This window comes from Psychrobacter sp. LFX-11D (assembly GCF_904846475.1).
GTDB classification, from domain to species: Bacteria; Pseudomonadota; Gammaproteobacteria; order Pseudomonadales; family Moraxellaceae; genus Psychrobacter; species Psychrobacter cryohalolentis.
Genome location: NZ_CAJHAV010000005.1, coordinates 1 through 57,671, shown reverse-complemented (window position 1 = coordinate 57,671; position 57,671 = coordinate 1). Strand labels below are relative to the sequence as shown.

Sequence of the window (57,671 nt, the reverse complement as noted above, 5' to 3'; positions counted from 1 at the left end):
CTCCTGAGCCAACCGTATAGCTGACCGTTACTTTCGGCACTTTGATGGTCTGACCACGTTGTAATTGAGCTTTGGTCGAAATGTCATTGGTAGCAGCTAAGTCTTCAACTGAAACACCGAAGCGGCGTGCTAAAGCAATGAGTCCATCGCCAGACTGAACCTTATAGCTTTCTGTGTTGCCGAGTTTTTTACCACTATTACTGGTAGATGGCGCGCTATCAGCCTTACTGGTCGTCTCTGTGCTCACCGAACTACTGCTCTTGCTACTGGCCGCAGCATTCGCACTAGTACTCACGCTACCTTTAGCAGGAATGGTAATCGTGCGACCTAAGATCAAGTTGGAATTGGTCTTGAGATTGTTAGCTGCTGCCAAATCACCCAAGCCAATATTGTAACGCTGAGCAACACCCGTCAAAGTATCGCCTGATTTTACCTTGTAGCTGACTGCCTCATCATTTAGTTGACGATCAACCAATTCTTTTGATACAGGAACTTTAATCGTTTGTCCACGTTGCAAACGCGCCTTAGCATCAAAGTTACTGTTTACGGCAGCAATATCTTCTGCACTGACCCCAACACTATTAGCAATGCCAATCAAGGTATCCCCTGATTTGACTTTATAATTGCTAGTTGGCACTGAGCTTGAACTGCTGGCTTTGGTTGTGGTGTTATTGCTGTTAGCAGTGCTCTGTGTAGCAGTAGGCGCACTGTTAGAAGTAAAATCTACACTGGCAGGTACTTTTAAGGTCTGACCGACGTATAATGAATCTGTCGTACCAATATCATTAAGACTGGCCAATGTCTCAGTCGTTATATTAAATTGACGTGCAAGTGCAATCAAGCCATCACCCGCTTTTACTTTATAGTTTTTGGTCGCAGTCGATGACTTCTTCGGTTTAGTAGATGGCGCGGCAGGAGTGCTGACTGGCGCTGTTACTTTGCCTGGGATAAGCCATAGTTTCTGACCTCTTAATAAGTCTGCACGGCTGCTCAAATTATTATAACTTGCTAACTGCGTCACTGATAAACCAAAGCGATTGGCAGTACCTATAAGCGTATCGCCCCCTTGTACCACATAACTTTCAGGCTGGCTCGCGACAGTGCTGCTGGTAGTGCTCAATGGCTCGATAGTTTTGGCATTATATAGATATAAAGTACTACCAGAGAGTAGCTTGGCACTGGCATCCATCTGATTCCATTCGGCAATATCGCGCCAGCTCACACCAGAGCGACTGGCAATGTTAGCCAAAGTATCACCGCGTTTGACCGTATAAGTGGTACGTGTGCCTTGTGGTTTTGGCTTACTAACTGAGGTTTTTGGAAAGCTCAGTTTCTTCTCTTGTCCCGTGGCTTCTAAGACGGACTGCTGCGTCTGGACGGCAGATAAATTGATATTACCATCGGCGTTAATGACATTGGTTTCAGGCGTATTAATACGAATTTGATTGGCAATAAAATCACGCTCCGCTTTACTTAGCGGCGGCTCTTGAATGATGGTATTGTTTTGAGTGATTTGCGCTGATGTGGTCGGTAAGCTGTTACTACTTTTCAGCTCAGCATTAATTTTTTTGGTTTCTGCTGAGGTTAAAGGTGGCTCTGTACGCACTGACGCACTGCTGCTATAAACTGAGCTGCTGGTCGTTGATGACGATGGCGGAATATAGCTGGTGGTTTGCTGCGGGACGCTTGCACTGGCAGCATAGTCAGCCAGACCCTTGCCAGTACCCGGTAATGATGAGCTGGTAGTATATGGCTTATTATTATAGCTTGGCGTTGTTGACCCAGAGTAGCTTGGCGTAGTCGTCGTAACAGCATTGCTAGAAGCGAGAATATTACTACTGCCATTACCCCTCAAAGCGCTCAGCTTCACATCAGTGGTCAGACTGACATCATTAGGAATAATAATACGCTGCGGACCTGATGAATCGATACGTGCTGAGGTTAACGCCGTATTTAATCTTTCTAATTCATCGTAGCTAACACCCGTGACTTGCGATACTTCGGCTAAGCTTACGCCATAGTTGACAGGCACACTACGGAAATGCTGACGGTTAGCGATAGCCGGTAAATAGACACCATATTTTTCAGGTTTGGCAACGATTTCGGCAACTGCCAAAAAGCGTGGTACATAGTTCATGGTTTCAGTCGGTAATCTGAGTGACCAATAATCGGTAGGTAAACCTTGAGCTCTATTGGCATCAATGGCTTTTTGCACACGACCAGGACCGGCATTATAAGCGGCTAATGCCAGCTCCCAACTACCAAACTGATTGTGCAATGCCGTCAGAAAATCATAAGCGGCACGTGTTGACTCAATCACATCACGGCGACCATCATATGTACTGCTTTGATTTAGACCATAAATACGTCCCGTACTTGGAATAAACTGCCATAAACCTGCCGCTGCCGCACTACTGGTACCACTTGGATCGTAGGAGCTCTCAATCACAGGTAGCAAAGCCAGCTCGGTTGGGATATTGCGACGCTCTGCCTCTCTTACTGTGTGATAAATATAGCGACTGGCACGCGCTGTTAAACGGTTTAAATAATCCTGTCTACTGGTAAACCAGCCTTTTTGTGCTTCAATACGCTGATTATAAACCGGCTGTCCACCGTTCATCCGATACCCAGCACGCAGGCGATTCCACAAGTCACCATATTGTTGAATAGCAAGTTTGTTGCCCTCAACCATAGTCATGTCGGTGGCTTCCAATAAATCAGCAAGCTCATCTAAGCTTTCAGCATCCAAAAATGCAGTCGAATAATCTGCATTTCCCGTTGGCTGAACTTGCGTGGTAGGACGCTTAACCACAGCTGTGCTGCCAGTCGCCCCCGTCTTTTTCACCGCTGATGTATTACTACACGCACTGATAAGAAGAGTTGACACCGCAAGCGTCAATGGTAAAGCTATAAATGAGCGATAGTTTGATGACACAGTAGACATGATAATGGAAGTTTCCTAACAACGAGAAGTGATGAAATAAAGTTGATCGACAGTATAGTACGCAATATCAAATAAAGACCAGCTCAATATAAAAGATAATGCACAAAAATTAATGTGCCCTATCATTGATGGCTAAAGGTTCTGCTCATTGGCTGACTTTATTATTGAACGAAGACTAATTGATCGTAACTTGGGAGACAGCACGCAAAAGTATGGCGTCACCAGTAGACAAAGCCAGTGTCACTCTTGAAGTAGTAACAAAGGAGACCTTTTGACCATCTTTGACCCAGCTTTCATTGGTCGTTACATTGGCTTTTGCTTGTTCACCTGAAATTACAATGTTATCAACATTGATGTCATAGCGATAGTTTGAGGTATTGCCCCAGCTATTTTGCAGCAGTTTTAAATAAGCCTCTTTATCCAAACTGGTAGACTTGCCTTTTCTTGACAATGAAATCAATGCCTCATCAGAAACTAAACGCGCCACCTGATTAATATCTCGATTATTAGCGGCAGACTTCATAGCAGTCGCGTAGTTTTGTACCAAGGCTTCAGTCATGGTTGCTGCTTGCGCAGTGATAGTTATGGTACTAACAGCAGCAACGATTGCCGCCAAGCTGGCACCTTTTATCAATAGAGCCAATAGCCCTTTTCCCCATAGTTGTTTCATGATATTCCTTAATGGTGGCTTTATAATCATTACTATTGAACGACAATGAAATAGCTACGATTTAATTATAGAGTGCTATTTATATCCAATAAATCTTATACCCTGAACTTTTAACTACTGACGAACTAGTATCTTCAATCGATGTAGTAATTAACGAGTATTTCTATTGATAGGCATTTCTAACAAGTGCTTTTATATTAGATTTCTAGCAGCCTCTTATTAGGATACTTTTAGCCTATCACTTAATTCTCACAGCCATGTGACACCCTGTGTAATTATTGCGACTACTTCAGTAAAGTATGCTTTTTGAATAAATGAGCTATCTTATAAAAAGCATACGATAAATTATCAGTAGTTTACGCAATAAAAACTGATTAAGTTTTTACTGCTTACTGTCAGCTGTATAGTCTTCATAATGCTCATCATCACTCAGCTTCATACCCAAGCGCTCGACACGTCTGTCCATCATTTGCCGTGCCAATGCTTGCATGTCTTCAACGCGATCTATCTCATCGACAATCTCAAGACCTAAGAGAGTTTCGAACACATCTTCTAGAGTAACTAAACCTTTGACTTCCCCGTATTCACCGACCGTAATGGCAATATGGATACGGTTTTTCAGCATCAGCTCAAGCAAATCAAACAATTTCATCTTTGAAAAAACAAAAGTAATGTCACGTTTAAACTGCGTCAGTGGCTTATGTACGGCATGATTCACTTTTGCTAATAGCATGTCTGTTTTTAATACAAAGCCTGTAATATTATCCAAATCACCATCATAAATCGGTAGTCTAGAGAAGGTCAATTTTGGACGATCAACCAGCAACTCTGCTACTGTTTTATTCTCTTCAAAAGCCAGCATCACCGAACGCGGCGTCATAATATCTTCAACCTTAATAGCACCAAATGCCAGTAAGTTTCGGATAATACGCGACTCTAATGGATCGATTTGTCCTGCTTCTTCACCAATACTGGCAAGCGCAGCAAATTCGCGACGGCTAAAGGTTTGTGGCTCTTTACCACGTACCAGCAACTTGGTGAGTTTTTCTGAGATCCAAATTAGTGGATATAGCAGTAGAATAATACCACGTACAAAGTAGGCAACCATGCCACTGAGTTGACGCCAGTACATCGTACCTAAGGTCTTTGGAATAATCTCAGATAAGAATAAAATAGCGAGGGTCATGATGGCAGAAAACAAACCAAACCAAGCACTACCAAATACAATCGTCGCTTGCGCACCTGCGCCTATCGAGCCTAGTGTATGTGCCACTGTATTCAAGGTCAAAATAGCAGCCAAGGACTGATCGATATTATCAATCTTTAAGCGTCTTAACATATGGGCTTTTTTTGGATTGCGCTCTTGAACATCAGCGATATAAGACGGCGTCATCGTCAGGAGTGCTGACTCTGCCAGTGAACAGATAAATGAGATACCAATGGCAACGAGTACATATAGTATGAGCAGCAATATACTGCTTGTACTTGGGTCCGCTACTCCTTCAGCTGCCCAGACCGTTTGCGGTAGCAGCAGCGTTATCCAGACAGATAACGCCAACAATGATTTGATACTCAAGCGAGTATCGCCAAGCATCGTCGGGGGAGGTTTGGCAGAGGCGTCTTTACGACAAGCACGCGAACGATGTAAACGAGGTACAGACATAAAAGAGGTGAACAAGTTAGGTAACCTAAACAAAGAAGTAAAAGGAAGTCACAATATATCATGAGCAGAGGCAAGCAGATAGAAAATATTATCTGATATGGTCTGGATCTTTGATATATAAATGAGCACATATCGCTCAGCACAATGGCTTAAATCTTACTTTAAAAACTGGCGACTATTTGCTTTCGATAGTAGCATTGATGCGCTTATTTCACAATAAATCGCTATATATTTCAATAATCACGACACATTTGCGAATGAGAGAAATACGGGTTTCGCTTGATGGCATGTTAACTATTTACTATTGGGCTTGTTTTATAAGTCAATGGTTTCTATATAATGTAGACAGCTTAAAAAGTCAGATAGGCAAAATAATGCGCTATCAACATGCCTTTAGCTTAAGAAAAACATAACCAGCTTATGATTAACAGTTACCAAGTCTGGTATTTTTTGCTACTATGCGTCTAAATTAATTGTTATCTATAACTTGTCGAGAGAAACTATGTTGTTATTTATCCAAGCCGCTCATGCTGCTGAAACTGCCGGTGCGGCATCACTGTTCGGTCAAATCTTATTACCAGTTGCTTTTTTTGCTATTTTTTACTTTTTGGTGATTCGTCCACAATCAAAACGTACTAAAGAACATCGCGCTATGGTAAGTGCTTTGACAGTCGGCAGCGAAATCATATTTGCTGGTGGTTTGATGGGTCGTATCAAACATTTGGAAGGCGATTATGCAGTGGTAAGCTTAAATAATAATACAGATATCAAGGTACAACGTGCTTCTGTTATTTCAGTATTGCCAGCTGGTACTATCGAAAGCGTTTAAACGTCATTGACATCTTTGATAATTGATATATGTGATCGTTAAAATTAGTCAGCAGGATAATGACTGGCTATTATTGTATCAGTATCAATTAACAGTTGTAATGATTATAAAATGACCGTACATTATTTACGGTCATTTTTGGCTTTACCGTTTTATGCTTTATTATCATCGCGGATGATCACAGTGGTGCACTATCATGGCTTCTATGGCAGCTAAATAAGCACCTCACCATTGTTATCGCTAACTTCCCATCTGCTAACTTGTGGCCTGCGTCGCCAGTAGTTTATCAACCTAAAGAAGTGATTATGCAATATCCCGCTTGGAAATACCTACTCATCACCGTCGTACTTATCATTGCCGGTCTATACGCTGCTCCTAACTTATATCCTGACGAACCTGCCGTACAGATTACCAGTGCTGCAGCAGGCACACAGTTGTCTGATGGCATTTTAACGCAGTCACAAGACCTGTTAAAAGAAGCTGGCTTGAACTACCATGATGGTACGTTTAAAGGTAACAGCGCATTGGTACGTCTTGACAATCCAGTCGATCAGCTCAAAGCTCAGGAAGTATTGAGAAAAAACTTGGGTGAGAACTATGTAGTCGCACTGAACTTAGCGCAGACAACGCCGCAGTGGTTGCGTGATATCGGCGCCAAGCCCATGAAACTTGGTCTTGATTTGCGTGGCGGCGTTCGTTTCGTCTTAGAAGTTGATATGGACAAGGCGCTCGAACAACGTCTGACCAGTGCCAGTCGCGATATTCGACGAGATCTAAGAGCTGAGCGCATTGCTGTCAAAGGTATCAAAAACGACAAGCGTAGCGTGGTATTGCATTTTTCCGATACAGACACTCGTAACCGTGCCCAAAACGTTTTGCAAAGCTCAATGGGTAACACCTTTGCCCTGCAATCTTCTATTGATGAGCAAGGCCCTGCCCTGATTTTAGCGTATAACGATGCAACGCTTGATGAAATCAACAGCTACGCGGTCAATCAAAACTTGACTACCCTACGCAATCGTATTGCTGAACTTGGGGTAACAGAAGCTTTGGTACAATCACAAGGCGCTAGCCGTATCGTCGTTGAGCTACCAGGTGTGCAAGATACTGCTGAGGCAAAACGCGTCCTTGGTCGTACGGCCAATCTTGAATTCCGTATGGTCGCTGAAGGTGCCGAAAACTATACAGGCGGTATTCCACCTGCCGGTACTGAAGCGTTCCCATTTGAAACCCTTAATGGTCCGCCAGTATTATTGGAGCGCCAAGCGATTGTCACTGGTGATAAAGTTACCAATGCTCAAACCGGTATTGATGAAAGTGGTTCACCTGAGGTTAGTATCACCTTAGACAGTGCTGGTGGTAAGCTGATGCAGAATGCTACCCGTACAGCGGTTGGCAAACAAATGGCAGTATTGTTTATTGAAAATAAACAGCGCATCGCTTATGAAGAAGACCCAGTTACTGGCGAAACGATTGAAGTTCGGACGCCATATGCTGAAACAAAAGTCATTAACCGTGCAAATATCCAAGCAGTACTAGGCTCATCTTTCCGTATTACTGGTCTGGATAGTAGTGCTGAAGCCGCTGAGCTTGCATTGTTACTACGCTCAGGCGCGTTAGCGGCACCGATGTATTTCGTTGAAGAGCGCACCATTGGTCCATCACTGGGTCAGGAAAATATCGATAAAGGCTTATTCTCTACGCAGGTTGGTTATTTATTAGTCTTTGCGTTTATGATTATCTTCTATCGTCTGTTTGGTGTGATTGCCAATATTGCTCTAGCAGTTAACGTTATTATTATTATCTCTATTATGTCCATCTTAGGCTCATCACTGACGTTACCGGGTATCGCTGGTATCGTATTGACCATTGGTATGGCGGTCGATGCTAACGTTCTGATTTTTGAGCGTATTCGCGAGGAGATAGCTAATGGAGTGAGACCGAAATCGGCTATCGTGGCAGGTTTTGATCGCGCCTATAGTAGTATTTTCGATGCCAATATCACAACCTTACTGGTCGCCTTTATCTTATTTGCGATTGGTACAGGTCCGATTAAAGGCTTTGCGATTACTTTAGCCATTGGTATTGTCAGCTCGCTGTTTACGGCTATTTTGGTAACCCGTGCACTGATACAAATTGCTTATGGTAAGCGTAAATCTATCAAACGTCTGAGCATCGGTTAGGAGAAAACTATGGCAATCGATAATAACAATCCTCTAGAAAAACAGAACAATCCTGAACCGAATGGCTCAAATAGTGAAGCAACTACGCGTCGCCGTAAAAAGCCGCGCCGTGATGGCAAAGGCAGCAATACCCAAACCAATAACGCCACTGCTAAAAAATCAGCTAATAAAAATCCGCGGAGTGGCAAAAGCGCTAGTAAAGACAGTCAAGTACTCTCGCCTGCTGCTATCGATCCTAACTTAGCATTGGGTGACGCTGCTGACGATGCAGCTGCCTATGCCGAAGGCGGTATCAAAGCCGTTGGTGATCAGCGTATCATCCCTTTTATGAAGATAGAAAAGCCAATGGGCATTTTATCAATCATTTTGGTGATTGGTAGTATCATTGCAATTGCGGTCAATGGCTTAAACCTTGGTCTTGATTTTACCGGTGGCGTGTCAGCAGATGTACGCTATGAGCAATCTGTCGAGCAAGGTGATGTGGTTACTGCGTTGGCAGATAATGGCTTTGATGATGCAGTCGTGCAGTACCTAGGCACCTCGCAAGAGCTGCTAATACGTTTGCCGCCTCAATCTGATAACATCGATGGTCTTAACACCAGCTTGAGCGAAGCATTAGCGCTACCTAATAACGATGTTGAAATCAGCAACGTGAATATTATCGGTAGTCAAGTGGGTAATGAGGTTTACTTAAGCTCAGTCATGTCAATTGTGCTTGCACTAGCGTGTATGCTGGGATATGTTGCCCTGCGCTTCCAGTTCAAACTGGCACTTGGCGCAGTATTGTCCTTGTTCCATGATGCTATCGTGACCATCGGTGTCTTTGCCTTATTTGGCTTCCCATTCGATTTAACAGTACTAGCAGCCATCTTGGCATTGATTGGTTATTCATTGAACGATACCATCGTTGTCTATGACCGTATCCGTGAAAATTTCCGCCGTGTCCGCGGTATCAGTCCGCGTCAAACGATTGATTTGTCATTAACAGAGACACTACGCCGTACGATTATGACCATTTCAACCGTACTATTAGTGGTATTAGCAATGCTGTTCTTGGGCGGTGATGGCTTATTCTGGTTCTCAGCGGCACTGTTTATTGGTTTACTTGCTGGTACTTACTCCTCTACCTATATTGCAAGCTCGATTCCTCTAGCGATGGGTCTGTCACGTGATGACTTTATCGTCAAAGTAAAACCTGAGTTTGAAGAAGAAATCGTGACTTTCAATGATCCAAAGATGTTTGAACAAGATTGATAATGGTACCCCTGCTCACTTGGTAAATTCTCTATTAAGTGAGTAGATAAGCGTGATCATGAAAAAAGCACCTAGACTCTAGGTGCTTTTGTTTATGTATAATGGTCAAAATCAAATCAATACCTAAAAATTTTAGCGCTGCTATAAGTTATTATCCTTAGCACTACCTATGAGCATTCTTAATCTGCCTATCTAAGCGATTGCCTTATGTCATCTATCCTACCGCCACGTCCTATGCCGCCTATTGATACTCGCTATGCACGTATTATTGCTATTGCATTGCCAGTATTATTGGCAAATCTTGCAATGCCACTCCAAAGCGTCATTGATACGGCGATTATTGGCAATATGAATGATACGGCAAAACTTGCTGGTATCGGACTTGCAGTACAACTGCTATCACTATTGCTCGTCAGTTTTAACTTTTTGCAATATGCGTCATCTGGACTTTCTGCTCAAGCTCTTGGACAATTAGATAATAGAAGCACTGCTCATAACGGCGAGTTAAAAGATAACCGTGGTCAGCAATCACCGCTGTTATCCATCTTGCAACGCGCTTTGGTTTTAGCATTTATGATTGGTGCCGTTTTACTACTGGTAAAACCTTGGCTCATTGATTTTGGTCTACAAGCGCTTGCCGCCAATCCTGATAGCGGCGATGCAGCAAAGACCTATTTAGATGTGCGCTTTTGGGGTGTGATTGCTGAGCTAATGAACTTTGCTTTTATTGGCTGGTTTGCAGGTCAAGGCAAGACCCGTTATATGCTATATCAACAAGGTTTTATCGCTATACTCAATATCATTCTGACACTATTTTTTGTTTTTGCAATGGATATGGGCTTGGTCGGTGTTGCATTGGGTACAGCGATTGCCTTCTGGCTGGGCGTAGTATTGGCATTATGGTTAAGTCGTCTACATTTGAAAATCTCTTGGCAGGCGTTATTTACTGCTGATCCGCAGCATTTTAATAAAGATAAGATGCTTAGGCTATTTTCACTAAATAAAGATATTTTTATTCGTACGCTTATTTTAACGTTAAGCTTTGCTTGGATTACTCGACTCTCTGCTCAAAGCGGCGATGTCATACTTGCTGCCAATGCCATTTTATTACAAGTATTGAGCATCTCAGCCTTTGCCCTTGACGGGGCGGCAGTCTCTGCTGAGACGTTAAGTGGACAAGCAGCAGGTCGACGAGATTGGTCGCGCTTTCGCATTATTGTGAAGCGTACTGGCATCGTGAGCTACGGTCTTGCTATCCTGCTAAGTACGATATGGTGGCTTGCCATGCCCACATATTTACAGTTTATGACCAATATCGAACCGGTCTTTACGCTCGCTTACGACTATCATTTATATGCTGTCCTGTTACCACTTGTCGGGGTTGGGGCTTACTGGTTAGATGGGATATTTTTTGGTTTAACAGCAGGTAGCATTATTCGCAATGCAGCCCTTATATTAGCGGCTATCTTTTTCCCATTGAGTTGGTTGCTTTATCAGCAGTGGGCTATGACGGGCATCTGGCTCAGCGTATGGTGTTTATTGTTGCTAAGAATGCTGATACTTGCTGGATTTTTATACCGTGCTCATCAAACTAGCAGCTATGAAAAACTCCAACTTGACCATTGACCATTGACCATTGACCATTGACCATTGACCATTGACCATTGACCATTGACCATTGACCGATCAGCATTACACTATTAAGCTCCCTTTAAAATTTAATAATAAACAAAAATGGTAAAAACTAGGATGTGACGTGAATACTCAATCAAATGAGATCAATCAAACTCAGGTACAGGGCTATGACTGGGGAGAAGGCTTTAAAAAAAGCTTACCAGTCGCCATGGGTTATTTGCCAGCGGGCATCGCCTTTGGTGTGCTTGCGCAAGTTGCTGGTATACCAGTATGGGCAACGATTATGCTCAGCGTAGTGTTGTATGCGGGTGCCGCTCAATATGCCTGCCTACCAATGTTAAGTGCTGGATTACCGATTGGCAATATCGCAACCAATATTGCTGCTATTAACTTGCGTCATGTTTTTTATGGCATGCCGTTATTACAATATCTGCCAAAGAATAAAATAGCCAAGACCTATTGCTTGTTTGCTCTAACTGACGAAACTTTTTCGGTGATGACCAGTTTGCCGAATGAATCACGACAAGCATTGATAGTGCCCGTAAGCTTATTCAATCAAAGCTGGTGGGTATTAGCAGGTGCGATTGGTGTAATGATTGGTAGCGCTCTCAGTGATTTGGTACCGCATTTGGATTTTGCCTTGGTGTGTCTGTTTGCGATTTTAGCTTATGAGCAATTCCAAAGTATCAAACGCTATTTCCCTATTATTATTGCTGTCATTGCTTTAGTCATCGCCTCTTTTTTTACCAGTAACTGGTTATTATTGGTAGCGATTACGATTTGTATGCTTATGATTTTAGTCCGTGGAGTTTGGGTGCAGCGCAGTGTGCAAGGAGGCAGTAATGAGCAGTAGTTATCTGATTTTTGCAACGTTCGCGATGGCAGCAGTGACTTTTATTACCCGCGCTCTACCCGCTTTAATACCCAAAAAGCTACTGGATACGCCTTGGCTGCATCGATTAAATGAAAGTTTACCGTTATCGGTCATGGTACTGCTTATTTTGACCAGCTTGTCTTATCAAGGTTTGTCACAAAGTACTGGTATCAATAGCGCGGAGATGCATTTACTAATGGCACAAATTGGCGCTTTATTATTGGTATTGTTTGTCTATCATATTAGCCGTCAATTACTAGTCAGCATGGTGGTCGGTATCACTGCGATTAATGGCTTTTTATGGTTGTTTAATGATTTTTTAATCTAAAGAATCACTCTTAAAACTATATATTTCGACAATAAATTTAATAGCAAAAAGGCTGAATTCATTGAGAATCCAGCCTTTTTTTACTTACTTTATTTTAAGATATAAAGAGGCTTAAAGTTCTTCTACACCCATCATATCTACTGGCGTATCAGCGACTATTTGTACCCCTTTTTTACCCTTTTTAGCAGTGTCGTTACGCTGCTCTTGCAGATGCTCAAGATACGCTTCATTGATTTGACCAGTGATGTAGCAGCCATTAAATACGGCACAATCAAAACCTTCAACTTTACTATGCTTAGTATCTTTGACCGCTTCAATCAAATCGTCCAAATCTTGGAAAATTAAGCGGTCAGCACCGATAATCTCGCGTACTTCTTCAACGCTATGTCCTGACGCAATAAGTTCGCTACGCACTGGCATATCAATACCATAGACATTTGGATACTTAACCGGTGGCGCTGCACTGGCAAAGAATACCTTGCGCGCGCCTGCATCGCGTGCCATTTGGATAATCTCATGGCAGGTTGTACCGCGAACAATAGAATCATCAACCAAGAGTACGTTTTTACCTTTAAACTCTAATGGTACCGCACTAAGCTTTTGACGCACTGACTTTTTGCGCTGCTGCTGACCTGGCATGATAAAGGTGCGACCGATATAGCGGTTTTTCATAAACCCTTCACGGTACTTGATATTCATCTTTAGCGCTAGCTCCATCGCTGAGGTACGCGAGGTATCAGGGATAGGAATGACCACATCGATATCGTGATCCTCACCCCATTCAGCAAGGATTTTATCGGCCAGTTTTTCACCCATACGTAGGCGTGATTTATAAACGGAGATATTGTCCATAATAGAATCTGGACGGGCAAAATACACATATTCAAAGATACAAGGTGTATATTCTTTTTGCTCAACGCACTGATGCGTATGCAATTTATGATCCAGATCAATAAATATAGCTTCGCCTGGCTTAACATCACGAACAATACTAAAACCTGAACCGGTCAGAGCAACCGATTCTGATGCCACCATATATTCTGTGCCGCCATTAGCTGCCATGCGCTTACCAAATATAAGCGGACGAATACCGTTTGGATCACGAAATGCTAGCAAACCATGACCAGTAATCAAAGCGACTACGCCATAAGCGCCTTCAACACGGCCATAAACCGCTGTCACTGCTTCAAAGATGTCAGCAGGCGTTGGATGGGTTTTGCCTAGATTTTGCATTTCATGTGCCAGCACATTGAGCAAAACCTCAGAATCTGAGTCGGTATTTAGATGACGACGATCTTCTTGATAAAGCGACTTCGCCAAGCTCTCAGCATTGGTCAAGTTACCATTATGTGCCAGCGTGATACCGTAAGGCGAGTTGACATAAAAAGGCTGCGCTTCAGCACTGCTTGACGTGCCAGCAGTTGGATAACGCACATGACCGATACCAAACTTACCGACCAGCTTTAACATATGGCGATTCATAAAAACGTCACGTACCATGCCGTTTTCTTTGCGTAAATATAAACGTCCATCCTGTAAAGTCACAATACCTGCCGCATCTTGCCCACGGTGCTGCAACATGGTTAAGGCATCATACAAAATTTGGTTGACCGGCTCATGAGCTGCGACCCCAACGACTCCACACATAGTTGTATCCTATTTTGAATTTGAACCACACATTAAAAACACAATAACGGCATTACTACTGATAAAATCGCTTTAGTTTGTGACCTATCATATGCCGCCAAGCTGATGATGTTTGCTAAGATTAAAATCTTTTTAAGAAGAGAGTGATCTATGACACAAACGGTTGTTGATTAAGCTAATAATTAAGCATTGATAATTGATGGATGGTATTTTACGAATATTAGATGCGGTTGAATAGCTTTTTATTCAACCCTTATGATTGATTGACCTGATCCCAAGCCATCCCAAACATATCTGAGACGAGCGCTTTACCAACAGGCGCATAAGGTAATAGCTCAGGTGCCAGTACGGATGTCTGCCACTGCGGCATTTGTACCAATAGTGGCGCACTAATGCTAAGAATCACCAACACCATCAGCACATTTTTAGCAGCACCTAATAGGCCACCTGCCATCTTATCAAGTACACCCAAACGTAAAGTTTTTAAGACACCTGAAAAGACAAAGGCAACCAAGTGCATGATAGCCAATATCGCAATCACTACCAATAAAAAAGCAGCAGCCATCTGTAAGACAGGGTTCTGGATGATACTCGATAACTGCGGTGCTATGGAAGCGGCCAATCGACTTGCTGCAATAAGAGCGATAAACCAACCGACCAAACCAACTGCCGTCTTAATCAGACCCACTTGAAAGCCGCGCCATAAGCCTATTAGCACCACAACAGCAATCACAATGTCTAAACCACTCATGTATACCGCCTCGTTACTTTATATCTTTTGTATCAGGTGTTGAATTAAGTATTAGATAACAAGCCTTCATACTTTTAATGTAACCCATATAGCTTAAATTAATTTTCCATCGCGTCGTAATAACCACCGATAGACTGTATACAAGACTGTACAAGCCCAGGCCCTTTATAAATAAGCCCTGAATAAAGCTGAACCATATCTGCGCCCGCTTCGATTTTCTTGACGGCTTTAGCGCCACTATCGATACCGCCGACCCCAATCAATGCCACTTTACCATCCAGCTGATCAGAGAATTGTTGTAAAATCTGCGTACTAATGTGGCTGACCGGACGACCTGATAAACCGCCTGCTTGATCGCCATCGGGCAAATCTTCAACGCCTACGCGGCTCAACGTGGTATTGGTCGCAATCAAACCATCAATCTCGAAATCCAGCAGTTGCTGAGAGATATAATCTACCTGAATTGGATCTAAATCAGGCGCGACTTTAAGAACCAATGGCACATAAAAACCGTATTCTGTTGCCAATTGACTGTGGCGGTTTTTGATCGCATCTAACAAATGAGTTAATGCTTCTCCGCTTTGCAGGTCACGTAAATTTGCGGTATTTGGCGAAGAGATATTGACAGTGATGTAGGAAGCATGTGGGTAAATACGCTCTAAGCAGTAAACATAGTCATCAGCCGCTTTTTCAACTGGCGTTGCAGCGTTTTTACCGATATTAATGCCGATATTGCCTTTGTATTTACAGCGCTGCACATTTTCAATGAGGTAGTCGACACCTTCATTGTTAAAACCCATACGGTTAATAATGGCGTCTGCTTGTTTGAGTCTAAATAAACGCGGTCTATCATTACCGGCTTGCGGCTTTGGCGTGACTGTACCTACTTCGATAAAGCCAAAACCAAGCTCAGCTAAGGCGTCAATATAATCGCCGTTTTTATCCAGTCCGGCTGCAAGACCAACAGGATTAGAGAACTGCAAGCCCATGCAATCAGTTGGCTGCATAGATTGACCATAAACCAAACCTAAAACACGCGCTTTATGAGCTTTATCCAATAAAGATAAGGTCATTTCATGCGCGTGCTCAGGGTCCATATTAAACAAAAAAGGGCGAAGTAAGGCATAAGACATAGTAACGACAGACCCTGCTTGAAAGTGAAAATGAATAAAGAAAACCAATGTGCTCAAGCGCAGCGATTATATCAGCTTAGTCGAAATAAGACCAAAGTTTCATCAGCCAATTTTACTATAAAGAATATATAGTGAATTCAGTATTAAAACGGTACAGCGGGACTGGAATAAATTTTACGCACCCTCTGTCGGCGTAGGCACAGCACGCCAGAAAAATTTATTCCAGTCCCGCGTTGCAATATAGCGTATCTATTTTATTTGGAATCGACTATAAATAGCTACTCTCTACAATAAGATGTAGCTCAATTATTAAGGGACAGGTCGACCATCCGCTAGAGCAATCCAGCCTCGCACGATACGGTATAAATGCCAAATAAAGGCAACACCCATAATAATAAAACCAATGCTTGCTAGTAATACCGAGCCGACAGCGATATTACCGCTATCCGCCATCATACTAACGCCAAAACTACCAAGAGCAAAAGTAATGATGCCAATGCCAACGATAAACCACACAATACTGTACCAAAATGTTTTAATTTGCCAGTCAAAGTGCGTGGCAAGCCATGTGCCATCAGCATCACGACGTTTGGCATAATTCATAAAGATAGGCACAATCCACAGCAAACCGGCAGTAAAATAACTGAGTACATATAATAAATACGTAATGTGGTTATACGTTACTAAAGAGCGGCTTTGTTTATTGTTCATATTATCACTCATCGGATTATTTATATGATCACCTGTCATGGCATACATAGCATATAGTGCTGATTATAAAACCCTACACATAAATGAGGCATGAATTTTAAAGTGAAACATTTGTTATAGCTATTTTATAGTGTCTAAGAAGTACTTTTTCAATAAGGTCTGCTGTATAAATGGGTTTGTTAGCATAAAAGCTATTGGCTACTTCTGAGTAAACTTTATCCCAATGCTCCTAGCCCCTTACCCCTTGCCCCTTTATAATGAGGTCACGGTAGCCTGAACCTGAATCGCTTTAGTGAGTAAATCTTGCTGCATAGACAACTGAGTGAATTGCCAGCCTTGTTGTTCAAGCTTACCAAGGGCAGCACTCACCACTGCTTGACTCGGATTGTTAAAGCTTAGTTGTACCGTATCACCATTAGCAATCACTTGCGCATCTACAATACCTGAGTTAGTTAGCAGCGCGTTGACACTACTAGCAGCAGGTATCAGCTCTGCACCATCAGCAGTATTGGCAGCCGCTAACGCATTACTATCGATATTACCTGCTTGAGCACGCAACCAAAAATAATCAGCAACCTGCTCTTGGTACTCGCTTTTGCTATGATTGGCTGCCTGATGAATACTATAACCGCCATAACCGCCAATAAACAGTAGTAAAAAAGCAGACAATAATAGCAAAGCCAACTGGTCACGAGAAGACAATGCTTGCCAGCGTACAAATAGCAGGTTTTGATAGCTTGTCATTCGCGCTGATAATGCACTTGTCTGCAGCATCGTTGTGCTACGTTTGGTACGGCGCTGTAGTATTTTCATCATTACCCTTTATTGCCGACACTGCTGTTGTTGTCTACGACATTGACCGTTACTTGACCGCTAAACTGCCCTTGCTCATTGCCATTCACTTGCTCTAGTTTTGCCGTTAGACCTTGCGCGACGAGTGTAGCAGTAAACTGATCAAGACTGCCGCGATCAGGAGCAATCAACGTAAAGCTAAGTGCCGAAGACTGCATAACCAATGCTTGCGCCTTTAATGACGACTGTTTAATCAAAGGGGATATACGCGAAAGCACTGCCATGTGTGACGCTGGTGCTTGGCTATCGCTGCGCAATTTTGGTTGTAGTTGAACTTGTAGTTTGGTACGCGTACTGAGTGGCTCATTTGGAAACCAAGACTGATATTGTGTCGCAATCTCAGTCTTAGTCGCAGTTGTTGCCTCATTATATTGATACCACTGCACCGCATCGGTCGCCATCTGTAATACCAGTGCCGATAACGCCACCATCAGCGCCACACGAAGATAAGGTGACAACTGCGAATCCGTTGACTTAACAAAAAAGTTCAGCGCATGACGCTCTGCGTTATCAAGTGGTTTTGGCGTCGTCACTAGTGTGATTAACAACAGTTGATGCTCAGCTATCATGTCAGCTGTAATCGCGGTAAAGCTGCCTGCTGCTATAGAGTTTTCAATCTCAGTTCGATTAGCAAGCTCATTATCAGTCGTAATGATATCAGTAGCAATAATGTCAGAAACGTAGCCGGTATCGTAAACAGTGTCCTCAATGGCAGGTACTATCAAGACCTCGCTTAAATGCGGAAAACGCTCAAAGATTAGCGGTAAATAGCTGACTGCCATACCTTGATATAAAGATTGGCGAAGCAACACAGTTTCTTTGTCTTGATATAGGGTGATTTGCTGCCCAGCCCCTTCTTCTGGTAGTGGCAATAATAGAAAATCAGGCAATAAAGCAACGATATTCATGCCAGCAAGCTTTGCGCTCTGTTGCCATAATTCGATATCAGTTTGTGCCAGCGCATATAGATGATGGGTGTTATTATGACTCATTTGCCGAATAGCCAATTGCTCAACAGGCGTTAAAGAAGTCTCTTCAAATAAGTACTGCTTGCCACTACTGCCTAACTGCTTAAGCTGAGTGCTGTTTAGCTCCGTATCGACCTGTAACATATGGGTAGATGGAAAATAAAGACAAATGGCTTTTTGGCTATTTGCTTTATAGCGACTATAGATATCCTGTAGCTGCTGCCAACCCTCGACCAACTGCCAGTGTTGATTGTCTTCATGCCAGACCGCTAGTGGACTGTGCTGCGCTCTTAACCAAACATGTAACACCAAATGTGTCCTCAATTATTAAAGCCATAATATATCAAAGCTATCGTTTAGCTAAAATGCAGATGATCTAGGACCATCAACAGCAGCACTATTATTAACCATCAATAATAACTTATATTAATAAGGCTGATCCGGTACAAAGCGGGCAATCTCGCGTGCCATACCTGCCATCACAAAATCCATCTCAAACACACGTGCTTCTGCCAAAGAAAAAGACTCAGGATAGTCATTGGTTAGCAACCCTGCGATATAAGCAACGATAGACATATGACAAACCACCACCAGACACTTAGCTTCAATGTCAGCAATCTCATTCAACGCTTGACGCGCATCGTCAGACGGCGTGAGATTGTCTTGTATGCTCGATGGAACAATAGGCAGTTGTGCCTGGAGTTCTACCAGTGTTTGCTGTGCCCTCGCATAAGGACTGACCAAAAAATAATCGGGATGATAATGCGTAGTGATATATTTTGCGGTCTGCTTTGCTTGCTGCTGACCAAAATCCGTCAGCTGGCGGGCGCTATCGGGACGCGTCTCGTCTTCTGCTTGACCATGGCGCATCAAAATAATTTTCATAAGTTATCAGCCTTTTTTATTGTTGTTATATCGCCAGTGCAAATTATAAGTAACTCTCTTTTAATGACACGCTATTGCTATTGCGCTAACAACTTCTTACTATTTATTACCCTGCTTACTTTTATCCTCTTTTGATTGACTGTTTGCAGTTTGCATTTGCGCGGTCAGCGAAGCATTACTGTGGTCGTGCTCCATGACAAATTCAACATCACTACGAAAGCCTGCTTCCATCAAATGCAGGGCAACACCAAGCGCCGCTTTGTCTTCATAAATGACGGCATATAACGCATGAGTAATAGGCATATAAATGCCTTCTTTAGTGGCTTTTTCATGTACTTGCTGAATGGTATTCACCCCTTCAGCAGTTTGTCCCAATTTTTTGACCGCTGCATCAATCGTCATCCCGCGACCAAGCATATTACCGATACGATAATTACGACTTAACTCCGAGCTACAAGTGGCATACAAATCCCCGACACCTGATAGCCCTAAAAAGGTCAGCGGATTGGCACCGGCATGTACACCAAAGCGACTCATTTCCGCTAAGCCACGGGTCAATATCATGGCTTTGGTATTTTCACCAACCTCGTAAGCAGCTGCCATACCCATAGCAATGGCATAAATATTTTTTAGCGCGCCGCCAAGCTCAACACCGCGGATATCATCACTAGCAAATACTCTAAAGAATGCACTATGTAATGCCGCTTGTACGGCATGACGTAATGGTTCAGATTCACTAGCGATTACCGTAGCAGATGGCATATTTTTCATGATTTCTATAGCAAGATTTGGACCAGACATCACGCCAAAATTTACTTCAGGTAGCTCGTCTTTGATGATGTCACTCATCAGGGAAAAAGTGTCTTTTTCCATCCCTTTGGTCAAAGAAACAATAGACTGCCCACTAATAAAAGGGGCGATACTTTTAAGCGTTTCGCGAAACGCCAATCCCGGTACGGCAATGAAGATAATATCCGTATCTTTGACTGCGGCTTGCAGCTCATGACTGTATTTTAGGCGGTCATCAAGCTTATAGCCTGGCAGGTATTTTTTATTCATTTGCGATTTTGCCATCGCTTTGACCGTACGCTTGTTACGCACCCACAGCGTGGTATCGCAGCCATTGCGTGCCGCTAAGTTTGCCATGGCGGTGCCAAAGCTACCGCCGCCTAATACCACTAAACGCAGCTTGGTCGGATTTTTATGTATCTCTTCCATTTTTTTTGCTACGGCAGATTCTACCACACTTGGATTTAACTTTTTACGTCCAAGACTAGATTTGGTAGCACGCTCAATGATACCAGACAACAATTTATTTTGTTTTTCAGCCATTTTTTGCTCAGCTTGTGTGCTGTCTACGTTGGTATCTGTGCTTTTGTCATTAGCGCTTATCATATGTTTTATCCGAATTGACTGACTTTGTGATAAATTGATTTATGCTGAGTATACAGTGAGCGCAGCAAAATGTATGAACAATTATTTGTACAAATTAACAGTATTTTTTAGGCTACTAGCTCAGCCAAACAGCCATTCTCGTTAAGTCATTACTTAGCTATGCTCTTGGTTGCCCACTATATTATGCAATAAAGACTTTTATTGATCAAAGCGCATCAGTGGTTCAATATCAATCGGCTTACGCGTTGGCATATCACAAGGGCTGCTGCCGGTATAAACAAAAGCCGTGACATAATCATCTGCACTTACATCAAAATATGCTTTAACAGCAGGCTCATTACAGAGTAACCCAGTACGCCACACCGTACTAAAACCTTGTGCCTTTAGCGCTAAGATGAGGTTTTGAACCGCCGCACCCGCACTAAGCATCTGTTCAAAGGGTGGTACTTTTTTATGCGCTTGCATTTGTGTGACGACAGTAATAATAACGGGTGCACGTAATGGCATATTATAAGTTTTTTGCCGATCTTTTTCAGATAGGGTATCGCCTTCTTGTGCTGCTTTGGCTTCAGCTGCCACCAAAAATGCACGACCTAGCTCATGACGAGCATTACCCTGTGTGACGATAAAGCGCCACGGCTGTAGTTTCTTATGATCTGGGGCAGTCACTGCACAATCAATAGCGGCTTTTATCTGGCTCTCTGTCGGTGCAGGGATACTCAGATTACCGATACTGCGCCTCGATTTAATCCAATTGATCAGTTGTTCATCGGTCACTTGTGAGTTGGTTACTATCGGACTTTCGGTATTGTTTGGCTCATCATTATTATGGTTGTGACTCTTTTCAGAGGTACTCATGGTCTATCCTTATTCATTATTATAAGTGTTTAGCGGTTAGGCACATTTGCCCATTATAGGTAATATTATTATAGTTTTATGGGATATAAGTAGAAACAAACCAGCTGCTGCTATATTGTTATAGAGTAGCCAACAGTATTGGACAACAACTGGTTTTTAATATTTAAAGCATTGAATAAAATCTATGCTGCGTCCGAATCTTCAGTACGATGCTCCATTTTCAGATAGTCTTCTGACTGCATCTCAAGCAGGCGCGAACGTGTACGTTCAATCTCGAACGCCAGTTTTTGTCCTTGATATAATTCAAGAATCGGCTGTTGCGCGCGCACCAATAATTTGACACGGCGATCATAAAACTCATCGACTAAATAAATAAAACGTCGTGTGGGATCCCGCAAATCATCATCGAGCGCTGGCACTGCATTGATAAGTACGGTGCTGAACTGCTTAGCGATTTCAATAAAATCAGATGCCGACCGCGGCTCCATGCATAAATGACGGAAGTCGCAGAATAAGATGTCATCGGTACGCGCATTAATCCTGATTTCACGACCATTAACAGTGATAGGCTCATTGCTGAATTTTTGATTGTTAGACAAGCTAGCAAAACGGTTGGCGAGCCAGTGATGATTGGCTTTGGTCATGGGCGACTCGTATAGCTCGGCTTGTTGCAGCACACGCAAGCGATAATCAATACCGGAGTCGATATTCATAACGCTGGTATGCTTCTCAACTTCGGCAATAGCTGGCATAAAGCGATCTCGATGCAAGCCATCTTTATAGAGTCCAGATGGCTCAATATTTGATGTCGCTACCAATGTAATACCGCGATTAAATAGCATGGTGAACAAATCACCCAAAATCATCGCATCAGAGACGTTAGAGACAAAAAACTCATCAAAACAGATAATCACCGCTTCAGCATAGATGATATCAGCGACTTTTTCTAACGGGTCGCTCTCGCCTTGCAGCTTATGTAGCTCTTGATGTACCCGCTGCATAAAATGATGAAAATGTTGACGCATCTTGCGCTCAATGGTCAATGAATCATAAAACATGTCCATCATCCATGTTTTACCACGTCCTACCCCGCCCCACATATACAAACCTTTGGGTGCAACAGGCTTTGCTTTTAAAAAACTAAAAAAGCCTTTTTTCTGTACCGCGTTATCATTGAGCTGATGGTAAAGACCATCCAAGTAACTCATCGCCAAATACTGCTGCTCATCACGAGTAAACTCATCCGTGCTGATGGCTTGCTCATAACGCTGTAAGGGAGATAAACTCATAATACGACTCATCATTAAACAAAATAAATATCAGAATAAAGTATTAATACCGACAATCGCTACTAACTTATGATTTTTACACTGAGATAGTAGCAACTGGTTTATCAGAATGGCTTATCACAACCATTCTTTAGGTTAACACAGCTTAAGGTTGTAAAAATAATCCGTTAACTCTTAACAATACTGATTAGCGCAAAGCTATTTTAGGTAGCTTAAAGAGTATTAAGCGCTCTCTAAATACTATATATCGCCGTTATACGTATGCTGCTCCAAAAGCTTTTTCAGCTCAGACAAACGCCCATGGAAAAAGTGTCCTGCGCCATCAACGATACTGACATCAATCCCCAAGCGCTCAGCAAAATCTTGCATATTGCTTGGGTTGATAACCTCATCCGCATTACCATAAATCTCAAAGGTTTTATCAGCGGGTAAGTCTATATCACTGCTGTCATTTTTTTCGACTGAGGGAGCAATGAGAGCAATCTTAGATATCTCAAAATCACCCAGTCCCCATATGTGCGGCGACACTAGCACTTGCTCAGCCACACGCGCTGTCACATAACCGCCGAATGAAAAACCACCAAGCCATAATTTTCGTGCCGGAGTTTGCTCAGCAATCCATTGTAGCACGGTCATTGCATCAACTACTTCCCCATCAGCATAATCATGCTCACCGGTCGATTGTCCAACACCACGAAAGTTAAAACGTACTACGTGCATACCATTATCACGAGCAAAGCGGTACATGGTCGTCACCACTTTATTATTCATCGTGCCATCGAACAACGGATTGGGATGGCAAAGCAGCGCAACGGTATCCGTATTTGGATCATTAGAATTGTCTTGTTGCCAAAGCGCGTCAACTTCTAACACGCCAGCAGGAGCGGGAATCAATTGCATATAATACTTATTAGTTAAGAATGAATAGCTCAATTATCCTAGATATGGTTTATATTTCAAGTGATTTGCTGTGTATTGCCGCTATCTGTCGAATTTTTACTATTAATCATAGAAAATTGTCAAAAAAATATAGCAGACAGATATTGCTTCAGACAGACATTACTTATGACTTTTGGGCAAACTTAGCGCACCTTTATAGCTGTCTATTTCGGTAGGTAATACAAGCGCAATATCGAACACAATAACCGTCTAGACACTCAATATATCAATAGGGTAAATTCATCGTTTGATAAAAGCTTTAACGTATTTGTGTGTCACTTTTAGGTTCATGCTTTCATTTTTACTTTACCGGAATTAGGAAACCCTTATGAAGACTTTTAATAAAACGGCTACCTTAGCAGCCACCTTAGTCGCTGCCCTCACTTTGAGTGCCTGTCAAACCACGCCTTCATCGCCAGTTATTCAACGTGCCAACTCTATTTATGAAACAACTGGTATTGCCAAGACCAAGATAAAAGCTCAGCAAAACGCACTAGATAGTGCTAAGACTACTTGCCGAGGCAAACAAGTGATTATCGTTGAGGATCAAGTGAAATATAATGGCATCTTAAATGAGAGTACAGGGCGCATGATTGGTCAAGCGAGTGCCGTGCTCGGTACCATCCTTGGCACAGGCTCACCAAATTTATCACGTGATGATGACTATGAGTATATGATCAGTTTCCGCTGTCAGTAAGTCATGTCATAAAGCTGCAGTTATATATGTAGTGTATTAGCGATAACTTAGAGCCAATAAGCTTGCGATAAAGATACAATATCAATCGCTGCTTGTTGGCTTTGCTTTTTGTGTAGAGGCTTTTAGGTTAAACTACCCTATCTTATCTTTTACGTCACCTAACCCGTCTCTAAGCCCTCACTATCTTTGGTCTATTATTATGCGCAAACCCAACCTGTCAAATACCAAGCACACTAAAGTATTAGCGCCTGCCAAAGATTTAGCGACCTTGGAGGCAGAGTTGGCAGAACAAGAAAACAGTGTAGAAAATAACTTAGAAGATACTGTCCTGCGCCTTAGTGATTACTTATCAGCGGTCGATATGGTGATCAAGCAAACTTTTAATCACCGTGTTTGGGTCAAAGCTGAGATACGAAATTTATCTAGCAAAGGTGGGCATTATTATTTTGAATTGGCAGAAAAAGATGACGACGGCAAAGTCATTGCCAGCTGCCGTGGTAACCTTTGGCGCTTTAAAGCGGCGCGGGTTTTAGCCAAGTTTGAGCGCGCAACGGGTATGCCACTGGATCGTGATTTGACGGTTTTATTAAAGGTATCGGCAGGTTTCCATGCGCAATACGGCTTCTCTCTCACCATTGAAGATATTGACCCAAGCTATACGTTAGGCGATTTAGCGCGTCAATATGCTGAGATGGTTGACCGCTTGGCAGGTGAAGGATTATTAAACCTGAATCAGCAGTTGCCAACTCCGTTTGATATCGAGCATGTGTTGGTCATCGCTCCTGAAAAAGCCGCAGGGCTAGGCGATTTTCAAGCGGACGCCAATAGACTCGCTAGTACAGGCGCTTGTCATTTCCATTATCATAACGCCACTTTTCAAGGTAATCATGCCCCAGCGGAGATTCGTCAAGCAATCATCAGTGCTCGGCAGCAATTTGAAAATACTTATCAGCGCCTGCCAGATTTATTAGTAATTATCCGTGGTGGCGGCGCTGTTGGTGATTTGGCTTACCTTAACGATTATGAGCTTGCTGCTTTAGTCGCTGAGCAGCCTGTCCCTGTTTGGGTTGGGATTGGTCATGAGCGTGACAAAGTTATCTTAGATGAAGTGGCTCATACTAGCTTTGATACGCCATCAAAAGTCATTGCGGCTATCATGGCGCATTTAGCACAGCTGGTCACTCAGACACTGCAATATCAAATGCAAATCAAACAAGCAGCGCAGCGTCAATTAAATACAGCTGAACAACAAACTGCGCGCCAATTGAGCCAAATACAATCGCAAACCATTGGTCAATTAACGGCACTACAAAAAGACAGTGTTTATGCGTGGCGTAGTATCCAACAAAGTGCACATCGTCAAGTGAAACAAGCTGCCAGACAAGCAAGCGAGCTGCATATACAGACTCAAGCCTCTGCTTATCAACAACTTTCACTCGCCTCTACTTATAGTAAAAATCATCAGAAAATTATTATGCAAAGTGCTCAGCAGCAGTTAATACAAGCGCAGCGTGATAGCGCACATCTGCGTGATATTGTACTCTTGCATCGACCGTCTCGCGTGCTTAAGCAAGGCTATAGCATGCTGACTGATGAACAGGACCAACGAATACTGACCAGTAGCAACCAACTTTACCCGGAGCAGACCATTCATATCGTCCTAAAAGACGGTAAAGCAAAAGCACAAATCATTGACATTAAAATGGATAAGAAGCCCACAGAATTTACAGAAGCTTCAACTTAACCCCATAATAATATTTCACGATTATTTATTACTTTTACTTTAGATATTAGGAAACCTTATGACTACCCCTACTCGCAAACGCAAAAAAGCCGCCCCAAAAACTTTTAAGGCGGCCTACGATATCTTAAAAACCAATGCTGCTGAATTGCAGCAACAAGATGAGCCTGATATTGATAATCTCATGACCACTGTTGAAGAATCAATTGCCGCTTATCGCATTTGCGAGACTCGTATCAACGCAGTACAACAAGCTTTAGATGCCGCATTTTCTGAAGAAAACAAAACGGTTGCAAGCGAGAGCTAAACAGCCGTTTTGTCGTGCCTAAATGGCTTTTAATGAAAGCTATTCAGGCTCGTCAACTTCAAACACTTGGCGCAGATAGGCAAGATAGGTATCATTATTGATCATTGTCTTGCCTGGACTATCAGACAGTTTAGCCACTGGCTGACCGTTGCATTCAACCAATTTCAGAACAATATTCAATGGCGTGATGCCCATATCGTTGGTGAGATTGGTGCCAATACCAAAGCTGGTTTTGATTTGACCTTTAAAATACTGATGCAAATCCCACGCCTTATTCAGATCTAAGCCATCACTAAAAGTTAACACTTTGGTTCTTGGATCTATTTTTAGCTTTTGATAATGAGCAATCGCCTTATCACCCCAAAGATACGGGTCGCCGCTATCATGACGCAAACCATCAAAGAGCTTGGCAAAATACAAGTCAAAATCGCGTAAGAACGCATCCATGCCAACGACGTCAGTCAGCGCAATACCCAAATCACCGCGATACTCGTGTACCCAAGCTTCAAGCGCCGCTTTTTGCGAATCACGCAAACGCACATCCAGTGCCTGAAATGCCTGCATAAACTCATGCGCCATGGTACCAATGGGCGTCATGCCAAGCTTTTTTGCCAAATAAACGTTGGACGTGCCGCCCACTATATTTGGCTCAGCTTTGTGCAAAGTCTCAACCACATGAGCTTGCCAGTCTTTATTAAACCGTCTACGTGTACCAAAATCAGCAACGATAAAAGGAGGAATATCACGGCTATTGCCTGCTTGTTCGGCAGCATAACGATGTAACAACTCCACTTTCTTCTCTAAGCGGCGCTGCCCTTCTTCAAGCACACTTGCATCCGTTAATACTTTAAAATATAGCTCATTGACAATGGCTAGTACGAATACTTCGAAGAACATCGCCTGAATCATCGGACCTTCGATATCGATAAATAGACGACCTTTGTCGTCGGTAGTCACCGTGATAAAACGACGTTTTAATTTAAACAATTCCAAGTAATCAACGAAGTCTGAACGCATAAAGCGTAAGCCACGTAAGTATTCTAGTTCATCTTCTAAAAATCGCAATTCACATAAGCTGTCTAGTTGCTGCTCTAATTGCTCTTTAATATCAGCAAGTGGATAAGCCGCATCTTTATTATTACGGCAGCGAAAGCGGTAGACACCATGGGTTTGAGGAAACTGATGTAGCATGGCTTGTAGCATAGTAAATTTGTACAAGTCGTTATCAAGTAACGAGGTAATAATAGGCTCAAAAGTAGTAGAAGTATGGGTAACGGTCATGTTACAGCCTTAAATACAAAAATGAAAAATCGCTAAACGAAGCAAGCGATAAATAGGTGGACATAACGATATAGTAAATGAAAAGTAATATCGACACATTATGTACTGCTGATATCAATTTTTCTTGCTTGCTGTGCCTACGCAGACAGAGGCTGCAAAAAATTTGTACCAGCAGTACCGTAGCGTTTCTAGAGTATTTTGACTATATATATTACTGATAGAACAATCATAAGCGTTTGAGTATAACGAACTTTAGATTATTTTTCAGAGTTCACTATGGATTGCAGCAAAATTACTACGATTCATAGCAGTATTCATCACATTATTAGCTGCCTATCACCTATAAAAAAGACGCTAAGAATATTCTTAACGTCTTTTTATAAAATTATTAAACCATGTTATTTACTAAGATTTCGCAGGTTTAACCAACTTCACCAGTGGCGCATAGCCTGACTGAGGCATCACATTAACTGGGATAAATTGCAATGCACCGCCATTGATGCAATAACGCAGACCGCCACGGTCTTTTGGACCATCAGGGAACACATGACCCAGATGCGAATCCGCTACTCGTGAACGAATCTCAGTACGTACCATGTTAAATGCCATATCGTCATGTTGCGTAATCACTTGCTTATCAATTGGCTTGGTAAAACTTGGCCAACCACAGCCTGAGGCATATTTATCGGTTGATAAGAATAAAGGCTCACCGCTGACCACATCGACATAGACACCGGGTGCAAACAAGTTATCATATTCATGACTGAACGCCCGCTCGGTGCCTGCATCTTAAGTGATATCATATTGTGCTTTGGTCAAAGTGTTTTTTAGCGCGCCTTTATCAAACCCAGCATAACGCTTAGGATCTAACGTCTCAGCGACAGTAGTGACTGGTGAAAGCTTAGTACGTGCCGTGTCTTCAGGCTTGTCATCAGCAAGGCTTAAATCCACATGACAATAGCCATTCGGATTTTTCGCTAGATAATCTTGATGATACATCTCAGCTAAGTAAAAGTTGTCCAATATTTTGTTTTCAACGACTATCTTTTGCTTATATTGACTTTGCACACGCTTGATTGCAGCATCAACTACTGCTTTATCTGCTTTGTCGGTGTAATAAACCCCTGAACGATACTGTACGCCGCGATCATTACCTTGCTTGTTTAAACTGGTTGGATCAACCACGCGGAAATAATACTTTAAAATCGTATCCAGATCCGTTTTATCAGCATCATAGGTGACTTTGACTGCTTCGGCATGCCCTGAACCACGGATTACTTGCTCATAGCTTGGGTTGACTGTGTCGCCATTGGCATAGCCTGACACAGCATCTACGACACCAGCGACTCGCTCCATATAGGCTTCTACGCCCCAGAAACAGCCACCTGCTAGGTAGATTGAGCGGGTGTTAATCGCCTTACCTTTGTCATTATAATAAACGCCATCTTTTTGCTTAATAGTCTCAATTTTACTGTTGTTATCTAATGTTTGGACATTTGCAGGCTTAGCACTACCAGCTTTGAGTTCAGCAAAATCATTATTCGCATTTTCAGCAAGGGCGTAGGCTTGCTCTGCTGACATATTACCTTTGACCAAATGCACCAAATTACCGTTTTTATCGAGTATTGCCCAGCTTGGATAAACCTGTACGCCAAGCGTATTAATCAGCTCACCTGAGGCATCAATCAATACAGGAAGCTTAGGGTAATCGGCTTGCACGCCAGCATACCAAGTGCTGAATTCGCCATCGGCTTTTTCATTCAGATGACCGGGACTTGCCACAGTGACGACATTTAAACCAGAAAATTTAGGATCCGTGCGCCATTCTTCAGTTTCTGCTAGCGTCCCTAAGCATAATGGGCACCAGCTCGCCCAAAACTTAACCAAGGTGGGTTTATTAGGGTCAATCACAGCAGCGCCATTTTTACCCAAACCTTTAGTCAACTGCGGTAATGCTTGCATTGTTTTGAGCATATCAGATGGCAACATATCACGTGAGCTTTTCACGCCACTATTTTGCTTGCTCGTGCTACTACTGACGTTATTCTCTGCACTACTCATCTGTCCACACGCTACCAATATGCCTGCACTCAAGACCGTCGTGACGCCAAACGCACTGATATTCTTTAACCAACGTGACGCAGCCTGCGGTGAGGCTATCGCAGAATTATTAGCGTTCTTATTTTCATGACTATTAGTGTTATGATTATTCGCATCATGATGGTTTTTCTTATGTGGCATGAGATATCCTTTTGACGAAGTCTTACGACTATAAGCTACATGCTGTAGGGCAGCTTATGGTCTTCTTGCGCTATTAGTTAAAGTAAATGAGTAAAGGTTTTGGAGCGATAAACATACTGTAAAAGGGTGAGTCAGGCTTAGTAAAAGCTATAAGACAAAATATAAATAGAGTGTGAGGCTAGAGTTGAAACCTAATGCTGTATCTGTAGTGGCTTTAGCTTAGATAAAGATATGACATGCTTTAAGTATGACTTCCATATTAGAGTATCTTAATAGTATATACTGATAATGGAGTTTTTTTTAATAGTAAAAGAGATGCTGCTACACTTTTTTAACAGCATGGAAATAGTAGAGTGATAGATTACTTTAGCAAAAACCTACCTTTTAGAAAATAATAACGATAACATAAGTCGCTATATAGTCAGTTCAAAATAAAAGCGATACGATTGTAATAACGTGCTATTGGCTATAAATTTTTTGCAGCCTCTGTCACGCCTGCGAACAGCAAGCAAGAAAAAATTATAGCCAATAGCACTGTATCTTTTTTAAAATGAATCGACTATATACACCTACTGCTTAGCACCCATAAATCTAGCGACATACTCATCAGTGGGATTATGACGTAAGTCGCTTGATGTGCCTGTTTGCACCAAACGTCCACCATTCAAAATACTAATACGCTGACCTACCTTGATGGCTTCGTCAATATCATGGGTAATAAACACGATCGTCTTATTCAATCGTGCTTGTAGCTCTAATAATTGATCCTGTAGTTGAGCGCGAATCAAAGGATCGAGCGCCGAAAAGGCTTCATCCATGAGCAATATAGGATTGTCCATTGCCAAAGCACGTGCCAGCCCAACGCGTTGCTGCATGCCTCCTGACAGCTCATCGGGATAGCTACGCTCTAGATTGGATAGACCAACTTCATTCAGCCAGTGCCGAGCTATCTCATGCCGCTCCTTGAGACTCAGTTTTCGCACCCGCAAGCCATAGGCGACGTTTTGAATGACGGTCATATGAGGTACCAGACCAAAATGCTGAAACACCATACTGACCGTTTGCTGACGATAGTGCTGAAGCTCTTTATCATTGAGCGCTAAGATATTAATAGCAGAAGATGGTTCTCCTTTCTCTACTGGCAAGACATCTTTATTTGTAACTACTGAGTTAGATACTATTTTAGTCACAGAGTTTTTAGCATTGATATCTGTATTTACCAATATCTTGCCACTGGTTGGATCAATCAGACGATTGATATGACGTATCAAGGTTGACTTGCCGGAGCCTGACAACCCCATAATACAATGCAGCTCGCCTGCTTTGACCGCCAAATTAATATCATAAAGCCCGACCGAATAGCCGGTTTGCTCTTTTACCGCAATACTATCCATACCCTCAGCCAGCAATGCCAATGCCATTTTTGCTTGTGCGTGACTGGCGTTATATATCTTACTGATATTTTCTAGCTGAATATGATTCATTGTCGTTCTCTTTGTTTTTATTTTTAGAGTTGTTATTTATTAAGATTGATTCATGTAGTTGAGTTATTTTAAAACCGACACAAGGCATTATTATGTCTGCAAATAACTGCTAACCAATCGGGCGTCTACCAGCTTCAATGGTTTTTTGGCGCGCACGCTTACCTTGCCCAAACGCCTGAGTAATGCGGTCAATGATAATCGCCACAATGACAATCGCCGTACCTGCTTGTAAGCCTTGACCAATATTGAGCGTTTGAATAGATTGCAATACATCTTCACCAAGACCTGGCGCTCCGATCATGGACGCCAATACCACCATGGACAGTGACATCATGACAGCTTGATTCACCCCTGCCATGATACTGGGCAGCGCTTGTGGTAGCTTAATCCAAATAAGCAATTGCAGATGCGTACTGCCAAACGAGCGCCCTGCTTCCACCATTTCATGATTCACTTGAGTAATACCCAAGGTCGTCAGACGAATAAGCGGCGGTAATGCATAAATAATGGTGGCAAACAGCGCTGGGACTTTACCGATTCCAAACAGCATCAGTACCGGTATCAGATAAACAAAGCTTGGCATGGTTTGCATCACATCTAATATAGGCGTCACAACCTTACGCAATAGCTTACTTCCTGACATGGCAATGCCGATAGGAATACCAATAACCACCGTCACCCATACTGAAACGATGAGCAGTGCCAAGGTATCAATTAACGCCCCCCATAATCCAAATGCCCCAATCAAGAACAACCCAGCACCACATCCTAAGGCAAACCAAATCTTGCGTACAGCAAACCATGCCAATACCGTCACAAGGGCAATAATTAGCCATGGTGGGATAAGCGTTAATAGGCGCTCAATAGGAAGCAATAAATACGTTAAGGCGACAGTACTGATCGTACGGAATACGTCGCCATGATTGCGAACAACGCTGGCTAAGGTGTTATTCAGTGGAGATTCAAGTGACCATGAAGGGAAGATAGATGACGGGTCTGCTAGGTTCGTACTAGATGCTGTTTTATCAGTCACGATAGCAGCACCCGTTAAGCTAATACCTAATTTAGCTGCAAGGTTGGTAGCTGCCTCGTCCGATAACCACTTCTGCCAAACTTGGGGGTTATCACGCAGAAAAACAAAGGCTTGCTCTTCTCCGCTACGTTTGCTTTCACTCATCTCTAAAATAGCACCATTAAGCTCAGCGGGGCTAAATTGGATTTTTTTGAAAACATCTGCAAGCTCAGGATTGGCATTAATAAACGGGGTAGATACAGCGATACCTAAGGGCGATACAGGGAATCCAGACACGCAATCAGCTGTGCCATCAGCAAGCAATAAGTCTTGCCAGCAGGCGTCATCATGGGCAGGAAATTCTAATGCGGCAAAATCGTATTTTGCCATCAAACCTGTCGGCTGCCAGTAATAAAATAAGAGTGGCTTATGCTGCTCAAAAGCGGAGGCAATTTCGGCATCAAGGGCTGCACCTGTGCCGGGATGGGCATTATTAAAATCACTCTCCAAGCCAGTATTTTTGAGCAATCGCGTATTAAAAATCTCACACGTCCAACCAGATGGACAGTTCATAAAGCGTGATTTACTGGGGTTTTCAGGGTCTTTAAACAGCTCAGCGTATTTAGGCAGATCTTGATAACGGCGTAGACCCGGGTTTTCGTCCAGTACATATTTAGGAACATACCAACCTTGGGTTGCACCGCCCTTAAGCGTGTCACCAATGACAGCGACTTTATTCTGCTCAATAGCTTGTGTCATGATGGGTGAGCGCCCTACCCACTGCTCTCCAATGACTTGGATATCATCTTGCGACAATGCCGTTTCAAGTGCAGGACCTGCTCCCGGCACCTCTTCTACCTGACAGCCATAGCCGCTCTCAATGATGTATTTTAAAACACCGCTTGTAAACTGACCACTCTCCCATGTCAATGCCCCAAATTTAATCGGTGCTTGGCATGTTGGCACAGCAGCTGATACTGGCAAAGACAGTAAGAGCGAGCTTATAAGCAATAAGCTAAATGCAATCCATTGGCGCACGGCGTTATCCTATTCATTATCTTTATTATGAAAATAGCTGTCATTATCCTAATTTGAGCAATTAATAAGCCTATCATCTACTACTGATTTTTATCTAAAACAAACAAAACTATCGTTTAGTGTTACCACAAAGTGTAGCGATTTATAACACTGATAACAAATGATTCTTTAGACAAAAAAAATAGCACCTACCGTAGTAGATGCTATTGATGGATGAATGTGAATAAATACTATCTATTCAATAAGGCAACTATTTTAAACTACTATTTCAAAAACAGCGCCATTGCCTTTTTAAATAAGCCACCATAGGGCGGTAACAATATATTTAGCCCATTCAATTTGGATTGTACAAAGATAGGTTTCATATGACTCAAACGATCAAATCCAGCTTTACCATGGTAAGCGCCTGTACCTGAATCGCCAACACCGCCAAACGGCAAGTCATGCTGCGCTACATGCATAATCACTTCGTTGATACATAGTCCGCCCGATACCGTATTGGTGCGTACTTTATCGATATCACGGCTATTATCACCGAAGACATATAGCGCTAACGGTCGTGGACGGGCGTTAATAAATGCAATCGCATTATCAAGAGTGTCATAGTGCATGAGTGGTAAAACGGGTGCAAATATCTCGTTTTGCATCAAATCACTCTCAGGCGCAGGCTCGCTGACAATAACTGGTGGCATGAGACGCGTTTCAAGATTAGACGTCGCATCAGTGAGTCTATAGACACCTTCACTGGATAAATTCTCTAAATAGCCTTTAACACGCTTGAACTGCTGAACATTAATAATGCGTGAGTAATCAGGATTGCTTTCAATATTGGGATAGTGTTTCTCCATCCACTCTCTTGCCAGACGCACGAATTCATCATGATATTGGCGCTGAATCAGTACATAGTCAGGCGCGATACACGTTTGACCAGCATTTAAGGTCTTACCCATCATCACGCGATTGACAGCATTTTCTAAGTTAGCACCCTCTAGTACTATGACTGGCGACTTGCCACCGAGCTCAAGCGTGACGGGTGTTAGATTTGGTGCTGCCGCTGCCATTACCTTTTTGCCAACAGCAGTAGAGCCGGTATAGAGCAGGTGATCAAAAGGCAGCTCACTAAAAGCCGCTGCAATCTCAACTTCACCGATGACCACACAAACCATATCTGCTGAAAAATAACGTGAAATGGTTTCTGCAAACGTTTGCGCAAATTGCGGCGCCGCTTCACTCATTTTAACCATGATGCGGTTACCAGCGGTAATCGCGTCAATCATCGGTCCTATCGCCAAAAATAAAGGATAGTTCCAAGGTACCATGATACCAACCACACCTAATGGCTGTGGCAAAATCTCATTATGGGCTGGCATATATAGTGCTGAAATCGATACTCGCTGCGCCTTCATCCACCTCTTACCGTGCTTTTTGGCATGACTGATACCCGTAAAGCTCGGAAACAGCTCGGCAAATTGAGTTTCTGATTCACTACGATAGCCAAAATCAGCACTGATAGCATTAGCAAGTAGCTGTTGATTGTCACTCAGCATTAGCTCTAGATTATCGAGTTGGTCTCTACGCGTTGCCCAATCATTGATAGGCTGAGTACGGCTTAGATTTTGCATGCGTGAAAACTGTGACTGCATATCTGCCACGGTTTTGATAATACTAAGCCCTTCGTGCTCATCGTATTTAGGATGCATCGCTTGAACCTGATTTTTTTGATCGCTGTCTGTCATATATCTTCCTTGTCGTATACGTGAGAGTCAGCACGTTTTGTCAAATTTAAGACTCTATAGCTAGTATTAGACACTAAAAATTACTGATATCACTCTATTATCCTTGTAAACGTGTTATCTATGCAACAAAGCCTAATAGTGAATAAGGCTAAAACATCATTTTCTTAGATATTACTTTTATTTAGTACCATTTAATGTAGCCCATTGATTCCTGAATGAACAGCATCTTTGATGCACCCATGGGTTCGTATACGATGCGTATCTGCTCACTACAAGATGGCCTTTTGTGGCTATTTTATTCTTTTATATTTTTCCAGTTCAATATAATTAAAATTAAAATTTGGGCGACAATATGAAAACTGCTACACTCACTGACAGTAATATTAACAATAGATAGCCCATTTTACATAACAAAAACATAAGACAGCCACTCTCATGCCAAATACTATGCAGGCGCTTAATACGCAACCACTTAATGAAAATCTCATCACAAAGTCACTCACTGCTGCTGACTATGTGGCTACTCTTGATGCCATGTTATCACGCACGTTAGAGCGTATCTCTCTTAAAAAAAAGCAAGGACTGCGTTCGCCTGACGAGTTATGGATTGTCGATCACAATGACGTTTATACCCTTGGGCAAGCAGGTAAAGAAGAGCATATCCTGCAACGTACTAATACGCCTATCATCAAAACGGATCGCGGTGGTCAGGTGACATGGCATGGACATGGTCAGCTGGTTATGTATTGGCTGTTTGATTTGGACAGTATCAGCTGGAGTGTGCGCAATATGGTCTCACACGCTGAGCAAGCGATTGAGGATGTGGTCAATGACTGTCTCAAGAGCACAGCATCAACTGACACCAACCATATCAGCGCCCGTGCCCGCCGTGATGCGCCTGGTGTCTATCTATATGCTGATACGTCTGCAGAAGTTAACGATACCCCTACTTCTACTGATGAGATAGAAGTTGATAATACCATTATGATTGGCAAAATTGCATCGCTTGGCTTTAAAATCAAGCATGGTTTTAGCTACCATGGTATTGCCATTAATTTAGATTGTGATTTATCGGCATTTAACGCCATCAATCCTTGCGGTTATGCTGGCATGCAAATGTTGCGTTTGGCGGACTTTGTCAATATGAACCAAGCGACCAATGCACAGCCAAACAACCTGCCGCTCACTGATGACGAAAAAACACTTACCTACGAGCAATTTACGCAACAGCTCATCGACAATATTGCACAGCGTCATGCAGGAGAAATCCCACTGCGTGAGTTAGCGCCAAAACAGGATCGTTGAGTCTTTTTTTGCATAATCCTTTTTTGCATAATATCGTGCGCGCTTAGACTTAAGCATTGTGAGAAAATTTGATTCAAACTTGTTATAATCGCAGGCGCACAAATTGGGCGCAGCAGTAACCTTAGCGCGCCAACATCTAACCCTTTATCATTGAAGCATTCATAACAAAAGCACCTTGGAGCAATTTATGGCAGATTTTAATAAAATTTTGGACGCAGGCGACGTCGATGGTGGCATCATTAATGTGGTCGTAGAAATCCCAACTGGTAGCAGCCATAAAATTGAGTGGAACCGCGAATTGGCGGTATTTGAGCTTGACCGTGTTGACCCACAGATTTTCGCCAAACCTTGTAACTACGGTTTTATCCCGCAAACCCTTGATGAAGATGGCGATGAGTTAGATGCGCTTATCATCACAGAACAGCCTTTGCCTACTGGCATTTTCTTAAAAGCGAAAGTTATCGGCGTGATGAAATTCGTTGATGATGGCGAAGTCGATGACAAAATCGTCGTCGTACCTGCTGACGACCGTGATACAGGCAATGCTTACAACAGCCTAGAAGACTTACCAAAGCAGCTGATCAACCAATTACAATTCCATTTTAGCCACTATAAAGACCTTAAAAAAGCCGGTACAACGGTGGTCGAATCTTGGGGTGACGTTGCAGAAGCTAAAGAAGTCATCAAAGAGTCTATCCAACGCTGGAAAGACCTATAAATTATCCTAGATAATTTAAACAAGCGTTTATGGCAATTTTTTATTAAAATTCGCTAAGTGCTATGAAAATACCGCAGACATGATAATGGTTGCGGTATTTTTTTGCTTGAATTTTGCGGGGATAAAATGGTTATAATACCCTCACCTACCTAGTATCTCACCCAAATAAGGACTGTCATGTTCGACTCTGATTCAGGCTCAACGCCCGCCAATAAAAAACTGCCAAAAGCTGTGATGATGATGGTCGAAAAAGGCAATTTGGTGCAGGCAATTAAAACCTTGGCCGCTGATGAAAATATCAGTATGGATGCCGCTAAATCTCGCATAGATGCTTACGAGCTTGCGCTAAAGAACAAGCAGCAGCAAACTCTCACGACTATCGCCAATAAACAAGGTATCCCAAGCCAAGCTTTTAGCTTTGATAGAGAACAAGTGCAAGAAAAGCCTGAGCAATTGATTAGAAGTAAAGTCAAAAGCACGCCCTCTGAGCAAGGCTTCCAAAGTCTACAAGACGGCGTTGACAGCCAGCTTAATGACTTGGGCTATAAAAAGCCGTTAATTCCTTATTGGGCAAAGCGGCTATTGGTCATTGCTGCGGTGATGGCAGGGTTATTTTGGATAATGTGGCGTGTGTTTGGCTAGTCTGTTATAAATGGTTCCATTATACCAGTCTGTTTTAAGTAGTCTGTTAATAGGTTTAAAGGGCGAAATAGCTGGTTCTAATAGGGTATAATCTAAGTATAGTAATTATTTCCCTATTGATAATATCAGTTATATCAACAAAATAACCTTGAAGAAGAAAAATGCCACTGAAACTACTAAAACGTAAGCTAAAAACTTTAAAAGATCCGTCACATAATCGACAACGTTTGAATCCGAGAATCAAGCAATATCAAAAGTCAGCGAATCAAGGAGATGCTGAGGCCCAGTTTAACCTTGGTTTGACTTACAAAGATGGTCAAGAAGTCCAGCAAGACAATAAGATGGCGGTTAAATGGTATCAAAAGGCAGCGGAACAGGGTCACATTACTTCTCAGTTTAATCTTGGGCTGCTCTATCAAGATGGAAAAGGTGTTGAGCAAGACTTTGCTTCAGCGGTTAAATGGTATCAGAAGGCAGCGGAACAGGGTCACATTACTTCTCAGTTTAATCTTGGGCTGCTCTATCAAGATGGAAAAGGTGTTGAGCAAGACTTTGCTTCAGCGGCTAAATGGTATCAAAAGGCAGCGGAACAGGGTCACATTACTTCTCAGTTTAATCTTGGGCTGCTCTATCAAGATGGAAAAGGTGTTGAGCAAGACTTTGCTTCAGCGGTCAAATGGTATCAAAAGGCAGCGGAGCAGGGTCAAGTCACTTCTCAGTTTAACCTTGGATTGCTTTATCAAGATGGAAAAGGTGTCGAGCAAGACTTTGCTTCAGCGGCTAAATGGTATCAAAAGGCAGCGGAACAGGGTCACATTACTTCTCAGTTTAATCTTGGATTGCTTTATCAAGATGGAAAAGGTGTTGAGCAAGACTTTGCTTCAGCGGTCAAATGGTATCAAAAGGCAGCGGAGCAGGGTCACGTCACTTCTCAGTTTAACCTTGGATTGCTTTATCAAGATGGAAAAGGTGTTCGTCAAAACAAAACTAATGCAAAAGAATGGTATGGAAGGGCTTGTGATGGTGGTCTTCAGTTAGGCTGTGATTCATACAGAGAATTAAATGAGCAAGGTTACTAATTTATCCAAATAAAAATCGATTGTTGGTATTATCTTTAGTAGATATAAGATTATTAAAACACTATAGCAATGTTAGCAGGGTATATCGCTGCCAGTTTGGTTCCTAGTGTAGAGCTCAGGACTGCGCGACAATTAACCGATGAGATATACTCGAATATTTTTCCTCGAAATTAAAATTTCATGCGATTAACTAACCAAAAATATCTCAAATTATCAACTTTAAGTACACCACAATGTACACTAACAGCCTATTAAAAACATAAACCCTTACACAGCAAAGCTTTAAGGGATGTGTTCAAGTCCTCACTAGGGAACTACCCTTTTTCCCCTGAGAAACGTTATGGTAAATAAAAAATCCACTGCCTACCTATTCATATAATTCATGAATATTTTAAGGCACTAAAAAAGGATACCGCAGCATCCTTTTTGATTTTATGTTAGCGCTAATAGAATACTATTCTAGTGATGCTCACCCGGTAAGATTCTGGCAAAGGCACGTTGAGCAAGGTTTGGTTTTTTATCGGTGGTCTGAGCGGCACGAGTGCTCGGGAAAATGCGATAACCCATCGATTGAATACCAACGTTAATCGCTGGTGCTAATGAATAAGTAGCCGACGCAAACTTGCCCATGTTACTGGCAATACTGTTTGGTTTATGAACAATCGCTTTGGCGACCATCATCGCTGCCTCATCTGGCATAAGCGCTGGCATATAACGATAAAGCTTAGTTGGCTCAATCATCGGCGTGCGTACCAATGGCATAAAGATATTGGTTATCGTCACATTATCGCCTTTGACTTCGGCAGCTAGACAACGGCTAAAGGCATCCAAGGCCGATTTTGAGGCGACATACGCGGCAAAACGCGGACTGTTTGCCAATACACCAATTGATGAAATATTCACAATTTGACCCGTTTGACGTTCAATCATCGTCGGCAAAAACCCAAGAATGATTTTGACTGCGCCAAAGTAATTAATATCCATGGTACGCTCAAAATCATGGAAACGTTCAGTGGATTCGTGAACCGAGCGTCGTATCGAGCGACCGGCATTATTTACCAAGACATCAACGTGACCAAAGTCCGCCAAAATTTGCGTGCTAACTTTTTCAATGGCATCCATATTGGTCAAATCACAAGGATAATAACTTGCCTTACCACCAAGCTCTTCGATACTTTCTTTAACCGCTTTTAGCTTCTCTTCAGTACGTGCCAACAAAATGACATGAGCACCGCATTCACTAAGCAAAAAAGCAGTACGCTCACCAATACCGCTTGATGCCCCCGTTATAATAATATTTTTGTCTTGAACTGCTTTACCGATTGCTTTTTTTGAAGGGTTAGCCATGAAACATCCTTTTAAAAATTAGACTTCCGTTAATATTTACCTAAATCATAACAAAGAAATATAGGTTAAAGGAAATAAATAAGCAATAAAGCCAGTTTAACTGGATAGACATTCTTATTAGATGAAGTATGGATCACTTTGTGCTCGACAGATGCTCTTCATTGTTTATTCATGAGCATTCAAAAAATCCTCTACCACACGGAACTGTCCGGCGGTACTTTCCTCACCATACATGGCTTGCCTAAAAGCGTTAGAGTTCGGAATACCGGTGGTATACCAAGCAATGTGCTTGCGAGCAATACGGCAGCCTGAGTATTCACCATAAAAACCGTATAGCTCTTCTAAATGTGTCAGTACAATTCCTTTTATCTCGCTAACACTGGGTGATGCCAGCGTCTCACCTGTGCGCAAAAAATGCTCAATATCGCGAAATATCCATGGTTGTCCTTGGGCAGCGCGTCCAATCATCACCGCATCACAGCCGGTCAACTCATAAACACGCTGCGCTTTTTGCGCGCTGTCTATATCGCCATTTGCGATGACTGGAATGCTAATACTTTCTTTGACCTCACGTATCAGCTCATAACGCGCCTCTCCGGTATACATATCTTCACGCGTGCGTCCATGGATAGCAATAGCAGCTATACCCGCTTGCTCTGCTCGCTTTGCAACGCGCAAAATGTTTTCACGTCCATTCTCGTAGCCCAAGCGCGTTTTTAATGTGACAGGCGCATCCACTGCGTTGACGGCTGCATCTAATAGACGCGCTACCAAGTCCTCGTCTTGCAACAGTGCAGAACCTGCCAGCTTTCTACAGACCTTTTTGGCAGGGCAGCCCATATTAATATCAATAATTTGTGCACCATTATCAATCTGATAACGCGCCGCTTCTGCCAATTTATCAGGTTCAGCTCCAGCAATTTGTGCCGAAATTGGCGCGATTTCATTATCAAAATTGGCACGATAGAGCGATTTTTTGCGCGCATACAATGCCGTATCAGCGATAATCATTTCACTGACTGCATGACCTGCACCAAAGGATTTGCACAATCTGCGAAAAGGGTTGTCTGTCACGCCAGCCATCGGTGCAACTATCAAACGGTTCTCAATCGTCAAGCCGCCAATCACGAGTGGCTGCAATAAAGGATGGTCTGAGGTAGGATTAGACGAAAGTAAAACTGGAGAATCAATAGACATAAAAAAAACGGCTTGATTGGTAATGAAAACAAGCCGTTATTCTAAGGATTCGTGAGCATATTGCAAGGGATTACGTAATCATTTGCTCAGCTCATAAAGTTTATCAACATTAAATGTCCTGTTTAATATACCTATTTATCAAACACACTGCCCTGCTCAAGCGTTATATCTTCATCATGCTCTTGCATACGCCACGGTAAAATATCTGGTGAGACATTGACAAAGTGTAGATATTTCTCAAACTGATCGATAATGTCATTAATAATCGACACTGATTCATAACCATATAAATCATAGGTCTGACCACCACGGCGCAAATACACTTCAGCACGGTAATGGTGCTCTTGTGGCAATTTGTTTGCCATATCTTCCGTATAATAATCAGGAATATCATGCTCTGATAAGCGAACCTCGTACCAGAACTCCACATTATCGCCACTTCTCAATTCTAATACAGCGCGATTATTGACTTCATCATAATTCACGTCAGGCAACCAACCTGTATCGGCGAACTTCTCAGCCACTTCGTTCATAGAAGATAAAATCGTTCCTTTGATATAACTAAGCACTTTATCGCGTGTTGGCTGCTCAGTCATATAATCAATACGCTCGCGCCAAGCCTCTAGTTTCAGTAGATGCGGCGGCAAATGGTTATCATTACCTAAACTCTGGTTACGATGACCTTCAATACGTAGCGCTCGCCACATGCCAAATATCGAAATCAATATAATAACGGCAAAGGGTAAGGCGCTGACAATAGCGGCAGTCTGCAATGCTGTCAGTCCACCAGCGACCAGTAAAGCCGCGGCAACTGCCCCTTCAGTCACTACCCAAAAGGTACGTTGCCACCATGGCGTATCACTACGTCCACCCGCTGCAAGAGAGTCAATAACTAGCGACCCTGAATCCGATGAGGTCACAAAAAAAGTAATAATTAATAGTACTGTTAATGACGACACTATCTGAGTAAAAGGCAATTTCTCTAATAACTTAAATAAAGCAATTGCTTGGTTGTTCTGCACTTCAGTAATGAGTGCATCGTAACCATCAACCATAATCATATGGAGCGCTGTATCGCCAAAAACTGCGAACCAGAAAAATGTAAAGAAGGTTGGTACTAACATCACGCCTAATACAAACTCACGGATAGTACGACCCCGACTAATCTTGGCAATAAACAATCCGACAAAGGGTGCCCAAGCAATCGTCCATGCAAAGATAAAGAGTGTCCAACTGCCGATCCAATCACTCGATTGATAAGCCTGTAAACTAAAAGTACGCTCAACAATATTGCCTAAATAGCTGCCCGTGTTTTCCATAAAGGCGTTTAGAATAAAGATGGTTGGACCCACGATAAAAACAAACAGCATCAGCCCCGTTGCTAACATCATGTTCAAAATTGAGAGTCGCTTTACCCCTTTATCCATGCCAGCGAGAACAGATGCCAAAGCTGCTAGTGTCACCAGCGCAATGATAATCACCTGAACTGTAATACTAACAGGTATCGTATTTGGTAATAGATAATTTAAACCGGCATTGATCTGTGATACAGAAATCCCCAAACTGGTCGCAATACCGAACATCGTGCCCACAATGGCAAACACATCAACAGTATGTCCAATCGGACCATAAATTTTATCACCAATGAGTGGATATAGTGTTGAGCGCATTGACAAGGGCAAGCCATGACGAAAAGAGAAATATGCCAGCGACAAACCTACCACACCATAGATCGCCCAAATATGAAAACCCCAGTGGAAATAGGCAATTTGCATCGCTTCTTTTGCGGCCTCAATAGTCTGCGGCGTTGAAAGCGGTGGACTGGCAAAGTGTATGACTGGCTCTGCTACGCCGTAAAATAGTAAAGCGATGCCATACCCTGCAGAAAACAGCATGGCAAACCACTCAAGAAAATTATACTCAGCCTGAGCATGATCTGGTCCCAGTTTAATACTGCCATAAGACGAAAACGCCAAGACAATGATAAACATCAAAAATATAGCGACTGCTAGCATATAGAACCAGCCGAAAGTCTCAGTGGTAAAATTCAGAACGGTGCTAAATAGTTCCCCAGCAGACTCAGGATTAATGGCAGTACCAATCACTAATAGCAGCATAATGGCTGCTGCCGGTACGAAGACGGGCAAAAGAATAGTGGAACGGGAGGATTTGTTCTTCATAAGCAGATTCTTATATTAACGATCAAGTAGACTTAATGTTTACCACAAACCGATTACTAACCCCAGTATTGCTGCTCATTTGTCACATTACTTGAACTATTGTTACAGCACTATTACCTAAAAACAAAAAAGGCAACTTGTTAGTTGCCCTTTTATTATTACCTAAAGAGTAAGTACTATCTGTTCTTTTAACTCATAACAACGATAGACGTTTTTAAAATTACGCAGTAATAATCGCTGCCAGTTGTTCAGCTGTTTTTGCAAGCTCGGCATGATCTGCTTGTGTGACGGCATGGCGACCAAGCTCATGAATACTAGAAGGAATCAGGTGCACATGATAATGAAACACCGTTTGCCCTGCTTCTGCACCATTTAGCTGCATTTGGATAATGCCTTCACGATTAAGTACCTGACGCTGGGCTTCCATAACTTTTTTAGCCGTCATCAACACAGCTGCCGCGTATTCAGGTTCAAGATCAGCTAAGTCCACCGCTTTTTGCTTAGGAATGACCAAAACATGCCCCTTTGCTTGTGGCATGATATCCATAAAAGCAAGAGTCTTATCATCTTCATAAACTTTATGATAAGGGATATCGCCATCGAGCATTTTGGCAAAAATATTATCGTCTTTATAAGTAGTTTGCGGATTGGCTTGGCTCATTATCTTATTCCTTTAACCTGTATTATTATTGAATCAAAGTTAGTATTGATTGGATAGCGAGTATTAAACGAATACTTACACCATTAAATATAGTGGACGAAATCTCACTTAAGTACAAGTATCAGATAATCACTGATTGATCTTCATGAACTAACTTGCTGCTCTCGTTGATGATTAAATTATTGACGAGCCATGCGCGATAAATGTTATATTAATCTACTCTCTTGATGACCTTACCATGATGGATTTGACTGCCTTGCCAACTCAATTATCTAATAATACTGACGCTCATACGCAGTCTATCAATGACGCTATCATAAACAATGATGAGCATAAGCAAACGCTTGGGTCAAATAACCCTTCAGCTACTGACCCAAATGCCATTATATTAGCGCAAGCATTGACTGATAAAGCCATCAGTTGGCGTATTCATAACTGTAAAATCAGTCAAAAGACCCTCACTCAAGACTTACCGCTGCCATTTTTATATCATTATGACAGTTTGGACGATGTCGTTAAGCAGACCTATCCTTTAACCCCAAAGCTACTGGCACAATTTAATACACCGATGACAGCGCAAGAAGCTGCCAAGCTAATTGGTATCGATGAAGCACTCATATCCAATCCGTGGCATGTCAAGGTGATTGGCTCATTGGTGGTATTTAGCGAAGCATTACAACTCGCTGTGCGTTTGCATTGGACCAATACGGGTAAAGAGACGCAGCAGATTTATACTAAAGATAAAGATGATGCTATCATTGCAGCCTTTAAAGAATGGCAGTTTTTTGGTCGTATTGATATCCTGTATAAAAACAACAAACAAGCGCTGATTAGTATTGACGAACAGAGCATTGATACAGAAACCAATCAGCCGCTGCCATTAATAATAGAATCCAGTATGGAGTATCAATACCTACCAGCGACTCATGCCTTAGTCGTCATTGCCAAGCTAGAAGCAGATAAAGCTGAGCTCCCTTGGTTTGAAACCGCTATTTTGGAGCGGCTTGCATAAATGATTGACCCTTAAGTCTTGTTTGTTATAGGTTAATTATTTTCAGTTACTCATATCTAATGGTATGGTAACGACTTAGTATTATTCACTAGTACTCTCCCGGTATAAAAAGCACACTATCAACATTGCAGCGGATGCTGCACATATTAATAAATCTCGCTCATTTGTAAGGAATACCACATGGATTACAATTCAAAAACCTCTACCGGCGGTCGTAATATGGCAGGTGCTCGTGCCCTGTGGCGCGCAACTGGCATGACTGATGGCGACTTTGGCAAACCTATTATTGCCATTGCCAACTCTTTTACCCAGTTTGTACCCGGCCATGTGCATTTAAAAGATTTGGGACAAATGGTTGCACGCGAAATTGAAAAAGCGGGTGGCGTGGCAAAAGAATTTAATACCATTGCTGTTGATGATGGTATTGCCATGGGTCATAGCGGTATGTTGTATTCACTACCGAGTCGAGATCTGATTGCTGATTCTGTCGAATATATGGTCAATGCCCACTGCGCCGATGCGCTAGTATGTATTTCTAACTGCGATAAAATCACTCCGGGTATGTTGATGGCAGCCATGCGCCTCAATATTCCCGTCGTCTTTATTTCAGGTGGCCCAATGGAAGCGGGTAAAATTATCGCCAGCACGGTCGCACACAGTCATAATAATGATGGTAGTAGCGACGTCCATAGCACTGACAGTAAAGGTAATGCCATTCGTAAGCTTGACCTCGTCGATGCGATGATGGACGCGGCTGATGATAGCATTAGTGATGAAGATGTCGCCGCTATTGAAGCCTCAGCTTGCCCGACTTGTGGGTCGTGCTCTGGTATGTTCACTGCCAACTCGATGAACTGCTTAACCGAAGCCTTAGGCTTGGCATTACCGGGTAATGGATCATTATTAGCAACCCATTCGCTACGCCGCGAGCTATTCCTAGAAGCGGGTCGCACTATTGTGTCACTAGCCAAACGTCGCTACGAGCAAGATGATGATTCAGTCCTACCACGCTCTATCGCTACTAAAGCTGCGTTTGAAAATGCCATGACTTTAGACATCGCCATGGGCGGCTCTACCAATACTATTTTGCATTTGCTTGCTGCTGCACATGAAGCCGAAGTCGACTTCAAAATGCACGATATTGACCGTTTAAGTCGTGGCGTCCCTTGTTTGGCTAAAGTTGCCCCTGCTTCACAAAAGTATCATATGGAAGATGTGCATCGTGCTGGTGGTGTCTTTGCGCTATTGGCCGAGCTTGACCGTGCTGGTTTGCTACATACCGATTTGCCAACTATCCATAGTGCCACGATGAAAGAAGCGATTGATAAATGGGATATTATGAATCCTGACAATCTTGAAGCACGTGCACGCTATATCGCAGCCCCTGGTGGCGTACGGACAACTGAGGCTTTCTCACAATCAAAAGAATGGTCAAATCTGGATGTGAACCGTGAATCCGGCTGTATCCGAAGTGCCCAACATGCTTATTCAACTGATGGCGGTCTTGCCGTTCTATACGGAAATATTGCTGAGCGTGGCTGTGTGGTCAAAACTGCCGGCGTTGATGACAGCATCTTGGTTTTCACCGGACGTGCACGTATCTTTGAATCACAAGATGACGCAGTAGCAGCAGTGCTTGATGATCAAATCGTCGCAGGCGATGTGGTTATCATCCGTTTTGAGGGTCCAAAAGGCGGTCCTGGTATGCAAGAGATGCTCTACCCGACGACTTATCTAAAATCTAAAGGCCTAGGCAAAGAATGTGCCCTGCTTACAGATGGTCGCTTCTCTGGTGGGACATCAGGCTTGTCTATTGGTCATGCCAGCCCAGAAGCCGCTGAAGGCGGCGCCATTGGCCTCGTGCAAGAAGGCGATACTATCCATATTGATATCCCAAACCGTACCATCAATATGCAGGTCAGTGATGAAGAGTTAGCTGCTCGCCGCGAAGAAATGGAAAGTCGTGGACGTGATGCTTGGAAACCCGTCAGCCGTGAGCGTCATGTCTCTCCTGCTTTACGTGCCTATGCCGCAATGACCACCAGTGCCGATACGGGCGCTGTACGTGACGTCAGCCAAGTTGAACGTTAGACAATAATATTTAAGTACCATTCTTGAACTGAATTTATTAAGCCTGCGCAATGCAGGCTTTTTTTTCACCAAAAAACAACGTATCTGTCTATTTAATCACTATCTGATAACGATTTTTTGCGATATTTAGATGTTTTTACCGTCATTATAAATGGCTACTAAGTGTGACTTTTTTTAAACTTTAAATCAAATATAACAGCGTGCACCAACCTCATGATTGAAAATTACAATTTATTCTTATTGGTTTGCGGCATTGCCTTCGTATTCGGTGCGCTATTTCCGATTATCTTTAAACGCACGCCTATCTCCTTGCCCATGCTGCAATTAAGCTTTGGTTTGCTGATGGGCTATTTTTGGACAAGTTTGGCATTTTTGAACCCTATCGATAATGGACTGATTATCGAAAAACTGACTGAAATTGTAGTGTTGGTTTCTTTAGTCGGTGCGGGTATCAAGATTGATACTGAGCTGTCTTGGCGATTATGGCGTCCGACGATGCGCCTACTCCTGATTACCATGCCCATCGGTATCTTTGCGATGGCAGTATTAGGTTACTATGCCTTTGGTATGACAATAGGTGCTGCGATTTTACTCGGCGCTGTCCTTGCCCCAACGGATCCGGTATTGGCCTCTAGCATTCAAGTTGGACCGCCCAATACCGGAGGTGAAGATACACCACGCTTTACCTTAACCTCAGAGGCAGGGTTAAATGATGGGCTAGCATTCCCTTTTGTATATCTTGCGATTAAGATCGCAGAAGCCTATAGCGAAGGAGAGCGTTTTACGGGGGATATGCTGTGGTCTTGGTTTACCCATGATGTATTGTGGAAGATTGGCGCAGGGTTACTGGTCGGTATTGTCGTTGGCAAAGTCATGGCAAAGTTGGTGTTCTCAAAGTATAGCCGTGAGACGACTATGTCTCAAGGTTATGTGGTCATTGCCCTAACTCTGGTGGCATATGGATTGGCAGAATACGTCCATAGTTATGGCTTTATTGCTGTATTTGTCGCGGCATTTGCGTTCCGTCGTTCAGAATCTGAACACACTTACCACCATAAATTGCATGATTTTGCTGAGCAATCAGAAGGTTTACTCATGTCACTGGTGCTTGTCATCTTTGGCATGTTCCTTGGACAAGGTCTACAAGCTGGCGTTGAGCTAACATGGCGCGTCTACATCGTCAGCTTTACTTTTTTATTATTGATTCGTCCGCTTGGCGGCTTTATTGCCTTATCAGGGCTGAATCTACCGCCTACTGAAAAATACGCCATATCAGCCCTAGGTATCCGCGGCATCGGTACCCTGTACTATTTATCTTATGCACTCAACCAAGGGTTTTTTAATGATGAAGATGCCCTTAAACTTTGGATAGTGTGCTCAATTGTGATTTTGGCGTCTATTTTTATACATGGTTTAACAGCAAAACAGCTGCTTAAAATGACACCAAACAAAGCACAATAATAAGATGAACAGTATTTCTTTAACTAAAAAATGCTATTTATAAATCACTAACGCTGATTAAATTTCAGTATTAATTAGATCCAAGACTGCTTCCGTCAGCGCAAACTGGCGGATATCGTTGAGCATGGTCACATCAAAATTATGGACAAAGGCAAACGATAGCTGCCGCTCAGGGTCGCACCACGCAACTGAACCGTTATAGCCCATGTGTCCAAAACTTTGTGGCGCATGAAATTTTGTATCGTGAGTGTTTACCTCAAAATTATCGCTATTACAAATACTAAAGCGGCGATGATAACCCAAGCGCCAATCCATATGGGCTGGCATAACGGCATCCATACCAGTGACTTGCGGCGTTGATAGCTGCTTAAAAGTTGCCTCATCAATGAGTGTTTTCCCTTGCCACATACCACCATTAGCCAACATCGCATAAATCGTCGCCAGTGCATGTGCTGATGCGACGCCATTGGCAGCAGGGATAGTAGCTCGTAAAGTCTGCGGATGATAATAGTCAATCGGTTCTTTGCTCGCAAGTAACAGGGCTGCTTTATAGTTTTTAAGATTCAGCTGACTGTTATCAAAGTATAAACGGTTGATTTGTGCCGTATCCAATGTTGGCAATACTTTCCCTATCTGTTCTTCACTATCAGCTGTTACTGATTGGATTGCATACTGATTGGCTGCTTGTTGTTGCCAGCAGGCATAGCTCGGTAAATCGCTATAAGCTTGCAAGGTATCTACTGAATCTGGTTTTAAAACTGGTTTATGACGGCGGGAACGTGGCTGCGGTTGTGAGCTTTCTTGTGCATTTTCTGACACTTCTTCTACTGACTCAAAGTTTTTAACCAATCGCGCAACCTTGTCGACCTGATTTTCTGGTACACCAAAGTAGCAGCTGTTGGCAATGCCTAATGGCTCTGTTAGATAATGGCGTAATGCTTGAGCCAGTGGCATCGCAGTAACGGCTTCTATCACGCCGCCCAGCACCCAACCATATACCAAGGCGCTGTAAGCACTGTCGTATAATTCCGCCTGCTCAGGGGCAGTCACAGGCATTGCTGCAATTTTCTCTAGCATCATACTCCAATCAAGGACGATTTCATTATCGAGGTCAATACTTTGAATCGAAAAAAGATTGGCTTGATGCGACATCACACTGCGTAAAGTGATTTTCTCTTTATTTTGCACGCCAAATGCTGACCAGTAATGGGCAATCGGTAGATCATAATCCAGTTTTTTCTGTGATACCAATACATGAACCAGTGTCGCCAAGATGCCTTTGCCAGTCGAAAAGTTCAATGATAAAGTATCTGTATTCCATGATAAATCAGCACGTGCCAGTCCCACACTTGCTTGTGCGATACATTTGCCAGCTTGATAAACCACTAATGCGCCGCCTGCCGGCGCATCATCAAGCTGCAAATCTGTTAGCAGTTGTTGAAGCCGACGTTGGATATGATTGTCAGTATATGTACCGACGTTAGCGTTTTGATGGGTAGTTGTAGAGATGCTTTCATTATTATTTTTCATAAGTGCCCTGTTCTATTTTATATTTATGAAGTTATTCAGTTTAAAGCCTGTCATACATCTTATCAGGATAAAAAATCTCTATCCTCCAAAATATTTTTATAATGTATCACACAATAAAAAAGGCAACCCTAAGGTCGCCTTTTTTATTGTTAGGGATATTTATGATTTAACGCGGTACTAGCAATCGATTATGAACCTCTTCTGAAAGTTTAGTCAAACCATGACTACGCCCACGCTCCATAGCCGTATCCATTTTACGTCCACGTAACCAACCAGCTCGTAAGGCTATGGCAGCGCCAACACGATTGCCAGAGCCACAATGCATGGCAATTTTTTTGCCATGATGCTGACGCAGTATGTTATCAAACGCCAGTATTTTAAGCTGTTTCAAGTCAGCAGTGCCATTGATAGGTAAATGCTCGTATTGCATGCCTGCCTGCTCTACAGCTGTACTTTCATCGAATTTCAGCTCTTCATCAGGCTGCAAGTTAATAACCAACTCAACTCCAGCTGCTGCCAATGCGGCCACCTTTTCATCATCAAGCGCACCGCATACGATGGTATTTTCATCAGGACGAAAATATGGCTCAAATATGGTGGCAAGATCGATGCCATTATCGTTGCTACTAGTGTCGGCACTGCTAGCATCAGCAACTGTTGCTTTGTCTACCGCAGCTGAATGAGCAGAGCATTCGGTGCTTTTTGAATTTTCATGTAAAGTCATAAGGATAAATGTGTTCAATAGTAATGATTTTTGATATAAAAATTATATTTTACTTTGCTTCATCCTGCAAGGTAATCACACCAGCAAGATGCGGCTTGTCATTTTTTGCACTAAACAAACCAAACTGGCAAGTATCTTCTGCGCCTTTTAACTGAGCAAGTGGATCAGCGATAAGCTCTACTTCAGATGGTAAGAAAATAGGCAGCTTAAATGACACCTCAACCGTACAAGCATCAGGCAGCTCGCCCATCATCGCCAAACACTTAGCTTTTGACCACATACCATGAGCAATGGCTTTTGGAAAACCAAAGGCACGCGCTGATAATGGATGCAAATGTATCAGGTTAAAATCACCAGAGACAAACGCATAACGGCGACCGATATCTTCTGGCACTTCAAAAATACTGTGAACACCCTCTTCATTGATTGATGGCTTAACGGCTACTGGACGCGGCGTACTCTTTTTGTCCTTACTGCTGGCAGGTTTTTTGCTGCGTGATAGATAAGTCGACGTGCCTTCCCAAATGATTTCGTCTGCTGCCTTTACCGTGGTGACAAAATCAAACTGCTGACCTTGGGCATGGTCACGCAAATTATCAAACATCACTGACATAGCAACCGTTTCACTCTGCTTAATGGCACGATACTGGGTCACGCTGTTATCGACGTGAACCAGTCCTAGCATAGCAAATGGAAATGGCTCTTTGACCATCATATTCATCTGTAACGCCTGTGAAAGCACCGAAAAATACGTAATTGGCACATTGCCATCGTCTGCAAAGCCGCAAATTTTACGATAATCATTTAGATTGCTTTGATCGACATGTAAATCATCTACAAAATACGTTGCTTGCGGCAACTCATCGCGGCTAACTTTACCATTATTACCGATAGGCAATAGGCTTTTGACAATATTTGCATAGGTAGTATGCGCTTTGGGCAACGCATCATAATGTTTGTCTGACATAATACATCCTAAGTTGGGATTGAGTAGTTTTTTGATGGCATTTAATATGCTATGAATTCGATGACTAAAATATAAGATGAAATCCTAAAATAGGCGCAACGGTGTTTGGCTTATTGTCACTTTGTTTTTATCATAAAAAAGCCACCCTTGGGCAGCTTTATTATAAGTTATGAGCAGTTTTTTCGTAAGCATATGTGAAGTAACGTCAACACCTTGCTTAATAAAGGCAATTAACGACCAACTTTATGGCTTACACAGCCTTCGTTATCATCTGCATTTTCATCTGATATAAGAACAATTATGCACCTAATAAGCTTTGACCGCAAACGCGGACAACGTTGCCATTTAGACCACCAGAAGCAGGTGAGGCAAACCATGCGATGGTTTCTGCAACATCGACTGGTAAACCGCCTTGGCTCATCGAGTTCATACGACGACCTGCTTCACGGATAGCAAATGGAATCGCTTCAGTCATTTGCGTTTCGATAAATCCTGGCGCAACTGCATTGATGGTCATGCCTTTTGCATTGTCTTCTAGCTGCTTGGCGGTTGCATTGACTAAACCAATGACACCAGCTTTTGAGGTCGCATAGTTGGTTTGGCCCAAGTTGCCAGCGATACCTGAGATTGAAGACACACAGACGATACGTGCAGCATCTTTTAATACATCGTTATCTAGTAAATAACGGTTGAGCTTAGCGATACTGCCCAAATTGATATTGAGCACCATATCCCACTGTTTATCATCCATATTTGCTAATGTTTTATCGCGTGTGATACCAGCATTATGAATCACTGAATCCAAACCACCCCGTTTTTGTGCAGCTTCTGCGATTTCTTTACCAGCATCAGCACTGGTAATATCCACTGTCAAAGCCGAACCACTAATTTCACTTGCCACTTTCTGCAAGTCAGCTTGCTGCTGTGGTACATCTAAACAAATAACATGCGCCCCTTCACGAGCCAATACACGGGCAATTGCTTCACCAATACCGCGACTTGCGCCAGTGACAAGCATGGTTTTGCCACCTAATGGTTGGTTCCAATCGACATCGACCTTGGAACCATTACTGACACGTACGACCTGTCCTGACACATAAGCTGAACGCGCTGACGTGAAAAAACGTAGCGTTGAGTCTAAATTCTGCTCTGCGCCTGCTTCAACATAGATAAGCTGTGCGGTAATACCACGTTTGAACTCTTTACCAACTGATTTTACAAAACCTTCAAGGGCACGCTGCGCCAATGCGGCTTCGATATCAGTCAACGCTTCTGGTGGACGACCAATGACGATCACTCGACCTGATTTTTCGACACGGCGCGCAACGCTATGAAAGAACTCGTACACTTGTTTGAGCTCTTCAGCATTGCTAATATTGCTGGCATCAAACAATAAGACTTTAAACTTATCATCACTGCCAGTATTGGCTTTGGCTTTGACGCCTGCATCCGACAGGGTATCTTTTACGTCATCACCACTATTTACAAAGATTTCCGTATGCAGCTCTGACAAAATACGCGCCACTGACGCACTAACTGCGTTATCGCCACCATTAGCACGACCAACCAGCACGCTGCCACGTACCAAAGGTTGACCACTATCAAAACGGTCAAGATCTACTGGCATCGGTAAACCTAAATTCTTTGCGACCTTTTTACCAATAGACGACTGAACAAAATCACCATAACGGTCTGACATAATATAATCCTTTAATTGATGAGTAAGATAATAGTAAACAAGAATAAAATGTATCTATGATGAAATGCGCGCTATTAAAGTGCATTGATTATAAAAACTACCTGTATAAAGCGACATTAACATCATCATTTATAAATAATAAGTACTTATTAAATAGGTTAGAAACGGTCTTAACTATACACATTCATACCGAATAAGTCCAAAAACCACTAATGTCCATAGCAATATGTAGACAAGCCAGTATACAAGATGGTCTATTTTTCTGCCGTTAAAGGATTTTAGTTTGTGCTAAACTAAGACCTATAAGTTATAGCAAATCCATTTATCGATAACAATATATTATCAAACCTACGATTATGCAATGCTTTTAATCAGTACTAGCCAGTTTATAAAGCTTGTATTTATCCTTGTAAACACTGCAATATCTACGGTTAAGCGTCACATCGTTTGCTAAAGATATACAGTAAGGTTATAAAAAGCGTCTTATGCTGTATGACAATAATGTGTAATATATATCGCAATAAATGGTAATACGTATCTAAAGTATTTTAGTTGTTTTTAGAATAAAGACTTCTATTATTTAAATCTTTTTTTGATAACTTCCCTTTTCTATTTCTACCCATATTTTTTAAGGATAATATTATGAGTAACAAAAGCAATCACCCAGATAGTCCTATTGTTGAGACCACCGTGGTAAAAGCCAGTGATACTAAGAGCACTGATACTGCTGTAAAATCAGACACCACTGATGCTAAAAAAACAGATGCCAAAGCAGCAGAACCAAAAGCTGATAGCGCTAAAAAAGAAACCGTAGCAAAAGATAGTAAAACCACTGCTACGAAAGAGGATAACGCAGCTAAAGAAAGTGCAGCAAAAGGTAACAGCGATAAAAAAGAAGCGCCTAAAAAGGCTGACGCGACTCCTGCTAAGAAAACAAATACTGTGGCTAAAAAAGCAAGTACGACTAAGCTTAGCTCAGGTCAGAACCGTGTGGCTATCCTAGGTGGCAACCGTATCCCATTTGCTCGCTCAAACGGCTCATATGCTGATGTTAGCAACACGGATATGCTCACTGCTGCGTTAGATGGTTTGGTCGAGCGTTTTAACTTACAAGATGAAAAAATCGGTGAAGTCGTTGCTGGTGCAGTTATGAAACTGAGCCGCGATATCAACTTGACTCGTGAAGCGACATTAAATACTGCACTTAACCCACATACCCCAACGTATGATATCTCACAAGCTTGTGGTACTGGCTTGCAAGCGACGTTTGCTTCTGCCAATAAAATCGCGCTTGGTATCATCGATTCAGCCATTACTGGCGGTGTTGATACTACTTCTGATGCGCCTATCGCAGTCGGCGATGGCTTACGTAAAGTATTGATTAAATTGGGCGCAGCTAAAGACAATAAACAACGCCTAAAAGCATTGATGGGTCTAAACCCGAAAGATTTACTTGATACGCCGCAAAATGGTGAGCCACGTACTGGTTTATCCATGGGCGACCATCAAGCGATCACTACGCTTGAATGGAACATCAGCCGTGAAGCGCAAGATGAGCTTGCCTTCAATAGTCATCAAAACCTAGCACGCGCTTATGACGAAGGCTTCTTTGATGATTTAATTACCCCATATAAAGGTCTGACCCGCGATAACAACTTGCGTCCAGATACCACTTTAGAGAAGCTAGCTAAGCTCAAGCCTGTTTTTGGTAAGAAGAATGCTAAGCCAACCATGACTGCTGCTAACTCTACCCCATTGACTGATGGTGCATCTTGTATCCTATTGGGTACTGATGAGTGGGCGGCAGCACATGGTCTAAAACCATTGGCTTATATCGTCCATCAAGAAACAGCGGCTGTTGATTTCATCGGTAAATCTGGTGATACAGAAGGCTTGCTCATGGCACCGGCCTATGCCGTACCGCGTATGCTTGAGCGTGCTGGTTTGACGCTACAAGATTTCGATTTTTATGAAATCCATGAAGCTTTTGCTTCACAAGTATTATCAACGCTTGCTGCATGGGAAGACGAGAAGTTCTGTGAAGAGCGTCTAGGTCTTGACGCGCCATTAGGCTCTATCGATCGTAGTAAGCTAAACGTCAACGGCTCATCACTTGCTGCAGGTCATCCATTTGCTGCAACCGGTGGTCGTATCCTAGCCACTGCTGCCAAACTATTAGATCAAAAAGGCTCAGGTCGTGCGCTTATCTCTATTTGCGCCGCTGGCGGTCAAGGTGTGACCTGTATCCTAGAAAAATAGTGATATGTAAATACAACGTGTAAGACTGATTCAGTTTTAAAAATACCCTTTAATCTATTGATTAGAGGGTATTTTTTTATCTAAATAAATATTGGCTACTTTATTAACACAATAATGAAGCCTTCTCTACTCATAGAATTGAGCGTGCTATGCTAAAGTAAAGATGGGTATAAAACAGAATAAAAATATTTGTCAAAACAACACTTGTATCGACGTAGTTTTGGATTTAATGGACTATAAGATAGTAACGGCATAATAAAAATATTTATCAGGAGCGCATCATGGGTAAAAAACCCTTAATAATTGACCCGACATCTTTAACCGAGCAAGAACGCAGTAAATTAACCACACCTGAGCAAGTGACATTCATAGAGCGTATGGATAAAGATCTTTTGAACGATGAGTTAAAACGCAAGATGCATCAAGACTTAATTGACAGTTACGATGAAGAGCTTGAGAATGAAATAGACGATTATGTACGCGATTTCCGGTTTGATGGTCGCGAGATGAGTGAGCAAGAGCGGTTAGATCGACGTACCTACTTTCAAGAGCTGGTACGTTTACAACGTGAGCTGATTAAACTGCAAGATTGGGTCGTTGATCGCGGTGAGCGCATTGTGGTGATATTCGAAGGACGTGATTCTGCGGGTAAAGGTGGGGCGATTAAACGTATCACCCAACGATTAAACCCCCGTGTTTGTCGAGTGGCTGCGCTACCCGCACCTACTGAACGTGAACAGTCACAGTGGTATTTTCAACGTTATGTGGCGCATTTACCTGCTGCAGGCGAGATTGTCTTATTCGATCGTAGCTGGTATAACCGCGTGGGCGTCGAGCGTGTCATGGGGTTTTGTACGGATGCGCAGTACGAAGAGTTTTTTCAATCAGTACCAGAGTTTGAGCGTATGCTGGTACGTTCGGGCATACGTTTGGTAAAATATTGGTTTTCAATTACTGATGATGAACAGCATTCTCGTTTTATGAGCCGGATTCATGACCCACTGAAACAGTGGAAGCTGTCAGCGATGGATTTGCAATCACGGCGACGCTGGGAAGATTATACAAAAGCAAAAGAGACGATGTTTGAGCGTACGCACATTCCTGAAGCGCCTTGGTGGGTGGTTGAGGGCAATAATAAAAAACGTGCAAGGCTCAATTGTATTGCCCATTTACTTGAGCAAATTCCTTATAAAGAAGTGCCACGCGATGAGGTGGAGCTACCTGATCGTAAGCGTGATGATGAATATTATCGCGAGCCTATTCCTGATGATATGTATGTGCCGCCGCGCTATTAATTATTAGCATTCACACTATCCAGAAAATATTGTGTCTCGTCCTAAAATAGATTGATAGTTTTTGCTAAGCCAGATACCCTGAGTATCTGGCTTTTTTGTATTAAGCAGGACATGAATAACCGTCATGTACCTCAGCAGGTGTTCTCATATTTAAACTTA

Annotated in this window: 44 protein-coding genes and 1 pseudogene (1 of these 45 running past the window's edge); 18 read left to right on the top strand and 27 right to left on the bottom strand. The window is 42.6% G+C overall.

What is annotated here, in order from left to right; translation table 11 throughout:
- The 3 genes from JMX75_RS05280 to JMX75_RS05270 all read right to left on the bottom strand — a co-directional run.
- Positions 1–2,944, bottom strand: the 5' portion of a protein-coding gene (locus JMX75_RS05280; protein WP_201531327.1) for a LysM peptidoglycan-binding domain-containing protein. It extends 122 nt beyond the left edge of the window; only the first 2,944 of its 3,066 coding nucleotides appear in the window; its start codon is at positions 2,942–2,944; its stop codon lies beyond the left edge, outside the window.
- Between the two features lie 175 nt (positions 2,945–3,119).
- On the bottom strand, positions 3,120–3,614 hold the full coding sequence (locus tag JMX75_RS05275) for a nuclear transport factor 2 family protein (protein WP_201531325.1): 495 nt from the start codon (positions 3,612–3,614) through the stop codon (positions 3,120–3,122).
- A gap of 382 nt (positions 3,615–3,996) precedes the next feature.
- Positions 3,997–5,277, bottom strand: a complete 1,281-nt coding sequence (locus JMX75_RS05270; RefSeq protein WP_020443314.1) for a CNNM domain-containing protein — start codon at positions 5,275–5,277, stop codon at positions 3,997–3,999.
- Between the two features lie 502 nt (positions 5,278–5,779).
- Here JMX75_RS05270 and yajC point away from each other — a divergent pair.
- The 6 genes from yajC to JMX75_RS05240 all read left to right on the top strand — a co-directional run bounded on the left by yajC (position 5,780) and on the right by JMX75_RS05240 (position 12,380).
- Positions 5,780–6,106, top strand: coding sequence for a preprotein translocase subunit YajC (gene yajC / locus JMX75_RS05265; RefSeq protein WP_011513446.1), 327 nt, complete (start codon positions 5,780–5,782; stop codon positions 6,104–6,106).
- 305 nt (positions 6,107–6,411) lie between these two features.
- Positions 6,412–8,289 (top strand): protein translocase subunit SecD, encoded by a 1,878-nt coding sequence (gene secD, locus JMX75_RS05260; protein WP_201531323.1) that lies wholly within the window; start codon positions 6,412–6,414, stop codon positions 8,287–8,289.
- Positions 8,290–8,298: 9 nt separating this feature from the next.
- On the top strand, positions 8,299–9,543 hold the full coding sequence (gene secF / locus JMX75_RS05255) for a protein translocase subunit SecF (RefSeq protein WP_201531321.1): 1,245 nt from the start codon (positions 8,299–8,301) through the stop codon (positions 9,541–9,543).
- Positions 9,544–9,750: 207 nt separating this feature from the next.
- Positions 9,751–11,169 carry an MATE family efflux transporter gene (locus JMX75_RS05250; RefSeq protein ID WP_201531319.1) on the top strand — a complete coding sequence of 473 codons (1,419 nt, stop codon included), beginning with the start codon at positions 9,751–9,753 and terminating at the stop codon, positions 11,167–11,169.
- Between the two features lie 130 nt (positions 11,170–11,299).
- A complete protein-coding gene (locus tag JMX75_RS05245) occupies positions 11,300–12,031 on the top strand; it encodes an AzlC family ABC transporter permease (protein ID WP_201531317.1) in 732 nt (243 codons plus the stop codon).
- Positions 12,021–12,380, top strand: coding sequence for an AzlD domain-containing protein (locus JMX75_RS05240; protein ID WP_201531316.1), 360 nt, complete (start codon positions 12,021–12,023; stop codon positions 12,378–12,380). The genes JMX75_RS05245 and JMX75_RS05240 overlap by 11 nt, the downstream gene beginning before the upstream one ends.
- A 111-nt stretch (positions 12,381–12,491) precedes the next feature.
- Here JMX75_RS05240 and purF read toward each other — a convergent pair whose 3' ends face one another.
- The 11 genes from purF to JMX75_RS05185 all read right to left on the bottom strand — a co-directional run bounded on the left by purF (position 12,492) and on the right by JMX75_RS05185 (position 23,769).
- Entirely contained in the window at positions 12,492–14,027 is a 1,536-nt protein-coding gene (gene purF, locus JMX75_RS05235; protein WP_201531315.1) for an amidophosphoribosyltransferase, read from the bottom strand.
- 253 nt (positions 14,028–14,280) lie between these two features.
- Entirely contained in the window at positions 14,281–14,778 is a 498-nt protein-coding gene (locus JMX75_RS05230; protein ID WP_133104187.1) for a CvpA family protein, read from the bottom strand.
- 98 nt (positions 14,779–14,876) lie between these two features.
- Positions 14,877–15,911, bottom strand: coding sequence for a quinone-dependent dihydroorotate dehydrogenase (locus tag JMX75_RS05225; protein WP_201531314.1), 1,035 nt, complete (start codon positions 15,909–15,911; stop codon positions 14,877–14,879).
- Between the two features lie 309 nt (positions 15,912–16,220).
- Complete coding sequence (locus JMX75_RS05220) at positions 16,221–16,622, bottom strand: DUF4870 family protein (RefSeq protein WP_227500764.1); 402 nt, start codon at positions 16,620–16,622, stop codon at positions 16,221–16,223.
- Between the two features lie 252 nt (positions 16,623–16,874).
- Positions 16,875–17,435 carry a type II secretion system protein GspM gene (gene gspM / locus JMX75_RS05215; RefSeq protein ID WP_201531313.1) on the bottom strand — a complete coding sequence of 187 codons (561 nt, stop codon included), beginning with the start codon at positions 17,433–17,435 and terminating at the stop codon, positions 16,875–16,877.
- Between the two features lie 2 nt (positions 17,436–17,437).
- On the bottom strand, positions 17,438–18,751 hold the full coding sequence (gene gspL / locus JMX75_RS05210; RefSeq protein WP_201531312.1) for a type II secretion system protein GspL: 1,314 nt from the start codon (positions 18,749–18,751) through the stop codon (positions 17,438–17,440).
- A 117-nt stretch (positions 18,752–18,868) separates the two neighbouring features.
- Positions 18,869–19,327, bottom strand: coding sequence for a phosphohistidine phosphatase SixA (gene sixA, locus JMX75_RS05205; RefSeq protein ID WP_201531311.1), 459 nt, complete (start codon positions 19,325–19,327; stop codon positions 18,869–18,871).
- A gap of 99 nt (positions 19,328–19,426) precedes the next feature.
- A complete protein-coding gene (locus JMX75_RS05200) occupies positions 19,427–20,722 on the bottom strand; it encodes an NAD(P)H-dependent glycerol-3-phosphate dehydrogenase (protein ID WP_201531310.1) in 1,296 nt (431 codons plus the stop codon).
- A 198-nt stretch (positions 20,723–20,920) separates the two neighbouring features.
- Complete coding sequence (locus tag JMX75_RS05195) at positions 20,921–21,580, bottom strand: nitroreductase (protein ID WP_201531309.1); 660 nt, start codon at positions 21,578–21,580, stop codon at positions 20,921–20,923.
- A gap of 182 nt (positions 21,581–21,762) precedes the next feature.
- On the bottom strand, positions 21,763–22,869 hold the full coding sequence (gene zapE / locus JMX75_RS05190) for a cell division protein ZapE (protein ID WP_020443299.1): 1,107 nt from the start codon (positions 22,867–22,869) through the stop codon (positions 21,763–21,765).
- Positions 22,870–23,109: 240 nt separating this feature from the next.
- Positions 23,110–23,769, bottom strand: a complete 660-nt coding sequence (locus JMX75_RS05185) for an alpha/beta hydrolase (protein WP_201531308.1) — start codon at positions 23,767–23,769, stop codon at positions 23,110–23,112.
- A 367-nt stretch (positions 23,770–24,136) separates the two neighbouring features.
- Here JMX75_RS05185 and JMX75_RS05180 point away from each other — a divergent pair, with 367 nt between their 5' ends.
- From JMX75_RS05180 to xseB, 3 genes are all read left to right on the top strand, one after another.
- Positions 24,137–24,505, top strand: coding sequence for a hypothetical protein (locus tag JMX75_RS05180; protein WP_011513429.1), 369 nt, complete (start codon positions 24,137–24,139; stop codon positions 24,503–24,505).
- Positions 24,506–24,704: 199 nt separating this feature from the next.
- Positions 24,705–26,249, top strand: coding sequence for an exodeoxyribonuclease VII large subunit (gene xseA, locus JMX75_RS05175; RefSeq protein ID WP_133104177.1), 1,545 nt, complete (start codon positions 24,705–24,707; stop codon positions 26,247–26,249).
- A gap of 58 nt (positions 26,250–26,307) precedes the next feature.
- Positions 26,308–26,553, top strand: a complete 246-nt coding sequence (xseB, locus tag JMX75_RS05170; protein WP_201531307.1) for an exodeoxyribonuclease VII small subunit — start codon at positions 26,308–26,310, stop codon at positions 26,551–26,553.
- A 39-nt stretch (positions 26,554–26,592) separates the two neighbouring features.
- Here the strand turns inward: xseB and pncB are convergent, their stop codons facing one another.
- The 5 genes and pseudogenes from pncB to JMX75_RS05145 form a co-directional block, all read right to left on the bottom strand.
- Entirely contained in the window at positions 26,593–27,834 is a 1,242-nt protein-coding gene (gene pncB / locus JMX75_RS05165; RefSeq protein WP_149492704.1) for a nicotinate phosphoribosyltransferase, read from the bottom strand.
- A gap of 405 nt (positions 27,835–28,239) precedes the next feature.
- Positions 28,240–30,075: pseudogene (gene msrAB / locus JMX75_RS05160) on the bottom strand (bifunctional peptide-methionine (S)-S-oxide reductase MsrA/peptide-methionine (R)-S-oxide reductase MsrB).
- 569 nt (positions 30,076–30,644) lie between these two features.
- Positions 30,645–31,559, bottom strand: a complete 915-nt coding sequence (locus JMX75_RS05155) for an ATP-binding cassette domain-containing protein (protein WP_201531306.1) — start codon at positions 31,557–31,559, stop codon at positions 30,645–30,647.
- Positions 31,560–31,668: 109 nt separating this feature from the next.
- On the bottom strand, positions 31,669–33,609 hold the full coding sequence (locus tag JMX75_RS05150) for a glycine betaine ABC transporter substrate-binding protein (RefSeq protein WP_201531305.1): 1,941 nt from the start codon (positions 33,607–33,609) through the stop codon (positions 31,669–31,671).
- A gap of 263 nt (positions 33,610–33,872) precedes the next feature.
- Positions 33,873–35,345 (bottom strand): coniferyl aldehyde dehydrogenase, encoded by a 1,473-nt coding sequence (locus tag JMX75_RS05145; RefSeq protein WP_201531304.1) that lies wholly within the window; start codon positions 35,343–35,345, stop codon positions 33,873–33,875.
- A gap of 435 nt (positions 35,346–35,780) precedes the next feature.
- Between JMX75_RS05145 and JMX75_RS05140 the strand changes: the two genes are divergently transcribed.
- The 4 genes from JMX75_RS05140 to JMX75_RS05125 all read left to right on the top strand — a co-directional run bounded on the left by JMX75_RS05140 (position 35,781) and on the right by JMX75_RS05125 (position 39,089).
- A complete protein-coding gene (locus JMX75_RS05140) occupies positions 35,781–36,650 on the top strand; it encodes a lipoyl protein ligase domain-containing protein (RefSeq protein ID WP_201531303.1) in 870 nt (289 codons plus the stop codon).
- Positions 36,651–36,837: 187 nt separating this feature from the next.
- Positions 36,838–37,368 (top strand): inorganic diphosphatase, encoded by a 531-nt coding sequence (locus tag JMX75_RS05135; RefSeq protein WP_025651820.1) that lies wholly within the window; start codon positions 36,838–36,840, stop codon positions 37,366–37,368.
- A 177-nt stretch (positions 37,369–37,545) separates the two neighbouring features.
- Positions 37,546–38,010, top strand: a complete 465-nt coding sequence (locus tag JMX75_RS05130) for a hypothetical protein (protein WP_201531302.1) — start codon at positions 37,546–37,548, stop codon at positions 38,008–38,010.
- Between the two features lie 161 nt (positions 38,011–38,171).
- Positions 38,172–39,089: an SEL1-like repeat protein gene (locus JMX75_RS05125; RefSeq protein WP_201531301.1), complete on the top strand. Its 918-nt coding sequence runs from the start codon at positions 38,172–38,174 to the stop codon at positions 39,087–39,089.
- Between the two features lie 459 nt (positions 39,090–39,548).
- Here the strand turns inward: JMX75_RS05125 and JMX75_RS05120 are convergent, their stop codons facing one another.
- The 4 genes from JMX75_RS05120 to JMX75_RS05105 all read right to left on the bottom strand — a co-directional run bounded on the left by JMX75_RS05120 (position 39,549) and on the right by JMX75_RS05105 (position 44,474).
- Positions 39,549–40,436, bottom strand: a complete 888-nt coding sequence (locus tag JMX75_RS05120) for an SDR family NAD(P)-dependent oxidoreductase (protein WP_020443284.1) — start codon at positions 40,434–40,436, stop codon at positions 39,549–39,551.
- Positions 40,437–40,601: 165 nt separating this feature from the next.
- Complete coding sequence (gene dusB / locus JMX75_RS05115; RefSeq protein WP_201531300.1) at positions 40,602–41,633, bottom strand: tRNA dihydrouridine synthase DusB; 1,032 nt, start codon at positions 41,631–41,633, stop codon at positions 40,602–40,604.
- Positions 41,634–41,764: 131 nt separating this feature from the next.
- Positions 41,765–43,813 (bottom strand): BCCT family transporter, encoded by a 2,049-nt coding sequence (locus JMX75_RS05110; protein WP_201531299.1) that lies wholly within the window; start codon positions 43,811–43,813, stop codon positions 41,765–41,767.
- 220 nt (positions 43,814–44,033) lie between these two features.
- Entirely contained in the window at positions 44,034–44,474 is a 441-nt protein-coding gene (locus JMX75_RS05105) for an HIT family protein (protein ID WP_201531298.1), read from the bottom strand.
- Positions 44,475–44,712: 238 nt separating this feature from the next.
- Between JMX75_RS05105 and JMX75_RS05100 the strand changes: the two genes are divergently transcribed.
- The 3 genes from JMX75_RS05100 (at position 44,713) to JMX75_RS05090 (ending at position 49,038) form a co-directional block, all read left to right on the top strand.
- On the top strand, positions 44,713–45,486 hold the full coding sequence (locus tag JMX75_RS05100) for a hypothetical protein (protein WP_201531297.1): 774 nt from the start codon (positions 44,713–44,715) through the stop codon (positions 45,484–45,486).
- A 180-nt stretch (positions 45,487–45,666) separates the two neighbouring features.
- Positions 45,667–47,577 (top strand): dihydroxy-acid dehydratase, encoded by a 1,911-nt coding sequence (gene ilvD, locus JMX75_RS05095; RefSeq protein WP_011513411.1) that lies wholly within the window; start codon positions 45,667–45,669, stop codon positions 47,575–47,577.
- A gap of 213 nt (positions 47,578–47,790) precedes the next feature.
- On the top strand, positions 47,791–49,038 hold the full coding sequence (locus JMX75_RS05090) for a cation:proton antiporter (protein WP_181210497.1): 1,248 nt from the start codon (positions 47,791–47,793) through the stop codon (positions 49,036–49,038).
- A 57-nt stretch (positions 49,039–49,095) separates the two neighbouring features.
- On the opposite strand, the gene JMX75_RS05085 is transcribed toward JMX75_RS05090, so the two are convergent.
- The 4 genes from JMX75_RS05085 to JMX75_RS05070 form a co-directional block, all read right to left on the bottom strand.
- Positions 49,096–50,568 (bottom strand): serine hydrolase domain-containing protein, encoded by a 1,473-nt coding sequence (locus tag JMX75_RS05085; RefSeq protein ID WP_201531296.1) that lies wholly within the window; start codon positions 50,566–50,568, stop codon positions 49,096–49,098.
- 166 nt (positions 50,569–50,734) lie between these two features.
- Complete coding sequence (locus tag JMX75_RS05080) at positions 50,735–51,292, bottom strand: beta-lactamase hydrolase domain-containing protein (RefSeq protein WP_201531295.1); 558 nt, start codon at positions 51,290–51,292, stop codon at positions 50,735–50,737.
- Positions 51,293–51,341: 49 nt separating this feature from the next.
- Positions 51,342–52,259: a MaoC family dehydratase gene (locus JMX75_RS05075; protein WP_201531294.1), complete on the bottom strand. Its 918-nt coding sequence runs from the start codon at positions 52,257–52,259 to the stop codon at positions 51,342–51,344.
- Between the two features lie 298 nt (positions 52,260–52,557).
- Positions 52,558–53,958, bottom strand: a complete 1,401-nt coding sequence (locus JMX75_RS05070) for a 3-oxoacyl-ACP reductase (protein ID WP_201531293.1) — start codon at positions 53,956–53,958, stop codon at positions 52,558–52,560.
- A gap of 642 nt (positions 53,959–54,600) precedes the next feature.
- Between JMX75_RS05070 and JMX75_RS05065 the strand changes: the two genes are divergently transcribed.
- Both JMX75_RS05065 and ppk2 read left to right on the top strand, forming a co-directional pair.
- Positions 54,601–56,217, top strand: a complete 1,617-nt coding sequence (locus tag JMX75_RS05065; protein ID WP_181210493.1) for an acetyl-CoA C-acetyltransferase — start codon at positions 54,601–54,603, stop codon at positions 56,215–56,217.
- 281 nt (positions 56,218–56,498) lie between these two features.
- Positions 56,499–57,512, top strand: a complete 1,014-nt coding sequence (ppk2, locus tag JMX75_RS05060; RefSeq protein WP_011513404.1) for a polyphosphate kinase 2 — start codon at positions 56,499–56,501, stop codon at positions 57,510–57,512.
- Positions 57,513–57,671 lie beyond the last annotated feature (159 nt).

Coding starts and splice junctions, on each gene's coding strand:
- JMX75_RS05125 (WP_201531301.1), top strand. CDS start 38,172: ATGCCACTGAAACTACTAAAACGTAAGCTAAAAACTTTAAAAGATCCG.
- secD (WP_201531323.1), top strand. CDS start 6,412: ATGCAATATCCCGCTTGGAAATACCTACTCATCACCGTCGTACTTATC.
- JMX75_RS05120 (WP_020443284.1), bottom strand. CDS start 40,436: ATGGCTAACCCTTCAAAAAAAGCAATCGGTAAAGCAGTTCAAGACAAA.
- JMX75_RS05110 (WP_201531299.1), bottom strand. CDS start 43,813: ATGAAGAACAAATCCTCCCGTTCCACTATTCTTTTGCCCGTCTTCGTA.
- JMX75_RS05240 (WP_201531316.1), top strand. CDS start 12,021: ATGAGCAGTAGTTATCTGATTTTTGCAACGTTCGCGATGGCAGCAGTG.
- JMX75_RS05155 (WP_201531306.1), bottom strand. CDS start 31,559: ATGAATCATATTCAGCTAGAAAATATCAGTAAGATATATAACGCCAGT.
- ppk2 (WP_011513404.1), top strand. CDS start 56,499: ATGGGTAAAAAACCCTTAATAATTGACCCGACATCTTTAACCGAGCAA.
- sixA (WP_201531311.1), bottom strand. CDS start 19,327: ATGAAAATTATTTTGATGCGCCATGGTCAAGCAGAAGACGAGACGCGT.
- purF (WP_201531315.1), bottom strand. CDS start 14,027: ATGTGTGGAGTCGTTGGGGTCGCAGCTCATGAGCCGGTCAACCAAATT.
- JMX75_RS05230 (WP_133104187.1), bottom strand. CDS start 14,778: ATGAGTGGTTTAGACATTGTGATTGCTGTTGTGGTGCTAATAGGCTTA.
- JMX75_RS05200 (WP_201531310.1), bottom strand. CDS start 20,722: ATGATAAGCGCTAATGACAAAAGCACAGATACCAACGTAGACAGCACA.
- xseA (WP_133104177.1), top strand. CDS start 24,705: ATGCGCAAACCCAACCTGTCAAATACCAAGCACACTAAAGTATTAGCG.
- JMX75_RS05080 (WP_201531295.1), bottom strand. CDS start 51,292: ATGACTTTACATGAAAATTCAAAAAGCACCGAATGCTCTGCTCATTCA.
- xseB (WP_201531307.1), top strand. CDS start 26,308: ATGACTACCCCTACTCGCAAACGCAAAAAAGCCGCCCCAAAAACTTTT.
- JMX75_RS05135 (WP_025651820.1), top strand. CDS start 36,838: ATGGCAGATTTTAATAAAATTTTGGACGCAGGCGACGTCGATGGTGGC.
- JMX75_RS05085 (WP_201531296.1), bottom strand. CDS start 50,568: ATGAAAAATAATAATGAAAGCATCTCTACAACTACCCATCAAAACGCT.
- JMX75_RS05105 (WP_201531298.1), bottom strand. CDS start 44,474: ATGAGCCAAGCCAATCCGCAAACTACTTATAAAGACGATAATATTTTT.
- JMX75_RS05070 (WP_201531293.1), bottom strand. CDS start 53,958: ATGTCAGACCGTTATGGTGATTTTGTTCAGTCGTCTATTGGTAAAAAG.
- zapE (WP_020443299.1), bottom strand. CDS start 22,869: ATGAGTTTATCTCCCTTACAGCGTTATGAGCAAGCCATCAGCACGGAT.
- ilvD (WP_011513411.1), top strand. CDS start 45,667: ATGGATTACAATTCAAAAACCTCTACCGGCGGTCGTAATATGGCAGGT.
- JMX75_RS05185 (WP_201531308.1), bottom strand. CDS start 23,769: ATGCAATTGATTCCCGCTCCTGCTGGCGTGTTAGAAGTTGACGCGCTT.
- JMX75_RS05275 (WP_201531325.1), bottom strand. CDS start 3,614: ATGAAACAACTATGGGGAAAAGGGCTATTGGCTCTATTGATAAAAGGT.
- JMX75_RS05225 (WP_201531314.1), bottom strand. CDS start 15,911: ATGTCTTATGCCTTACTTCGCCCTTTTTTGTTTAATATGGACCCTGAG.
- JMX75_RS05195 (WP_201531309.1), bottom strand. CDS start 21,580: ATGAGTACCTCTGAAAAGAGTCACAACCATAATAATGATGAGCCAAAC.
- JMX75_RS05270 (WP_020443314.1), bottom strand. CDS start 5,277: ATGTCTGTACCTCGTTTACATCGTTCGCGTGCTTGTCGTAAAGACGCC.
- JMX75_RS05075 (WP_201531294.1), bottom strand. CDS start 52,259: ATGTCAGACAAACATTATGATGCGTTGCCCAAAGCGCATACTACCTAT.
- JMX75_RS05220 (WP_227500764.1), bottom strand. CDS start 16,622: ATGAACAATAAACAAAGCCGCTCTTTAGTAACGTATAACCACATTACG.
- JMX75_RS05140 (WP_201531303.1), top strand. CDS start 35,781: ATGCCAAATACTATGCAGGCGCTTAATACGCAACCACTTAATGAAAAT.
- dusB (WP_201531300.1), bottom strand. CDS start 41,633: ATGTCTATTGATTCTCCAGTTTTACTTTCGTCTAATCCTACCTCAGAC.
- JMX75_RS05100 (WP_201531297.1), top strand. CDS start 44,713: ATGATGGATTTGACTGCCTTGCCAACTCAATTATCTAATAATACTGAC.
- JMX75_RS05065 (WP_181210493.1), top strand. CDS start 54,601: ATGAGTAACAAAAGCAATCACCCAGATAGTCCTATTGTTGAGACCACC.
- yajC (WP_011513446.1), top strand. CDS start 5,780: ATGTTGTTATTTATCCAAGCCGCTCATGCTGCTGAAACTGCCGGTGCG.
- gspM (WP_201531313.1), bottom strand. CDS start 17,435: ATGAAAATACTACAGCGCCGTACCAAACGTAGCACAACGATGCTGCAG.
- JMX75_RS05145 (WP_201531304.1), bottom strand. CDS start 35,345: ATGACAGACAGCGATCAAAAAAATCAGGTTCAAGCGATGCATCCTAAA.
- secF (WP_201531321.1), top strand. CDS start 8,299: ATGGCAATCGATAATAACAATCCTCTAGAAAAACAGAACAATCCTGAA.
- pncB (WP_149492704.1), bottom strand. CDS start 27,834: ATGACCGTTACCCATACTTCTACTACTTTTGAGCCTATTATTACCTCG.
- JMX75_RS05180 (WP_011513429.1), top strand. CDS start 24,137: ATGAAGACTTTTAATAAAACGGCTACCTTAGCAGCCACCTTAGTCGCT.
- JMX75_RS05090 (WP_181210497.1), top strand. CDS start 47,791: ATGATTGAAAATTACAATTTATTCTTATTGGTTTGCGGCATTGCCTTC.
- JMX75_RS05130 (WP_201531302.1), top strand. CDS start 37,546: ATGTTCGACTCTGATTCAGGCTCAACGCCCGCCAATAAAAAACTGCCA.
- JMX75_RS05250 (WP_201531319.1), top strand. CDS start 9,751: ATGTCATCTATCCTACCGCCACGTCCTATGCCGCCTATTGATACTCGC.